At 64.0% G+C, this 56,984-nt stretch carries 47 protein-coding genes (1 of these 47 running past the window's edge); 28 read left to right on the top strand and 19 right to left on the bottom strand.

Annotated features, from left to right (window positions below; translation table 11 throughout):
• On the top strand, window positions 1–1,927 hold the 3' portion of the coding sequence (locus ACWPWQ_RS06600) for an efflux RND transporter permease subunit (RefSeq protein WP_454009335.1). 584 nt of this gene lie to the left of the window's left edge; only the last 1,927 of its 2,511 coding nucleotides appear in the window; the start codon falls outside the window, past its left edge; the stop codon is at window positions 1,925–1,927.
• A gap of 76 nt (window positions 1,928–2,003) precedes the next feature.
• On the opposite strand, the gene ACWPWQ_RS06595 is transcribed toward ACWPWQ_RS06600, so the two are convergent.
• Window positions 2,004–3,056 carry an AraC family transcriptional regulator gene (locus ACWPWQ_RS06595; RefSeq protein ID WP_454009334.1) on the bottom strand — a complete coding sequence of 351 codons (1,053 nt, stop codon included), beginning with the start codon at window positions 3,054–3,056 and terminating at the stop codon, window positions 2,004–2,006.
• Window positions 3,057–3,372: 316 nt separating this feature from the next.
• On the opposite strand from ACWPWQ_RS06595, the gene ACWPWQ_RS06590 reads away from it, so the two are divergent.
• The 3 genes from ACWPWQ_RS06590 (at window position 3,373) to ACWPWQ_RS06580 (ending at window position 7,351) form a co-directional block, all read left to right on the top strand.
• Window positions 3,373–3,957: an RBBP9/YdeN family alpha/beta hydrolase gene (locus tag ACWPWQ_RS06590; RefSeq protein WP_454009333.1), complete on the top strand. Its 585-nt coding sequence runs from the start codon at window positions 3,373–3,375 to the stop codon at window positions 3,955–3,957.
• A gap of 60 nt (window positions 3,958–4,017) precedes the next feature.
• Window positions 4,018–5,676 (top strand): fatty acid--CoA ligase, encoded by a 1,659-nt coding sequence (locus ACWPWQ_RS06585; protein ID WP_454009332.1) that lies wholly within the window; start codon window positions 4,018–4,020, stop codon window positions 5,674–5,676.
• 121 nt (window positions 5,677–5,797) lie between these two features.
• Window positions 5,798–7,351 (top strand): methyl-accepting chemotaxis protein, encoded by a 1,554-nt coding sequence (locus tag ACWPWQ_RS06580; RefSeq protein WP_454009331.1) that lies wholly within the window; start codon window positions 5,798–5,800, stop codon window positions 7,349–7,351.
• 90 nt (window positions 7,352–7,441) lie between these two features.
• Here the strand turns inward: ACWPWQ_RS06580 and ACWPWQ_RS06575 are convergent, their stop codons facing one another.
• Window positions 7,442–9,034, bottom strand: a complete 1,593-nt coding sequence (locus ACWPWQ_RS06575) for an ABC transporter substrate-binding protein (RefSeq protein WP_429107620.1) — start codon at window positions 9,032–9,034, stop codon at window positions 7,442–7,444.
• An 87-nt stretch (window positions 9,035–9,121) separates the two neighbouring features.
• Between ACWPWQ_RS06575 and ACWPWQ_RS06570 the strand changes: the two genes are divergently transcribed.
• From ACWPWQ_RS06570 to maiA, 6 genes are all read left to right on the top strand, one after another.
• Window positions 9,122–9,766: a TIGR01621 family pseudouridine synthase gene (locus ACWPWQ_RS06570; RefSeq protein WP_454009330.1), complete on the top strand. Its 645-nt coding sequence runs from the start codon at window positions 9,122–9,124 to the stop codon at window positions 9,764–9,766.
• Entirely contained in the window at window positions 9,763–10,413 is a 651-nt protein-coding gene (locus ACWPWQ_RS06565) for a haloacid dehalogenase-like hydrolase (protein ID WP_454009329.1), read from the top strand. Before ACWPWQ_RS06570 ends, ACWPWQ_RS06565 begins: the two co-directional genes overlap by 4 nt.
• Window positions 10,414–10,649: 236 nt before the next feature.
• Window positions 10,650–11,783, top strand: a complete 1,134-nt coding sequence (hppD, locus tag ACWPWQ_RS06560) for a 4-hydroxyphenylpyruvate dioxygenase (protein WP_454009429.1) — start codon at window positions 10,650–10,652, stop codon at window positions 11,781–11,783.
• Between the two features lie 50 nt (window positions 11,784–11,833).
• Window positions 11,834–12,985 (top strand): homogentisate 1,2-dioxygenase, encoded by a 1,152-nt coding sequence (locus tag ACWPWQ_RS06555; protein ID WP_454009328.1) that lies wholly within the window; start codon window positions 11,834–11,836, stop codon window positions 12,983–12,985.
• 10 nt (window positions 12,986–12,995) lie between these two features.
• Entirely contained in the window at window positions 12,996–13,994 is a 999-nt protein-coding gene (locus tag ACWPWQ_RS06550; protein ID WP_454009327.1) for a fumarylacetoacetate hydrolase family protein, read from the top strand.
• A 73-nt stretch (window positions 13,995–14,067) separates the two neighbouring features.
• A complete protein-coding gene (maiA, locus tag ACWPWQ_RS06545) occupies window positions 14,068–14,706 on the top strand; it encodes a maleylacetoacetate isomerase (RefSeq protein ID WP_202045994.1) in 639 nt (212 codons plus the stop codon).
• Between the two features lie 78 nt (window positions 14,707–14,784).
• On the opposite strand, the gene ACWPWQ_RS06540 is transcribed toward maiA, so the two are convergent.
• The 4 genes from ACWPWQ_RS06540 to ACWPWQ_RS06525 form a co-directional block, all read right to left on the bottom strand.
• Window positions 14,785–15,285: a thioredoxin family protein gene (locus ACWPWQ_RS06540; protein WP_454009326.1), complete on the bottom strand. Its 501-nt coding sequence runs from the start codon at window positions 15,283–15,285 to the stop codon at window positions 14,785–14,787.
• A gap of 182 nt (window positions 15,286–15,467) precedes the next feature.
• Window positions 15,468–17,132: an asparagine synthase B gene (gene asnB, locus ACWPWQ_RS06535; RefSeq protein WP_429160023.1), complete on the bottom strand. Its 1,665-nt coding sequence runs from the start codon at window positions 17,130–17,132 to the stop codon at window positions 15,468–15,470.
• 193 nt (window positions 17,133–17,325) lie between these two features.
• A complete protein-coding gene (locus ACWPWQ_RS06530; RefSeq protein WP_429107626.1) occupies window positions 17,326–17,694 on the bottom strand; it encodes a cupin domain-containing protein in 369 nt (122 codons plus the stop codon).
• A gap of 114 nt (window positions 17,695–17,808) precedes the next feature.
• Window positions 17,809–18,558, bottom strand: coding sequence for an HAD-IIA family hydrolase (locus ACWPWQ_RS06525; protein ID WP_005302324.1), 750 nt, complete (start codon window positions 18,556–18,558; stop codon window positions 17,809–17,811).
• A 201-nt stretch (window positions 18,559–18,759) separates the two neighbouring features.
• Between ACWPWQ_RS06525 and ACWPWQ_RS06520 the strand changes: the two genes are divergently transcribed.
• On the top strand, window positions 18,760–19,779 hold the full coding sequence (locus tag ACWPWQ_RS06520) for an adenosine deaminase (protein ID WP_454009325.1): 1,020 nt from the start codon (window positions 18,760–18,762) through the stop codon (window positions 19,777–19,779).
• A 76-nt stretch (window positions 19,780–19,855) separates the two neighbouring features.
• On the opposite strand, the gene ACWPWQ_RS06515 is transcribed toward ACWPWQ_RS06520, so the two are convergent.
• From ACWPWQ_RS06515 to ACWPWQ_RS06500, 4 genes are all read right to left on the bottom strand, one after another.
• Window positions 19,856–20,977, bottom strand: a complete 1,122-nt coding sequence (locus ACWPWQ_RS06515; RefSeq protein WP_427232075.1) for an alkene reductase — start codon at window positions 20,975–20,977, stop codon at window positions 19,856–19,858.
• 156 nt (window positions 20,978–21,133) lie between these two features.
• A complete protein-coding gene (locus ACWPWQ_RS06510; protein ID WP_454009324.1) occupies window positions 21,134–22,684 on the bottom strand; it encodes a TerC family protein in 1,551 nt (516 codons plus the stop codon).
• A gap of 637 nt (window positions 22,685–23,321) precedes the next feature.
• Window positions 23,322–23,837: a hypothetical protein gene (locus ACWPWQ_RS06505; protein ID WP_139439465.1), complete on the bottom strand. Its 516-nt coding sequence runs from the start codon at window positions 23,835–23,837 to the stop codon at window positions 23,322–23,324.
• A 392-nt stretch (window positions 23,838–24,229) separates the two neighbouring features.
• Entirely contained in the window at window positions 24,230–25,156 is a 927-nt protein-coding gene (locus tag ACWPWQ_RS06500) for a cation diffusion facilitator family transporter (RefSeq protein ID WP_342058281.1), read from the bottom strand.
• Between the two features lie 169 nt (window positions 25,157–25,325).
• Here ACWPWQ_RS06500 and ydiJ point away from each other — a divergent pair, with 169 nt between their 5' ends.
• The 6 genes from ydiJ to ACWPWQ_RS06470 all read left to right on the top strand — a co-directional run bounded on the left by ydiJ (window position 25,326) and on the right by ACWPWQ_RS06470 (window position 33,970).
• Window positions 25,326–28,388 (top strand): D-2-hydroxyglutarate dehydrogenase YdiJ, encoded by a 3,063-nt coding sequence (ydiJ, locus tag ACWPWQ_RS06495; RefSeq protein ID WP_454009323.1) that lies wholly within the window; start codon window positions 25,326–25,328, stop codon window positions 28,386–28,388.
• On the top strand, window positions 28,388–28,876 hold the full coding sequence (locus ACWPWQ_RS06490) for a hypothetical protein (RefSeq protein WP_202045985.1): 489 nt from the start codon (window positions 28,388–28,390) through the stop codon (window positions 28,874–28,876). The genes ydiJ and ACWPWQ_RS06490 overlap by 1 nt, the downstream gene beginning before the upstream one ends.
• Window positions 28,877–28,984: 108 nt before the next feature.
• Window positions 28,985–29,446 (top strand): hotdog fold thioesterase, encoded by a 462-nt coding sequence (locus tag ACWPWQ_RS06485; RefSeq protein ID WP_454009322.1) that lies wholly within the window; start codon window positions 28,985–28,987, stop codon window positions 29,444–29,446.
• 180 nt (window positions 29,447–29,626) lie between these two features.
• Window positions 29,627–31,507 (top strand): DEAD/DEAH box helicase, encoded by a 1,881-nt coding sequence (locus tag ACWPWQ_RS06480; RefSeq protein ID WP_162519317.1) that lies wholly within the window; start codon window positions 29,627–29,629, stop codon window positions 31,505–31,507.
• A gap of 235 nt (window positions 31,508–31,742) precedes the next feature.
• Window positions 31,743–32,660: a LysR family transcriptional regulator gene (locus ACWPWQ_RS06475; protein WP_454009321.1), complete on the top strand. Its 918-nt coding sequence runs from the start codon at window positions 31,743–31,745 to the stop codon at window positions 32,658–32,660.
• 104 nt (window positions 32,661–32,764) lie between these two features.
• The gene (locus tag ACWPWQ_RS06470) at window positions 32,765–33,970 is read left to right on the top strand and encodes an MFS transporter (protein ID WP_454009320.1); all 1,206 of its coding nucleotides are present in this window, start codon (window positions 32,765–32,767) and stop codon (window positions 33,968–33,970) included.
• Between the two features lie 65 nt (window positions 33,971–34,035).
• Here ACWPWQ_RS06470 and ACWPWQ_RS06465 read toward each other — a convergent pair whose 3' ends face one another.
• Both ACWPWQ_RS06465 and rnt read right to left on the bottom strand, forming a co-directional pair.
• On the bottom strand, window positions 34,036–35,358 hold the full coding sequence (locus ACWPWQ_RS06465) for a Na+/H+ antiporter family protein (protein ID WP_454009319.1): 1,323 nt from the start codon (window positions 35,356–35,358) through the stop codon (window positions 34,036–34,038).
• A 250-nt stretch (window positions 35,359–35,608) separates the two neighbouring features.
• Window positions 35,609–36,286 carry a ribonuclease T gene (gene rnt / locus ACWPWQ_RS06460; protein ID WP_454009318.1) on the bottom strand — a complete coding sequence of 226 codons (678 nt, stop codon included), beginning with the start codon at window positions 36,284–36,286 and terminating at the stop codon, window positions 35,609–35,611.
• A gap of 146 nt (window positions 36,287–36,432) precedes the next feature.
• On the opposite strand from rnt, the gene ACWPWQ_RS06455 reads away from it, so the two are divergent.
• The 3 genes from ACWPWQ_RS06455 to ACWPWQ_RS06445 all read left to right on the top strand — a co-directional run bounded on the left by ACWPWQ_RS06455 (window position 36,433) and on the right by ACWPWQ_RS06445 (window position 40,289).
• Entirely contained in the window at window positions 36,433–38,406 is a 1,974-nt protein-coding gene (locus tag ACWPWQ_RS06455; protein ID WP_454009317.1) for a methyl-accepting chemotaxis protein, read from the top strand.
• 67 nt (window positions 38,407–38,473) lie between these two features.
• Window positions 38,474–39,349: a flagellar protein MotY gene (locus tag ACWPWQ_RS06450; RefSeq protein WP_193558756.1), complete on the top strand. Its 876-nt coding sequence runs from the start codon at window positions 38,474–38,476 to the stop codon at window positions 39,347–39,349.
• Between the two features lie 86 nt (window positions 39,350–39,435).
• Window positions 39,436–40,289 (top strand): IS5 family transposase gene (locus ACWPWQ_RS06445; protein WP_454008829.1). Its coding sequence is split into 2 segments (ribosomal slippage): window positions 39,436–39,778 and window positions 39,778–40,289, totalling 855 coding nucleotides; the frame shifts between segments, so codons are not numbered across the junction.
• 149 nt (window positions 40,290–40,438) lie between these two features.
• On the opposite strand, the gene suhB is transcribed toward ACWPWQ_RS06445, so the two are convergent.
• Complete coding sequence (gene suhB, locus ACWPWQ_RS06440) at window positions 40,439–41,242, bottom strand: inositol-1-monophosphatase (RefSeq protein WP_454009316.1); 804 nt, start codon at window positions 41,240–41,242, stop codon at window positions 40,439–40,441.
• A 200-nt stretch (window positions 41,243–41,442) separates the two neighbouring features.
• On the opposite strand from suhB, the gene ACWPWQ_RS06435 reads away from it, so the two are divergent.
• The 8 genes from ACWPWQ_RS06435 to emrD all read left to right on the top strand — a co-directional run bounded on the left by ACWPWQ_RS06435 (window position 41,443) and on the right by emrD (window position 49,740).
• Window positions 41,443–41,898 (top strand): hypothetical protein, encoded by a 456-nt coding sequence (locus tag ACWPWQ_RS06435; protein WP_429107637.1) that lies wholly within the window; start codon window positions 41,443–41,445, stop codon window positions 41,896–41,898.
• Window positions 41,899–42,029: 131 nt separating this feature from the next.
• The gene (locus ACWPWQ_RS06430; protein WP_454009315.1) at window positions 42,030–42,638 is read left to right on the top strand and encodes a glutathione S-transferase family protein; all 609 of its coding nucleotides are present in this window, start codon (window positions 42,030–42,032) and stop codon (window positions 42,636–42,638) included.
• 31 nt (window positions 42,639–42,669) lie between these two features.
• Complete coding sequence (locus tag ACWPWQ_RS06425) at window positions 42,670–43,332, top strand: glutathione S-transferase family protein (protein WP_454009314.1); 663 nt, start codon at window positions 42,670–42,672, stop codon at window positions 43,330–43,332.
• A 200-nt stretch (window positions 43,333–43,532) separates the two neighbouring features.
• Window positions 43,533–45,059, top strand: a complete 1,527-nt coding sequence (locus ACWPWQ_RS06420) for an ABC transporter substrate-binding protein (protein WP_454009313.1) — start codon at window positions 43,533–43,535, stop codon at window positions 45,057–45,059.
• Complete coding sequence (locus ACWPWQ_RS06415; protein ID WP_454009312.1) at window positions 45,056–46,018, top strand: ABC transporter permease; 963 nt, start codon at window positions 45,056–45,058, stop codon at window positions 46,016–46,018. Before ACWPWQ_RS06420 ends, ACWPWQ_RS06415 begins: the two co-directional genes overlap by 4 nt.
• 2 nt (window positions 46,019–46,020) lie before the next feature.
• Complete coding sequence (locus tag ACWPWQ_RS06410) at window positions 46,021–46,827, top strand: ABC transporter permease (protein WP_454009311.1); 807 nt, start codon at window positions 46,021–46,023, stop codon at window positions 46,825–46,827.
• A complete protein-coding gene (locus ACWPWQ_RS06405) occupies window positions 46,824–48,254 on the top strand; it encodes an ABC transporter ATP-binding protein (RefSeq protein ID WP_454009310.1) in 1,431 nt (476 codons plus the stop codon). Before ACWPWQ_RS06410 ends, ACWPWQ_RS06405 begins: the two co-directional genes overlap by 4 nt.
• A gap of 286 nt (window positions 48,255–48,540) precedes the next feature.
• Window positions 48,541–49,740 (top strand): multidrug efflux MFS transporter EmrD, encoded by a 1,200-nt coding sequence (gene emrD / locus ACWPWQ_RS06400; RefSeq protein ID WP_042649958.1) that lies wholly within the window; start codon window positions 48,541–48,543, stop codon window positions 49,738–49,740.
• 95 nt (window positions 49,741–49,835) lie between these two features.
• Here the strand turns inward: emrD and ACWPWQ_RS06395 are convergent, their stop codons facing one another.
• From ACWPWQ_RS06395 to ACWPWQ_RS06370, 6 genes are all read right to left on the bottom strand, one after another.
• A complete protein-coding gene (locus tag ACWPWQ_RS06395) occupies window positions 49,836–50,981 on the bottom strand; it encodes a Gfo/Idh/MocA family protein (RefSeq protein WP_454009309.1) in 1,146 nt (381 codons plus the stop codon).
• On the bottom strand, window positions 50,978–52,075 hold the full coding sequence (locus tag ACWPWQ_RS06390) for a sugar phosphate isomerase/epimerase family protein (RefSeq protein ID WP_454009308.1): 1,098 nt from the start codon (window positions 52,073–52,075) through the stop codon (window positions 50,978–50,980). Before ACWPWQ_RS06390 ends, ACWPWQ_RS06395 begins: the two co-directional genes overlap by 4 nt.
• A gap of 150 nt (window positions 52,076–52,225) precedes the next feature.
• Window positions 52,226–53,179 carry a substrate-binding domain-containing protein gene (locus ACWPWQ_RS06385; RefSeq protein WP_454009307.1) on the bottom strand — a complete coding sequence of 318 codons (954 nt, stop codon included), beginning with the start codon at window positions 53,177–53,179 and terminating at the stop codon, window positions 52,226–52,228.
• A 198-nt stretch (window positions 53,180–53,377) separates the two neighbouring features.
• Window positions 53,378–54,283, bottom strand: a complete 906-nt coding sequence (locus ACWPWQ_RS06380) for an ABC transporter permease (protein ID WP_454009306.1) — start codon at window positions 54,281–54,283, stop codon at window positions 53,378–53,380.
• The gene (locus tag ACWPWQ_RS06375) at window positions 54,264–55,751 is read right to left on the bottom strand and encodes a sugar ABC transporter ATP-binding protein (protein WP_454009305.1); all 1,488 of its coding nucleotides are present in this window, start codon (window positions 55,749–55,751) and stop codon (window positions 54,264–54,266) included. Before ACWPWQ_RS06375 ends, ACWPWQ_RS06380 begins: the two co-directional genes overlap by 20 nt.
• Before the next feature lie 48 nt (window positions 55,752–55,799).
• On the bottom strand, window positions 55,800–56,816 hold the full coding sequence (locus ACWPWQ_RS06370; RefSeq protein WP_454009304.1) for a LacI family DNA-binding transcriptional regulator: 1,017 nt from the start codon (window positions 56,814–56,816) through the stop codon (window positions 55,800–55,802).
• Window positions 56,817–56,984: the final 168 nt, after the last annotated feature.

Below are 56,984 nucleotides of genomic sequence, written 5' to 3'. Positions count from 1 at the left end.
CAAGGCCTCTGTCACCGGCAAGCCCCTCGATTACCATGACTTCTCCCGGCGCCTCGAGCAGTTGCGCAGCCAGATTGAATTTGACGGCAAGCCCCACCAGGCGGGGGAGGAGGGGACGGGCCAGTACAGGATCCGGGTGATCGGCTTTGCCAAGCTGGTCGGCGATCTCATCGACGGCCTCATCCAGGTGATCCTCTTCTTCGCCCTGGCGGTGGCGACCTCCCTGGCCATCATCTTCCTCTACACCCGCTGCGTGCGCAGCACCCTGCTGGTGGTGGGCTGCTCCCTGATCGCCGTGGTGTGGCAGCTCGGCATCATCGCCTGGCTGGGGTACGCCATCGACCCCTACTCGGTGCTGGTGCCCTTCCTCATCTTCGCCATCGGTGTCTCCCACGCGGCCCAGAAGATGAACGGCATCATGCAGGACATCGCCCGCGGCACGCACCGCCAGATAGCGGCGCGCTATACCTTCCGCCGCCTCTTCCTCGCCGGGGTCACGGCGCTGCTGGCCGATGCGGTGGGCTTCGCCGTGCTGATGCTGATCGACATCCCCGTCATCCAGGATCTCGCCATCACCGCCAGCATAGGGGTGGCGGTGCTCATCTTTACCTCTTTGCTGCTGATGCCGGTGGCCCTCTCCTATGTGGGGGTGGGCCGCAAGGCGGCCGAGCGGGCGCTCAGGATAGACACCCACGCCGCCGCCAACCAGGGCTTCGGCAGACTCTGGACACTGCTGGACTGCTGCACCGAGCGCAAGTGGGCCACAGTGGTGGTGATCCTCGGCCTGGGGATGGGCATAGGCGGCTACCTGGTGAGCCTGCACCTCAAGATTGGCGATCTGGACAGCGGCGCCCCCGAGCTGCGCGCCGATTCGCGCTACAACAGGGACAACGCCTACATCACCGGCCACTACGCCCTCTCGAGCGATCTCTTTGCGGTGATGATCAAGACGGCGCCGGAGGGGTGCCTCGACTACCGGACCCTGATCCTGGCGGATCGCCTGGGGTGGGAGCTGCAACAGCATCCCGGCGTGCAGGCCACCAGCTCCCTGGTCAATGCGGTGCGCCAGATCACCGCCGGCACCTATGAGGGCAACCCCAAGCTCGCCAGCATCCAGCGCAACCAGAACGTGCTGAACTATGCCGCCCAGCAGGCCTCGGTCAACAGCCCGGAGCTGTTCAACACCGATTGCTCCCTGATGCCGGTGATCGCGTACTTGAAGGATCACAAGGCCGAGACCCTGAGCGGCGTGGTGGCCATCGCCAAGCGGTTTGCCCGGGAGAACGGCACGGCGGATCGCCAGTTCCTGCTGGCGGCGGGCAGTGCCGGCATAGAGGCGGCCACCAACCTGGTGGTGCACGAGGCCAACCGCACCATGCTGCTCTACGTCTACCTGGCGGTGACCCTGTTCTGCCTCATCACCTTCCGCAGTTGGCGGGCGACCCTGGTGGCCCTGGTGCCCCTGATGCTCACCTCTGTGCTGTGCGAGGCGCTGATGGTAGCCATGGGCATAGGCGTCAAGGTGGCGACCCTGCCGGTGATTGCGCTCGGGGTCGGCATAGGGGTGGACTACGCCCTCTACCTGCTGAGCGTGCAGCTGCACCATCAGCGCCAGGGCATGTCGCTGGTGGACGCCTATCGTCAGGCCGTGGCCTTCACCGGCCGGGTGGTGGGGCTGGTGGGCATCACCCTGGCCGCTGGCGTGGTGGCCTGGGTCTGGTCCCCCATCAAGTTCCAGGCCGACATGGGCATACTGCTCACCTTCATGTTCCTGTGGAACATGCTGGGGGCCCTGATAGGGGTGCCGGCGCTCTCCTACTTCCTGCTCTCCGGGTCTGGGGCCGTGCCTGCCCAGGCGCGGCAGGAGGGGGATGCCAGGGAGGGGGCCAAGCCCTGCCGGACCCCGGTGGGGGCCGACGTCAGCTAACCAGCGCCGTGACACAGGAAAAAGAGAAGGGAGGCGCTATGCCTCCCTTCTCTCGTCTGGCGAATGGCGCCGGCCCTCAGCCGTAGGCGAGGCCGGCGGGGGCGGGCTGGGCCACCTTGGGCAGGCCCTTGTGGCGGGAGCGCCAGGTGGCCGGCGGCATGCCGAACTGGGCGCTGAACCAGCGGGTGAAGGAGCTTGGCATGGAGTAGCCCAGCATGTCGGCGATGTGGCCCAGCGAATAGCCGGAGTTTTGCAGGTAGCGCATCACCAGATCCCGGCGAACGTCGTTGACCAGCTCGCTGAAGGTGACGCCGCTCTCCTCCAGATGGCGCTGCAGGGTGCGCACGTTCATCCCCAGGGTGCGGGCTATCTGCTCTATGGTGGCGCGCCCCATGGGCAGCAGCAGGTAGATGGCCTTGCGCACGTCCGTCATCAGGGATTGCTGGGTCTCCACCAGCAGGGTATCGAGGTACTGGCGGGCATGACGGGCCATGGCCTGGTTGGCCAGGGGGTTCGGAATGTCCAGATCGGCGGCCTGGCAGACGATGCCGTTGAACTCGCTGCCAAACTCCAGCTTGCAGCCGAACAGCCGCTTGTGGATGGAGAGATCCGCCGGTGCATCATGGGTGAAGTTGACGCTGATGGGATGCCAGTTGGCGCCGACCCCGACCTGGGCCGCACAGAAGCGATACATGACGCCGACCGCGAGCTCGGTGGCCTGGCGCGACGGCATGGGGGCGTCGGTGATGATCTCCTCGCGAATGATCACCGCCTTGCCCGCCTCTTCGATGAAGATGGCCAGGGCATTATTGAACAGGTGTATGTACTGCACTATGACCTGCAAGGCCTCGCGCAGGTTGGGCTGGTAGCTCAGCAGCAGGCTGACCTCGCCAAAGTCCGACAGCTGGCGATGCTCCGCCATGCGCAGACCCAGGCTCTGGCAGTTCCCGGTGCGGGCGGACAGCTCGAGCAGGTTGACTATGGTGGAGACGGGGATGCGCTGATTGGGCACATCCAGAATGGAGGCGCTGAGGCCGGCCTGCGACAGCAGGTTGGGGGTATTGAGGCCCAGCTGGCGGGCGACATCGAGATAGTTGGTGAGGGTGGCGGCTCTGGCAAGGAGGGTCATGATGCAATTCCCATGGCGACAGCTCATCTGCTGGTTGCTTGTTGTTAACTGGTTTTTATCATTTCGTTTACAAGTTGGAAAGTGCTTATTAACTGATCTATTAGTCGCAGGTGCCATGTGATGACCCTGCGTGCCAGCCCGATCCATGGCCTTTCGAGTCCGGTTCTATGCAGCCCGGTGGCGCTCACGCCATCAGACTCCTGTCATATAAAGACAACTCCATGGCACCCAAGGTAAAGCAGCCGGTAGCCTGGCACCTTACTGTGGTCCTGATGTCATCCGGCCGTCGCCGGAGCGCCTGAACAGGGGAAGAGAGATGAGGACATTTCAGCCCGAGGCCACAGTACTGATAGTGCCCGGCCTGCGTGACCACGTAGCGGATCACTGGCAGACCCTGCTCGCCGAGCGGCTTGAGAAGGTGGTGACAGTGCCGCCGTTGACCTCGGACAAGCTGAGCTGCCAGGCCAGGGTCGAGGCCATAGCGCAGGCGCTGGCGCGCATCCAGGGCCCGGTGATCCTGGTGGCCCACAGCGCCGGGGTGCTGATGCTGGCTCACTGGGTGGCGCAGCAGGGCGCGGCCCTGCATCGTCACCCCATCCGGGGCGCCCTGCTGGTGACGCCGCCGGATCTGGACGCCAGCTGGCCATCCCATTACCCGAGCCCGCAAGCCATGCAGGCCGGAGGCTGGCACCCGCTGCCCCGCATGAAGATGCCGTTCCCGAGCCTGGTGGTGATGAGCCAAAACGATCCCCTGGCGAGCCCGGCGGCGGTGCGTGCCCTGGCCCAGGACTGGGGGAGCGAGCTGGTGGATGCCGGGACAGTGGGACACCTCAACCCGGCGAGCGGATTTGGCCCCTGGCCCCATGCCGAGGCCTTGCTGCGGCGTCTCGACGCCCGCTAACCCAGATGGCGAGGGGAGACTGGCTCCCCTGCGCCCAGACACGAATCGGAAGGAGTCCGTATGGTGAAGACAAGGATCATACCGCCAGCCCAGGGAGCCCATGCCTATCCCTTGCTGATCAAGAGCCTGCTGTTATCCGGGGTGCGTCAGCACCCGGACCGGGAGATAGTCTATGCAGATCGACTGCGCTATGACTATCGCACCCTCAACCAGCGCATCCACCGCCTCGCCAACCTGCTGACGGCCTCGGGCATAGGGCCGGGGGACACGGTCGCCCTGCTGGACTGGGACAGCCACCGCTCCCTCGAATGCTTCTTCGCCGTGCCCATGATAGGCGCCGTGCTGCACACGGTGAACGTGCGCCTCTCGCCGGAGCAGATCGCCTTCACCATGCACCACGCCGAGGATCATCTGGTGCTGGTTCATGACGACTTCCTGCCCATGATGGAGAGCATCCAGGAGAGGCTGCCCACGGTGCGCGGCTATATCCGGCTGACCGATGGGGAGCTGCCGTCCACCGCACTGCCCCTGCTCGGGGAGTACGAGACGCTCTTGGCCGGGGCACAGAGTCACTTCGATTTCCCCGACTTTGACGAGCATTCGGTGGCGACCCTGTTCTACACCACGGGCACCACAGGGGATCCCAAGGGGGTCTATTTCAGCCACCGCCAGCTGGTGCTGCATACCCTCAACGAACTGGGCACCCTGGCGGCCCATGCGGGCCAGTCGCTGCTCTGCTCAGACGATGTCTACATGCCCATCACCCCCATGTTCCACGTCCATGCCTGGGGCGTCCCCTATGTGGCGACCATGCTGGGGGTGAAGCAGGTCTATCCGGGGCGCTACGAGCCGGACAAGCTGGTGCGGCTCTACCGCGACGAGGGGGTGAGCTTCTCCCACTGCGTGCCGACCATCTTGCAGATGATCCTCGACTGCGAGGAGGCAGCAAAGACCTCCCTTGCGGGCTGGAAGATGCTGCTGGGGGGCAGTGCGCTGCCGCTCGGGCTGGCGACCCAGGCTCACCGACAGGGGATACTGGTGCACGCCGGTTACGGCATGTCGGAGACCTGCCCGCTGCTGTGCGTGGTGCACCTCGCTCCCGAGGAGCTGGCGCTGCCCATGGCCCAGCAACTGCCGCTGCGGATCCGCACCGGCAAGCCCATCGGCCTGGTGGACTTGCGCATCATCGACGAGCAGGGCCGGGCGCTGGCCCATGATGGCCAGACCATGGGAGAGATAGTGGTGCGTGCTCCCTGGCTGGCCCAGGGCTACCTGAAAGAGCCGGACAAGGGGGCCGAGCTCTGGGAGGGGGGCTGGCTGCACACGGGGGACATGGCCTCCATCACCCCGGACGGCACTGTGGAGATCAGGGATCGCATCAAGGATGTGATCAAGACAGGGGGCGAGTGGATAAGCTCGCTGGCGCTGGAGAGCCTCATCAGCGCCCACGCCGCCGTTCATGCGGTGGCCGTGATCGGGGTGCCGGACGAGCAGTGGGGGGAGCGGCCCCTGGCCCTGGTGGTCGGCAAGGAGGGAGCGCATCTGGATGCACAGGCCATCAAGGCCCACCTGCAGGGGTTCGTCGACAGCGGTCGCATCAATCGCTGGGCCATTCCGCGCCAGATTCACATAGTGCAGGAGATCCCCAGGACCAGTGTCGGCAAGGTGAACAAGAAGCTGATCCGGGAGCGTGAATGCCGCCCGGCGGCGGAAAACTGAGGGCGCCATCATGGATCCAGAGGTCGGTCTCTCAGTCATCCCCACTGCCTGAGGGGCCGCGTTGGCCTGGCTGCCATGGCTTGACTACGCTAACTGAGTTATCAAACAAGAGGCGTGCGCCATGAACAGAACCCAGATTCATCTCGTTGATGAAGAGGTGGATTTTCCGTCCAGTGAACAGTTGGTCTCCACCACGGATCTTCAGGGGGTCATTACTTATGCCAATGACCACTTCTGCCGGGTGGCGGGATACAGCAGGGCAGAGATGATAGGCCAGCACCACAACATGGTGCGCCATCCTGACATGCCCAAGGCGGCCTTCGCCGATCTCTGGGGCAAGCTGAAGCAGGGCAAGCCCTGGCGCGGCATGGTGAAGAACCGCTGCAAGGATGGTCGCTACTACTGGGTGGATGCCTATGTCACCCCCATCTTCGAGCAGGGACGGATAAGCGGCTACCAGTCGGTGCGCAGCCGCGCCGAGCCCGGGATGAAAGTCGTCGCCGCCCGCACCTACGCCAGGCTGAAGGCGGTGGAGCGGGGGGAGCGCAAGGGGGGCCTGCGTCTGCGCCCCGTGCGCCATGGGGTGGCCATCGCCGGGCTGCTGCTGATGCTGGCGGCGGGCGCCTATCTGACGGGGCCCCTGGGGGCCCTGTTCATGCTGCTGCCGCTCTTGTGGCTCGGCCTCCTCTATCGTCATACCCTCATCACCACCCCCCGTTACCTGAGCCAGCTGGCCGAAGAGTATGACAGCCTGACCCGGCTCATCTACTCGGGGGATGAACCCAGTGCCATCGCCGACTTCCACATCAAGCTGCTGCAGGCCAGGATCCGCACCGTGCTCGGGCGGGTGGACGACGCCACCCTCTCCCTGCAGGATCTGGCGGTCCATCTCAAGACCGCCTCCAGCGAGGCGAACGCCGACATCGCCGAGCAGGACATCCAGACCCAGCAGGTGGCGACCGCCATCACAGAGATGGCGGCGACGGCCCACGAGATAGCCCGCAACATCCAGGAGACGGACAACCAGATTGCCCAGGCCAAGGTGCATTGCCAGCATACCGACCAGCAGCTGGAGGATACCCAGCACAGGGTCACCGAGCTGGCCACCCAGGCCGAGCACGCCTTCACGGCGGCGGTGGCGCTGGCGGAGGAGTCGGACCGCATCGGGATCCTGATGAGCGAGATCCAGGGGATAGCGGATCAGACCAATCTGCTGGCCCTCAACGCCGCCATAGAGGCGGCCCGGGCGGGAGAGCAGGGGCGCGGCTTCGCCGTGGTGGCGGACGAGGTGCGCACCCTCTCAACCCGGACCCACAAGGCGACCGAGCAGATCCAGGGCAGCATAGGGCAGATCCAGCGCACCCTGAATGGCTGGAAGGGGATGATGCAGCAGAATCTGGAGCAGACCCAGTCCTGCGTGACCCTGACCCGGCAGGGTTCACAGAGCCTGCACCAGGTATTGACCGAGATAGAGCGGGTGGTGGATCTGTCGACCCAGATCTCGGCGGCGGCGGAGGAGCAGCAGGCGGTGGTGGAGGACATCAGCCGAAACGTCAACGTCATCTCCCAGCACTCCCACGCCAACAGCAACAAGATGCACGACATGGATGCCTCGAGCGACATCCTGCTCACCAAGGCGCGCCAACTCAAGTCCCTGGGGCAGACCTTCGGCTGACGGCCGCCTCGAGCAAACACAGGATGACAAAAGGCCACCTTAGGGTGGCCTTGTTGCATGGGCGCTGCGGCGAAGTGGGTTAGGCCGCCGTCAGCTCGTCTGCTCCGCCAGCGCAATGAAGCCGCCGCTCTTGTCGCAATACATGGCCCTGTCCGCCTGGATCAGCCACTGCTCGGGGCTCCAGCCCCGCTGGTAGTGGCTGACCCCTATGCTGATCCCGACCTGCATGGCCTGGCCATTGACCACGAAGGGGGCCTGCATGGCGTGCCGGATCACCTCGGCCACATCCTGCGCCTGGGCGCTGCTGTAGCCGGGCAGCAGCAGGATGAATTCATCCCCCGCCAGCCGGGCAAAATAGCACTGGTGGCCGATGGCGTCATGGAGCCGGTTGGCCAGCTGGCAGAGGATGGCATCCCCCTGACTGTGGCCGAAGTTGTCATTGATGCGCTTGAAGTCATCGAGATCGCAAAACAGCAGGCAGCCGGGATCCTCGAGTTGAACTTGCTCCTTCAACTGCTCCATCAGGCTCAGGCGATTGGGCAGGCCGGTGAGGGGATCGAGGCGAGCCAGCTGCAGTATCTCCTGCTCGCGCAACTTGCGCAGGGTCACCTCCCGATTGAGCCGCTTGTTGCTGACAAGCAGATAGAGGGAGAGCAGCAGTATGAGGGCGCCGACCCCCAGGCTCAGCAAGAACCAGGGGCGCCAGAAGATCCACTGCGCGGAGGGGGCCTGATAGAGCAAGCGGGTCAGCGGCACGGCCCTCGGAACCAGGCCTATCTCGACCAGCTGCTGCATGATGTGGGCGAAGCGATCCGGATTCATATACCCGATCTCCACATAGAGCGGCTGTATCATCTCCTTGCTCATCTGCAGCTCGTACTCCATGTGGGCCTGACTGCGGTTGACGCCATACTCCTTGCGCAGCAGGTCGATGGCCTCCGCCGGGTGGGCGAGGGCGTAGCGCCACCCCTTGAGGCTGGCGGCCCTGAACTTTGCCACCCGCTCCGGGTTGACGCGCTCCTCGTTCTGGGTAGTGAACAGGATGTCGCTGTAAAAATCGATGCCGTAGTTGCGCGGATTGATGACGGAGACCGAGATGCCGCGCTCCTCCAGATAGAAGGGCTCGTTGCTGAGATAGGCGTTGAAGATGTCGATCTTGCCCGCGATCAGATCGTCTATGTTGACCGAGGTGGGCACAGGGATGAGCTGGCGTTCGTGCAGCCCCTGATAGTAGAGGGTGGCGAGCAGTTCGGCATCCTGATGGCCGGGGAACATCATGATCCGTTTGCCACGCATGTCCGCAACGGTGAGAATGCCGCTGTCGCGACGGGCCAGGAAGATGGAGGGGGAGTGCTGATAGACGCTGGCGAGGGCCAGCAGGGGTTCGCCATTGGCGTAGCTGGTGAGCACCTCTGTGTTGCCGACGCCAAAGTCGGCGCGCCCGCTGAGCACTTCCTGGACCGGGCTTATCCCCTTGCCGCCGGGCCTTATCTCGACATCCAGTCCGGCATCGGCATAGTACCCCTTCGCCTTGGCCATGTGATAGCCCACGAACTGGGGTTGATGCAGCCAGCGCAACTGCAAGACGACCCGATCCGGAGGCTCATGGGGACGGTCACTTGCCATGACAGGGGAAGCGTAACTGGCGCCAAGCAATAGCAGCCAAAACAAGTATCTCTTCATCCGTGCGATTCTTGTGCTGAGGATCCATGGGGTGGCCAGCAGGCCCGCATTCAACTTGTTAACAAATCACATTCTAAAGGGTTATAGATGTACCGGATACAGTTGCAGCACAAAGATTTCATGGTGATCAACAAGGGCCCCGGCCTTGGCATGCACGACGAGGGGGGTGAGCCTGGGCTCGTCAATCGGGTCAAGATGGATACCGGCCTCGAACTCTATCCGGTCCATCGCCTCGACAAGATGACCTCGGGACTGGTGCTGCTGGCCCGCACCCCGGAGGCGAACCGCGCACTCAGCATGGCCTTTGCCGCCCGGGAGGTGAGCAAGCAGTATCTGGCCCTCTCCGATCGCAAGCCGAAGAAGAAGCAGGGGTGGATCAAGGGGGACATGGAGAAAGGGCGTGGCGGCAGCTGGATGCTGGCCCGCACCCAGGAGAACCCGGCCATCAGCTGGTTCGATTCTGTCTCGGTGCGGGAGGGGCTGCGGCTCTATCGCATCAAGCCCCGGACCGGCAAGACCCACCAGATCCGGGTTGCCTTGAAAAGCGTGGGGGCCCCCATCCTCGGGGATGTGCGCTACGGTGGCACGGCCGCCGATCGCGGCTATCTGCACGCCTGGCGCCTGCAGTTTACCCTGGCGGGGGAGGACTTCGACCTCGTCTGCCCGCCGGATGAGGGGGCGCTGTTCCTCCTGCCCGAGCTGCACACCGCCATCGCGGGATTGGGCGAATGACCAGCTCCCGCGCGGCGCCCGGCTCGGGCTGGATCCTGGCCGATTTTGACGACACCCTGGCGCCCGGGGACAGTCACGCCGGCCTGCTGCGCTTCATCCTGCGCCGGCGCCGCTGGCCACTGCTGCTGCTGCCGGTGATCGCACTGGGTAGCCTGGTGTATCTGGTGCCCAGCCTGCGCCGTCAGGGGATCTCGCTTATCTGGTGGGCCATCACCCTGGGGCTCTCGCCGCCGGGCTGGCGCCAGCTGGTGCGGGCCTATTGCCACACACGGCCCGGGCTCTTTCGGGAGGCCCGCTCCCTGCTGATGGCCGAAAGGGCGCGCTGCTGGGTCATCTCCGCCAGCCCCCGGGCCCTGGTCCGAGCCCAGCTCCATCGACAGCTGCCAAGGCTTCCCCATCGCATCACAGGCTCGCGGATGGGCTATCGCCTTGGCGGCCTGGTGCCGCGTTTTTATTGCCACGGCCGGCACAAGATCCTGCCCGAGATCCGCGCCCTCAGGGTGACGCTGGCCTTGAGTGACAGCCTGCACGACTTGCCGCTGCTGGCGCTGGGGCAGCAGGCCTGGCTCATCAACCCCGACGTCCACCGGCTGCAACAGGCCAGGCTCCAGCTGCCCCATCTCGAGGTGAAAAACTGGCACCTGTAAGGCAAAGCTGACAGCCCGGCGGTGCGTCGTGGGGCTGTCCGCAAGGCTTAGGTCGAAATGTCACAATCTATTTACATCTTTTGGCACTGACCCTCGCCAAACTATCTGAAACCCGCCTCTTCTCTTCTGCTTCGCTCCTGCCTCTAATGAAACAAGTTGTTAACAACGCCGTCCGGGCTGCCTGTCGAGCCTTCCCGGCGTGACCCGTTTCGTTATCAGTCCATCGCAAGGAGCGCATCATGACGACCTCTTCTTCCCCTTCTCGCAGCATCAATCCCCTCGGCACCGATGGGTTCGAATTCGTCGAGTACACGGCCCCGGATCTCAAGGGCATTGCCGCCCTCAAGGCGCTGTTCGTTTCTCTTGGCTTTGCCGAGGTGGCCAGGCACAAGCACAAGCAGTGCTGGCTCTACCGCCAGGGGGAGATCAATTTCGTGGTCAACGCCGAGCCTCACTCCCAGGCGGAGCAGTTCGCCAGCCTGCACGGGCCCAGCGTCTGCGGCATGGCATTTCGGGTGGCGGATGCGGGCCGTGCCCAGCAGTACGCCATCGCCAAGGGGGCCAAGCCCTTCGTCGGCAAGATAGGGCCCATGGAGCTCAACATCCCCGCCATCTACGGCATCGGCGAGAGCACCCTCTCCTTCGTCGACCGCTACGGCGAGCAGGGCTCCATCTACGATGTGGACTTCGTCTTCTACCCCGACTGGCAGGCGCGCATGGCCGAGGTGGATGCGGGGCTCTACGAGATCGATCACCTGACCCACAACGTCCATCGCGGCAACATGGACGTCTGGTCCAACTTCTACGAGCGGATCGGCAACTTCCGGGAAATTCGCTACTTCGACATCGAAGGCAAGCTGACCGGCCTGCATTCCCGCGCCATGACGGCCCCCTGCGGCAAAATTCGCATCCCCATCAACGAGTCCTCAGACGACAAGTCCCAGATAGAGGAGTACCTGCGCCAGTACAAGGGGGAGGGGATACAGCACATAGCGCTCGCTTCAAGCGACATCTACCAGACCATCCGCACCCTGCGTGGCCGCGGCACCGGCTTTATGCCGACCCCGGACACCTACTACGAGAAGGTGAACAGCCGGGTGGAGGGGCATCAGGAGGATCTGGAGGCGCTCAAGGCGCTGCGAATCCTGATCGACGGCTCGCCGACGAAAGATGGGATCCTGCTGCAGATCTTCACCGACACCGTCATAGGCCCGGTGTTCTTCGAGATCATCCAGCGCAAGGGCAACGAGGGGTTCGGCGAGGGCAACTTCCAGGCACTGTTCGAATCCATTGAACTGGATCAGATCCGTCGTGGGGTGCTGAGCGGGGCCGAGCAGGGCGAGAGAAAGGGAGAGCCGAGCGATGCGTAACCATATGGGCGATCGCCCGCCGGTATCTATGTCATGGGAGGCACACAGCCATGCGTAACTGGATAAGTTTCCCCCACCGGGAGGGGACCCACTCCCGCCAGGCCCACGCCGATCTGCCCGAGCAGGCCATCTACGAGCGCGAGCTCGGGCGCAGCGGCTTCTTCGGCCCCGCCACCCACATGCACCACAAGCATGCCCCCACCGACTGGAGCCACTGGGAGGGGCCGCTGCGGCCGCGGGCGTTCGACTTGAATGAGCTGCAGGAGGAGGTGAGCTCCCTCTCTCCCTGGGTGATGCCGGATCTGCTCAGCAACCCCCACTGCCGCTACCGGATGTGGCGCCTGACCGAGACAATGCCGTTTCTGGTGCGCAACGCCGACGGCGACGAGCTGTTGTTCATCCATGAGGGGGGCGGGGAGTTCTACTGCGACTACGGCCACCTGACCTTGCGGGATGGCGACTATGTGGTGATCCCCCGTGGCACCATGTGGCGCATCGAGCCCACGGCGCCCCTGTTCATCCTGATGATAGAGGCGACCGAGGACAGCTATCAGCTGCCGGACAAGGGGCTGGTGGGCAACCACGCCATCTTCGATCCGGCGGCCCTTGACGTGCCCGCCATCAACGAGCGCTTCCTGGCCCAGCAGGACGAGAATCCCTGGTCGCTGCAGGTCAAGCGCCACGATCAGGTCTCTGTCATCACCTGGCCCTTCAACCCCCTGGATGCCCAGGGCTGGCACGGGGACTTGTGCGTGGTGCGCCTCAACTGGCGGGACATCCGCCCCCTGATGAGCCACCGCTACCATCTGCCGCCGTCGGCCCACTCCACCTTCGTGGCGAGCCGCTTCGTCATCTGCACCTTCGTGCCGCGCCCCATAGAGAGCGATCCCGGGGCCTTGCGGGTGCCCTTCTATCACAGCAACGACGATTTTGACGAGGTGCTCTTCTACCACGCCGGGGACTTCTTCAGCCGGGACAACATAGAGCGGGGCATGGTCACCTTCCACCCCGCCGGTTTCACTCACGGTCCCCATCCCAAGGCCTTTGCGGCGGGGCAGGCCCACGCCAAGACCTTCACCGACGAGGTGGCCGTGATGCTCGACACCCGGGATGCCCTGGGAGTCGGCCAGATCTGCGAGGGGATAGAGAATCCCCACTATGTGTCCAGCTGGCAGCGGCCAGACGGCACCCCCGGCAAATAAGGAATTCGATATGAAATTGGCAACCTTGAACAATGGCAAGCGCGATGGCGCCCTGGTGGTGGTCAGCCGGGATCTGACCCGGGCGGTGGCCGTGGCCGACATAGCCCCCACCCTGCAAGGGGCGCTGGACGAGTGGAGCGATCTCGCCCCCCGGCTGACCGCCGTCTATCAGGCCCTCAACGACGGCGCCTGCGCCGATGCCTTTCCCTTCGATGAGACGGCCTGTCTCTCCCCGCTGCCCCGCGCCTACCAGTGGGCTGACGGCAGCGCCTACGTCAACCACGTGGAGCTGGTGCGCAAGGCGCGCGGCGCCGAGATGCCGGAGAGCTTCTGGCACGATCCCCTGATGTACCAGGGGGGCTCCGACAGCTTCCTCGCCCCGCGCGGCCCCATCGTCATGGGGTCGGAGGAGTGGGGCATCGACTTTGAATCTGAGGTGGCCGTCATCACCGACGACGTGCCCATGGGCACCAGCGCGCAGAAGGCCGAGGAGCACGTCAAGCTGCTGATGCTGGTCAACGATGTGAGCCTGCGCAACCTCATTCCCGGGGAGCTTGCCAAGGGCTTTGGCTTCTTCCAGTCCAAACCCTCCAGCAGCTTCTCGCCGGTGGCCATCACCCCGGACGAGCTCGGCGGCGACTGGCAGCAGGGCAAGGTGCATCTGCCCCTGGTGACCCAGCTCAACGGCGCCCTGTTCGGGGAGCCGGATGCAGGGCTGGACATGACCTTCAACTTCTTCGAGCTGATCGCCCACGCGGCCAGGACCAGACCCCTGGGCGCTGGCTGCATCATAGGCTCGGGCACCGTCTCCAACTATGACAGAAGCCGGGGATCCTCCTGCCTCGCCGAGCGGCGGATGCTGGAAATTATCGAGTCAGGTCAAGCCACTACACCCTTTCTTCGCTTTGGTGATACAGTGTCCATCGCGATGCAGGATCGCAACGGGATGAGTCTGTTTGGCACCATTTTGCAACGGGTCACGCAAGGGGGCGCCAGTCAGACGAGCTAGCAAGGCCTGGGCCGGCCAGGGTCGGCCAGGCGACACGGCAGGTGGCGCACACCTGCCACCATAGGGACATAATATGCTGCAGTTGTTTGGATATTGGCGTTCATCGGCCAGCTTTCGCGTACGTCTGGTGCTGCAACTCAAGGGACTTGGTTATGAGCAGCACCCGGTCAATCTGAGACAGGGTGAGCAGAAAGAGAAGGCCTATCGCCGGGTCAATCCCCAGGGGCTGGTGCCTTTTCTCATCGACGGGGATGTGCAGCTGGGTCAGTCAGTGGCCATCATGGAGTACCTCGACGAGACCTATCCGGCCTACCCCCTGATGCCCTCAGCTCCCGAGGAGCGGGCCAGGGTGCGCCAGATAGTCAACATGATCGCCTGCGACACTCACCCCCTCAACAACCTGAGGGTGCTGAACTACCTGGAGCAGGAGCTGGGGCAGGGCAAGACGGCGCGCGATGCCTGGTATCGCCACTGGATTGACGAGACCTTCACCGCCCTGGAGCAGCTGCTGATGACCACCGCCGGCGTCTATTGCGTGGGCAACGAGGTGACCCTGGCGGACTGCATGCTGGTGCCCCAGGTCTATAACGCCCGCCGCTTCAACATGACGCTGGATGACTACCCCACCATCGCGCGCATCGTCGCCAACTGCGAGCAGTTGCAGGCCTTTATCAAGGCGGCTCCCGCCAATCAGCCGGATGCGCAGGCCTGACTCTTCCCCGTGATAAACAACAAACACCCCGCACCGTCAGGCGACAGTGCGGGGTGTTTGCATCATGGCCTGGGCTTGTCAGCTGCGAGCATCCTGGCGCTCAAAGTAGCCGATAAACTTGCCAAACCTGGCCTCATCGTAACTCTTCCCCTTCTCCAGCAATCCGGTATTGAAGGATTCGAGCAGCTTGCCTTTGGCGTCCAGCACGTAGAAGTGGGGCACCCCCAGATATTCGGGATAGGCCTTGAGGAAGGGGGCGTTCTTGTTCTGCTCGCTGACGTTCACCTTGACCACCACGAAGGTCCGGTTGAACTGGTGTGCAAGCTCGGGCTCCCGGTCCAGGAAGCGGTTCATCTCCTGACACCAGCTGCACCACTCGCCCCCCACCAGCAGCAGGACCTGCTTGTCCTCTTGTTGCGCCTTGGCGGTGGCGGCCAGCAGATCCTTGGCGGGATCCCGTGTCTCGTCATAACCCTGGCTGTAATCGGGCAAGCCCCTGGCCCAGAGGTGGTCACCCGCACGGGCGGCGCCGTTGAACAGCAGGGTGCCCAGCACCAGGGGCAGTAACAGTCGTTTCATCGTCTCTTCCTTGTATTGTCGTTGTTGCTTCCAAGCCGGAACAATGTGACACGAGCGAGCCCCTTCGCCAAGCGGCAAGCAGAGAAGGGGAAGGCAAAAAAGCGGGAATGAAATGGCAGAAAACAACAAAGCCCCTCGAGAGAGGGGCTTTGTTGTTTGGTCGGGCGCTGTCCGCTTGCGGATCAGTAGCTCTGCTGGTGGACGTCCATCACGGCGCGGCCTGAGGGGTCGGCCATCTCCTTGAACTTGGCATCCCACTCCAGGGCGGTCGGGGTAGAGCAGGCGACCGACTTGCCGTAGGGTACGGTGCGGGCGGCGGACTCCAGCGGGAAGTGCTCGTCGAAGATGGCGCGGTAGAAGTAGGCCTCCTTGGTGAGCGGGGTGTTGATGGGGAAGCGGAATGCGGCCGCCTCGAACATCTGATCCGTCACTTCGGTCTCGACCATGGCTTTCAGGCTGTCAATCCAGGAGTAGCCCACGCCGTCGGAGAACTGCTCCTTCTGACGCCATGCCACTTCGTGGGGCAGCAGCTCCTCGAAGGCTTCCCGCAGGATGTGCTTCTCGATCTTGCCGTTGCCGCACATCTTGTCGGCGGGCTGCAGGCGCATCGCCACGTCCATGAACTCCTTGTCGAGGAAGGGCACGCGGCCCTCCACGCCCCAGGCGGCCATGGACTTGTTGGCCCGCAGGCAGTCATACAGGTGCAGGGAGGCGAGCTTGCGCACGTTCTCCTCGTGGAACTCCCGGGCGTTGGGGGCCTTGTGGAAGTAGAGGTAGCCGCCGAACAGCTCGTCGGAGCCTTCCCCCGAGAGCACCATCTTGATGCCCATCGCCTTGATGTAGCGGGCCATCAGGTACATGGGCGTGGAGGCTCGTATGGTGGTGACGTCATAGGTCTCGAGGTGATAGATGACGTCCCGCAGGGCATCCAGCCCTTCCTGCACGGTGAAGTGGATCTGGTGGTGTATGGTGCCGAGGTGATCGGCCACCTTGCGGGCGGCTGCGAGATCCGGCGAGCCTTCCAGGCCGACGGCGAAGGAGTGCAGCTGGGGCCACCAGGCTTCGCTCTTGCCATCGTCCTCTACCCGGCGGGCGGCATAGAGCTTGGTAATGGCGGAGATGACGGAGGAGTCCAGACCACCGGAGAGCAGCACGCCGTAGGGCACGTCACACATCAGCTGGCGCTTGACCGCCGCTTCCAGGGCGGCCTTCAGCTCGGCCTTGTCGCTGACGTTGTGCTCGACCGCGCCGTACTCCATCCAGTCGCGTTTGTACCACTGCTTGAGCTCGCCATCCTTGCTCCAGAGGTAATGTCCGGGCGGGAAGGTCTCGACGCTCTTGCACACCGGCACCAGGGCCTTCATCTCGGAGGCGACATAGAAGTTGCCGTGCTCGTCGCGGCCGGTATAGAGGGGGATGATCCCCATGTGGTCGCGGCCAATCAGGTAGGCATCCTGCTCGGCGTCATAGAGGATGAAGGCGAAGATGCCGTTGAGATCGTCCAGGAAGGCGGGGCCCTTCTCCTTGTAGAGGGCGAGCAGCACCTCGCAGTCGGAGTGGGTCTGGAACTTGAAGTCGACCTTGAGGTGCTTCTCGAGTTCCTTGTGGTTGTAGATCTCGCCGTTGACGGCCAATACGTGAGTGCGCTCGGGGTTGTAGAGCGGCTGGGCGCCATTGCCCGGATCGACGATGGCCAGGCGCTCGTGCACCAGGATGGCCTTGTCGGAGCTGTAGACGCCGGACCAGTCAGGCCCGCGGTGACGCAGTCGCTTGGACATCTCCAGGGCCGATTTGCGCAAGGTGGCGGAGTCGGTCTTGATGTCCAGAATGCCGAAAATAGAACACATTGGCGGTAATCCTCTTGATTTTTATATGAGCCCCCCACGTTCGGGCTCGAAATTCCATTTACATTCCTCGCCAATCACAATGCCTAGCGTAAAAACCTTTTGCAAGCGGGAAAACCGCACAAAATCATGCCGCCAACGTCAAGTCGGCGGGTGAGAATGGTGTCGACAACGAGGGGCTTGCTTGACGTGCGCGTCAGGTCGCGGCGGGTTCGAAGATCACATAGAGCTTGCGGCAGGCCACCAGGGTCTCCCACTCGCCGACGAAGCCCGCCGGGATGACGAACTGATCCCCCGGCTTGAGGTGCAGCTCGCCCCCCTGGCCGTCGTGGATCCGCGCCTCGCCCTCCAGCAACTGGCAGTATTCGTGCTCTGTGTAGCGCACGGCCCAGCGCCCCGGCTCGCAGGCCCAGAAGCCCACGTGAAACTGCTGGCTGGGGTCCGAATAGTGGTTCCAGAGGGTCTGGCTCGGGTTGCCGGCCCGGATCCGCTCGGGGGCGGGCATCAGCGGGGTGGGGGAGACGGGGTGCTGGTCCAGCAGGATCCAGTCGTTCAGGCTCTTCATGGTGCGTCCTTGGGGTGGCGAGGGGAGCGTCCTGCTCCCGTTTAGTTTGTTTAACAATGTTGCGCTTACGTTAAACGATGTGCGCCACCTTGCCAAGGGGGCCAAGGAAGGGGATCAGACGATATCGATGTCCACCACGGAGTCGAAGATGTGATTCGGTCTGAACGGCATGCGGTCGATGTCCGCCACCTTGCTCACCCCGGAGAGCACCAGCACCGTCTCGAGGCCGGCCTGGAAGCCCGCCAGTATGTCGGTGCGCAGGTTGTCGCCGATGATGATGGTGTCGTCGGAGTGGGCCTCCATCCGGTTGAGGGCCGCGCGAATGATCCAGGCACTCGGCTTGCCCACGTAGAACGGCTTCTTGCCGGTCATCCGCTCGATGGGGGCGCAGAGGGCGCCGCAGGCCGGGTGCATCATGGGGCCGTGGGTATCCGGGTTGGTGGCGATGAAGCGGGCCCCCTGATCCACGAACTTGGCCCCCAGCTGCATCATGGTCCAGTTGTAGTTGCGGGTCTCCCCCACCACCACGAAGTCGGGGTCGATGTCGGTGATGGTGAAGCCGGCCTTGTAGAGCTCGTGGGTCAGGGCCCCTTCGCCAATCACATAGGCCTTCTTTCCATCCTGGCGCTTGAGAAAGTCGGCGGTGCCCATGGCGGAGGTATAGAAGCACTCCTCCGGCACCTCGATCCCGGCGGAGCGGAAGCGGTTTTGCAGATCTTTCTGGGTCTGGGCCGGGTAGTTGGTGAGGAACAGGAGCTTGCTGCCCTGCTCCAGCAGGCGATGGACGAAACGGTCGGCGCCGGGCACCAGATCGTTGTTGTGCAGGATGACGCCGTCGATATCACAGATGACGCTTTTCTTCATGGAAACTCCTTGTAGGGGGAGGTGGTTGCCAACCTCGAATGTCTTCAATCACTTATGGCTTTTTTGTGCCGCCATTATAAGGCGCTTTGATGACAAGTCTCCCCCGGCGCGCCAGATGGGTGCACAATGACTGCAGAGGGAGGGCGCCGTCGGCGCCTGGACTTGCCTTAACCATCAGGCGCTGACGATGGAGCCGTCATCATGGAGAACTTTATTGCCGGCTTGCCCAAGCTGGAGCTGCACCTGCATATCGAGGGTACCCTGGAGCCCGAGCTGCTGTTTGCCCTTGGCCAGCGCAACGGGGTGACCCTGCCCTGGCCCGACGTCGAGAGCCTGCGGGCCGCCTATGAGTTCGACTGCCTGCAATCCTTTCTCGATCTCTACTACCTGGGGGCCAGCGTGCTGGTCACCGAGCAGGACTTCTTCGACCTCACCTGGGCCTATCTTGAACGCTGCGCCGCCGACAAGGTGGTGCACGTGGAGATCTTCTTCGATCCCCAGACCCACAGTGCCCGCGGCATTCCCTTCGAGACGGTGCTCGGCGGCATAGAGCGGGCATTGCAGCAGGGGGAGCGGCAGCTTGGCATCAGCTGGCGACTCATCATGAGCTTCTTGCGCCACCTGAGCGAAGAGGATGCCTTCGCCACCTTGCGCGAGGCCGAGCCTTATCTGGCCCGGCTGCACGGGGTCGGCCTGGATTCGAGCGAGCTCGGCAATCCGCCAGGCAAGTTTGCCCGTGTCTTCGCCCGGGCGAGGGAGCTGGGGTTGCCTGTGGTAGCCCATGCGGGGGAGGAGGGACCGGCGGCCTACATCTGGCAGACCATCCAGGAGCTGCAGGTCAGACGCATCGATCACGGGGTGCACTGCGCCGAGGATCCCGAGCTGGTGCGCTACCTGGCCGATACCCGGCTGCCGCTCACCGTCTGCCCCCTCTCCAACGTACGGCTCAGGGTGTTTGACACCATGGCGGATCACAATGTGCTGACCCTGCTGGAGCAGGGGCTCTGCGTCACCATCAACTCCGACGATCCCGCCTATTTTGGCGGCTACATGGGGGCCAACTTCCAGGCGCTGGCGAACAGTCTCGGCGCCACGCGGGAGCAGCTCTGCCGCCTCTCCCTCAATGGGGTGGAGGCGAGCTGGCTGAGCCTGGCCGACAAGGTGAGGCTGACCCAGGAGATCAGGGGCTATGGTGCCTGCCACGGGGTGGCGCTCTACTAGGCGCCTGACGTTCAACAACAACGCGCCCGCCGATAAGGGCGGGCGCGTGGCACCGAGGCTAGGCTGGTTGCCAGTCTCAGGCAGGCTGTGAGGCTGTCTCGGCCTGATAGACGGGGTAGTCGATGAGCCCCTGCTCGCCGCCGCCAAACAGGGTGGCGGGATCGTGGGGCGCAAAGGGATAGCCGTGGCGCAGCCGGTTCGGCAAGTCGGGGTTCGCCACGAAGGGGCGACCGAAGCCAATCAGGTCGGCCCAGCCCGCCTGCAGCGCGGCTCTGGCCCGCTCGCCGTCATATTTTCCCGCATAGATGAGGGTGTTGGGGAAGGCGTCCCGCAGCCCTTGCTTGAAGCCCTCCGCCATCAGGGGGGCATCGTCCCAGTCCGCCTCGGCGATATGCAGGTAGACGATGCCTATTTCCCCCAGCAGCTTCGCGGCAGCCAGGTAGGTCTCCTGCGGGTTCGCATCCACTGTGCCGTTGAGGGTGGTGAGTGGCGCGAGGCGCACCCCAACCCGATCGGCCCCGATCTCGTCACTGACCGCTTGTGTCACCTCTTTCAGGAAGCGCAGCCGGTTCTCCAGGGATCCGCCGTAGTTGTCGGTGCGGGCGTTGGACTCGGAGTCGAGGAACTGGTTGATGAGGTAGCCGTTGGCGGCGTGCAGCTCGATGCCGTCAAAGCCGGCCTCCATGGCATTGCGGGCGGCCTGGCGGAACTGACCCACCACGGCGTCGATGTCGGCCTGGGTCATGGCGCGGGGAGTGACCGTCTCCACAAAGCCCGGGGCGTCGCTGCCGTTGTCGACAAACACTTTCACCCCTTCGGCCTTGATGGCGGACGAGGAGATGGGCTGGGCGCCGCCGATGTTGTCCGGGTGGGTGACCCGGCCCACGTGCCAGAGCTGGGCAAACATGATGCCCCCCCTGGCGTGCACCGCATCGGTCACCTGCTTCCAGCCGGCCACCTGCTCGGCGCTGTGGATGCCCGGGGTCCAGGCATAGCCCTTGCCCAGGGGATCTATCTGGGTGCCCTCGCCGATGATGAGACCGGCGCCCGCGCGCTGGGCGTAGTAGGTGGCCATCATGGCGTTGGCCACGTCTCCGGGCTGGCTGGCGCGGGAGCGGGTCATGGGCGGCATGACGATGCGGTTGGAGAGGTGCAACTGGCCGAGGCGAAGGGGGCAGAACAGGGGATCGTGGTGCATGGTGAATTCCTCGTGTTGAGATGGAGGAGACTCTAGAGGGGATTGTCATTGTGAAAAAGAGGGGTAATTGCAGAAGAGAATTGCCATTGGCACAGCAATGGGCCTGAGGCCATGAATAAAGAGGGCCTGTTGGCCCTCTTTCAGTGTCGCGGCAGATCAGGCGGCGCTGGCGCCTATCGGGGTGACCCGCACCCGCTCTATCCGGCGCTCGCTCACCGCCAGCACCTCGAAGCAGAGCTGGCCCAGACGCAGTTGCTGGCCGTTGGTGGGCAGGCTGCCGAAGTGGGAGAGCAGCATGCCTGCCAGCGTCACGTACTCATCGCTCTCGCTCACCAGGCCGTCATGGCCCAGGGTCTGCTCTATCTGGTGGATGTTGGTGCTGCCGTTGATGAGCCAGCTCTCCCCCTCCTGGACGATGTCAGGGGTCTCATCCTCGTCCGGCAGCTCGCCGACGATGGCCTCCAGCAGATCGTGGTTGGTGACCAGCCCCTGGATGATGCCGAACTCGTCCGCCACCAGAATGAGGCCGCCCCTGGCCTGACGCAGCTCCGCCAGCAGCCGGATCACGTTGATGGTCTGGGGCACTATGATGGGGTCATTCTGCCTGGCGAGCTCGGCCAGGGACTGCCCCTCGTTGAGGGCAAACAGCAGATCCCGCGCCTTCACCACCCCGATGATCTCGTCCAGCTCCCCGTCGCAGACCGGGAACAGGCTGTGGGGGGCCCGCTGCAGCAGGGCCCGGATCTCGTCCGGGGAGTCATTGACGTCGATCCACTCCATCTCGGCTCGGGGGGTCATGATGGTGCGGATGGAGCGCTCGGCCAGCGACAGCACCCCGGTCACCATGTAGCGCTCTTCTTCTCCGAAGCTGATGGGGCGGGGGGCCTCCAGCTCCTCTTCCTCATCCTGCTGCGGGTGCTGGTTGGCCCGGCTGCCCCCCATCAGTTTGAAGATGGCGGCCGTGGTGCGCTCGCGCAGGGGCTGCCTGGATTCGTGGCGCTGGGCACTGCGCTGGGCGAGCTGGTTGAAGAACTCGATGAGCACAGAGAAGCCGATGGCCGCATAGAGATAGCCCTTGGGAATGTGGAAGCCGAAGCCCTCCGCCACCAGGCTGAAGCCTATCATCAGCAGGAAGCTCAGGCAGAGCACCACCACGGTGGGATGGGCGTTGACGAATCGGGTCAGGGGCTTGGAGGCGATCACCATCACCACCATGGCGATGGTCACGGCCGCCATCATGACGCCCAGGTGTTCCACCATGCCGACCGCAGTGATGATGGAGTCCAGGGAGAAGACGGCATCCAGCACCAGGATCTGGGCGATCACCACCCCGAATCCGGCATAGACACCGGCCGGGCCCTGCTCCTCCGGCTTGGCCTCCAGCCGCTCGTGCAGCTCTGAGGTGGCCTTGAACAGCAGGAAGAGGCCGCCCCCCATCAGAATGAGATCCCGCCCCGAGAAGGGGTGATCCCAGATGTGCAGTATGGGGGTGGTGAGCGTCACGAGCCAGGACATCACGCTCAGCAGGGCGAGGCGCATGATCAGGGCCAGGGAGAGGCCGATGAGCCGGGCCTTGTCCCGCTGGGCGGGGGGCAGCTTCTTCACCAGGATGGCGATGAAGACCAGGTTGTCGATCCCGAGCACTATCTCGAGGATGATCAGGGTGAACAGACCGACCCAGATAGACGGGTCCAGCAAGAATTCCATTAGGATGACCTCAATAAAAACAGACGCAGTGGATGTCGCTCACGGCAGGGGCCGTGACAGGGCAAGGCTGTTTTCAGAGGCGTTGGTTGAGCAGGTACAGATAGGTTTTGATGGGGAAAAACGAAGGGCTACTTCGGGGATTGTCCATGATGGGCAATAAAACCTCGGGTCAAAATTGAGCTCTGATGATAACGGCTATCACCGATTTGGCAAGCGCCGGGCGCACATAGAGATGAGCGACTACCGGGCACGGGGTGCCTGCGCTGCCGGGTCGGCCCATGGAAAGCCGCTCGCCATATGGAGGAAAAAGGCATAAGACGCAGGGGCTGTATATATCCGCGACTGGACAATGTGTAACAACCTATTTCAGGTGCCTATCATTTGGTGCTTGTTTTAATAAATGTCAGCTCATTTGGTTATATAAGAAAGCGGTCGGCCCTGCGGCTGTTTATGGTGTCGATGACAGGGGAGGTTATTTGAAGGGAGGCTGACGCCTCAATATAAAACCTCGAAGATGAAGACAGGGAAGTTGGCGCTTCAATATAAGGCGTTGAACATGAAGACAGGGAGGCATTGCCTCCCTGTCGGTCAATCCCCTCATGTCATGGGGATCGGATGTCGAGCGCAATGGACCCCGTCACTGGCCCGTGTAGGCAGCGCCCTGAACATGGCCCTTCTTGTCACTGAGGCAGGACCAGGGGGCATCGGCACCCGGCACCTTGATGGTGACGCCGACCCCGGCTTCGGAGTCCATGACGTCAGTCACCTGAAGCTGGGCCTGGGGCACGTTCGTCTTCTCGGAGACCGCCTTCAGACAGGCTTTCTCCGCAGGGCTGGCAGGACTTGCCGAGGCCGCAGGCGCTGCTGACGTGGCTGCCGGGTGGCAGACGCCCGAGCCTTGCTTGCTGTTGTAGGAGACATCGTACTGGCCCCCGGTGTTGCTGATGGAGAGGGTGACTCCCGAGCCCTTGGCCTCATAGAAGTCATCACTGAACTTCTTGAGCTTGGCTTCCTTGCCATTGATATAGACGGGGCCACCCTCATCGCTGTGCATCTGGATCTGACCCGGGCACTCGTAATTAAGCTGGGGAAGGGCAGCACTGGCCGTGCCCGCCATGGTCAATGCAAATACTGTGATCAACACCTTTTTCATGGGACTTACCTTAACTGTTTAACAAAGTGGAATAAGTGTATTTGTTTTTATTGTCCGGTGGATAACAACATCACTGTATTTCGGCGCGCAGTCGGCCGTTTGTCCTTGGCGAAAACAAATAGCTGGCCGACTTAATTTTAGCAACGAAATTTTCGTAACTTTTTGTGCCGTTGAAAATGGTTATCGATTCAAGGGACTCGGCAAACGGTTTTCCCTGTCAATGGTTTAAAGATTAAAAAAAGCAGAGAAATATCGGGCAGGAGAGGGGCGGCGAGAGTGACAGCAAGAGTGATGCAGGGGGAGGTGGCAGGCGGGTTGCCGGGGCCTTGCCTGGGGCCCTTGTCACGCGGGGCGACGGGGCCCCGCGTTGCATCAGGATGGCAAGCGCCGGATCAGAGCCAGCGTTTCTCGCGGGTGAAGCAGACCGAGAGCCAGGCATCCCCCAGGGTATCGCCGAGGCGGGACCAGAGCTCCTGGCGCAGGGCATCCTGGCGCTCTATGGGCCACTCCTGATCCGGGGCCACCAATATGTTCAATTCCAGATCGAAGCGGCGGCCGCTCTTGGCCAGATGGCTGTAGCACTCGATGCCATGGCGCAGGCGCAGGGCCTCGACTTCGCTGGCCACCAGCTGGGAGACATCCCCCTTGGGGGCGATTTTCAACACTTCCCGCAGGTTGCGGCCGAGCACCTTGATGGGGATCAGGGTGGCGCACAGGGCGAGCAGGGTGACCAGCACCGGGTCTATGTAGCGGTTGTACTGGCCGTAGCCGAGGGCGTCGAGGCCGATGGCGACCACGAAGCCGATCAGCAGGGTGGCGCTGAGCAGGGTGTCGACCAGCCACTCCTTGGAGTCGACCCGCACCAGTTCGGAGTCGATCCGCTCGGCGACGCCCGCCTCGATCCGGTAGATGATGGCGCAGAAGAAGGTGCAGACGGCGGCGTAGATGAGGGCGTGACCAAGGTCTATCTCCCGTCCCCCTTCGAGCAGGGAGGTGATGCCGCTATGGAGGGCGCCGAGGCAGAGCAGCAGTATGATGGTGCCGTTGATGACGTTGGTGATGGGCTCGAAGTGGGCGTAGCCATACTGGAAGCGCGCATCCGAGGGGCGGGTAACGAGATAGGCGGTGATGAGTCCGAGGCCCGTCATGCCCATGCTGAACAGGGTGAAGATGCCATCGAGCATGATGGCGTTGGAACCGACGAAGAGGCCGTAGCCGATCCCGAAGATGGCGAAGCTGATGCAGCCGAACAGTGACAGGGTCAGGGCCTGTTTCTCGGTGCGAACCAGCGTACTGATAACATGGCTGTAATGAGCCATAAAAGTCCTCCTTTCAAATGGTGAAGATTGAACGCGCAAGCGGTTTTCTAGCTGATATACTGCCCGCTCACATGTGAGCGGACTGGTTCGGGCGCCCGCAAAGAGGCAGCCCCGAACGGTCGTTGTCGCCGGAATGCCGGCATCAAGCAAAGGATGGGAACAAGGATTCATGATCCCGAGACTCGATTACCAGGACAGTTTGTCACCTACCACCCTGCAGTTTCTTGAGTTGCTGGCGCGATCAGCATTTCGTGGTGATATCGAAAAGTCTTATGCAAGCCGGTTGGCGATGGCGACGGATAACAGCGTCTATCAGGTAGTACCTCAGGCGGTTCTCTATCCGCGCAGCGCGGATGATATAGCGGTAATGCTCAAGTTGGCTCAGGGGCCGGAGTACGCCACCTTGAGTTTCTTCCCTCGCGGCGGCGGTACCGGCACCAATGGCCAGTCCCTGGGCGGCGGCATTATCGTCGATCTCTCGCGCCATATGAACCAGATCCTGGAAATTAATCTGGAGCAGGGCTGGGTGCGCGCCCAGGCCGGGGTGGTGAAGGATCAGCTCAACGCCTACCTCAAACCCCACGGCTACTTCTTCTCGCCGGATCTCTCCACCTCCAACCGCGCCACCCTGGGTGGCATGGTCAACACCGATGCCTCGGGGCAGGGGTCCCTGGTGTACGGCAAGACCTCGGATCACGTGCTGGGCCTCAAGGCCGTGCTGGAGAACGGCGACATCATGGCGACCGAGCCGGTGAATGGCCAGCGGCTGGCAGACAAGCTGGCGCTGGAGAGCCGGGAGGGGGAGATCTACCGCACCCTCTATCGCATCGGCAAGGAGAGGCGCGCCGACATAGAGGCGACCTTCCCCAAGCTCAACCGCTTTTTGACCGGTTACGATCTCAAGCACCTCTATCAGCCGGAGAGCGACACCCTGGACGTCAGCCGGGTGCTGTGCGGCTCGGAAGGGTCGCTGGGTTTCATCACCGAGGCCCGCCTCAACATCACCCCCATTCCGCGCTACCGCACCCTGGTCAACGTCAAGTACGACAGCTTCCCCTCAGCCCTGCGCAACGCCCCCTTTATGGTGCAGGCCCATGCCCTGTCGGTGGAGACCGTGGACTCCCGGGTGCTGGGGCTGGCCCGCGCCGACATCATCTGGCACTCGGTGAAAGACCTCATCCAGGATGTGCCAGGCAAGGATCTGCAGGGGCTCAACATCGTCGAGTTTGCGGACACCGACGAAGCCGAGCACGAGGCCAAGGTGGCCGAGCTGTGCCGGCGCATCGACGGCCTGCTGGCCAGGGGGGAGGCGGGGATCATCGGCTATCAGGTGTGCGACCACCTGCCGAGCATCGAGACCATCTACGGCATGCGCAAGAAGTCGGTGGGGCTGCTAGGCAACGCCGAGGGGCGCAAGAAGCCGGTGGCCTTTACCGAAGACACCGCCGTGCCGCCTGAGTCACTCGCGGACTTCATCATGGAGTTTCGTGCCCTGCTGGACGGCCACGGCCTCGACTACGGCATGTTCGGCCACGTGGATGCGGGGGTGCTGCACGTGCGCCCGGCGCTGGATTTGTGCGACCCCGAGCAGGAGGTGCTGCTGCGACGCATCTCGGATCAGGTCGTAGCCCTCACCGCCAAATATGGCGGCCTGATGTGGGGAGAGCACGGCAAGGGCTTTCGCTCCGAATACAGCCCCGCCTTCTTCGGCGAGCTGTGGGAGGAGCTGCAGCGGGTCAAGGGGGCCTTCGATCCGACCAACCGCATCAACCCGGGCAAGATCTGCATCCCTTATGGCAGCGGTGCCGAACTGGTGTCGGTGGACGGGCCCAAGCGCGGCAAGTTTGACCGCCAGATCCCGATTGCGGTGCGCGAAAGCTACACCCGCGCCATGGATTGCAACGGCAACGGCCTTTGCTTCACCTTCGAGACCGACTCCCCCATGTGTCCCTCGGTCAAGATAAGCCGCGATCGCCGCCACTCCCCCAAGGGGCGGGCCGGGCTGATGCGCGAATGGCTGCGCCAGCTGGCGGAGCAGGGCTTCGATCCCCTGGCCGAAGAAGTTGCGCTGCAAAGCGGCGGTCTGCGCTTCAAGGCCATCGTCGACAAGTTTCGCAACACCCTGGCCCGCGCTCGCGGCCAGTACGACTTCTCCCACGAGGTGATGGAGGCGATGGAGGGGTGCCTGGCCTGCAAGGCCTGCACCAGCCAGTGCCCCATCAAGGTGGACGTGCCGAGTTTCCGCGCCCGCTTCATGCAGCTCTACCACAGCCGCTACCTGCGCGGCCCCAAGGATTACTTCGTCGGGACCGTCGAAGCTTACGCGCCCCTGCTTGCCAAGGCGCCCAAGTTGGTCAACTTCTTCCTGGAGAAAGAGTGGGCCCAGAAGGCGACCGAGAAGAGCATCGGCATGGTGGATGTGCCGCTTCTGAGCGTGCCCACCCTGGCCGAGGAGCTGCGCGATCACAAGGCCTGCTACTTCGATCTGCCGGGCCTCGAGGCCATGAGCCCCGAGCAGCGCCAAAAAGTGGTGCTCATCGTGCAGGATCCCTTCACCAGCTATTACGACGCCCCCGTGGTGCGCGACTTGGTGAGACTCGCCAGCAAGCTGGGCTATCAGCCCTACCTGCTGCCGTTCAAGCCCAACGGCAAGCCCCAGCACGTGAAGGGCTTCCTGCGCGCCTTTGCCCGTACCGCCGCGAGTGGCGCCCAGTTCCTCAACAAGATGGCGGCGCTGGGCATCCCCATGGTGGGAGTGGATCCCTCCCTGGTGCTCTGCTATCGCGACGAGTACGTGAAGGCGCTCGGCCCCGCCCGCGGCGACTTCCAGGTGCTGTTGCCCCAGGAGTGGCTGCTCTCTCTTCCGGCCCCGCAAGTCAGGGCCGCAGCGAAAGAGCCGGGAGAGGCCGAGCCCTGGTATCTGTTTGCCCACTGCACCGAGAAGACAGCAAAGCCCTCGACCCACGGCGACTGGGGTACCCTGTTTGGCCGCTTCGGCGCCAAGTTGCAGCCGGTGTCGGTGGGCTGCTGCGGCATGGCCGGCACCTATGGCCACGACGCCAGGCAGGTGGAGAACTCCAAGGGGATCTACTCCTTAAGCTGGGCCGAGCCCCTGGCACGTCTGCCCAAGGATCGCTGTCTGGCCACTGGTTACTCGTGCCGCAGTCAGGTCAAGCGGATGGAGGGGGAGAAACTCAAGCATCCGCTGCAGGCGCTGCTGGAACTGCTCTGATGCTGCGCTTCCCCAAGCGGTTTCGGGTACCGCAAGCCTATCGGCACCCGAGCTTTCTGCTGCTGCCTGCCAGCCCGAGCCAGGCCGTGGTGGAGTTCGTCGCCATGCTGCGCGAGCGGGAGCAGCTCCATCAGCTGTTTCGCCCCGATGACGTCTGGCCCTCGGCCCAGTTCAGCCTGAGCCAGCACGAGGCCGATCTGGAGTGGCAGCGCTCGGAGTTTCTCGCCAAGCGCTCCTTCGCCTATGGCCTCTGGAGCCCGGCGCGGGAGCCCGAGTTCTGGGGCGGGGTCTATCTCTACCCCTCGGTGCTGCCTGAGGTGGAGGTGGAGCTCTTCTTCTGGAAGGTGGCCGAGGCGCCTCTCGATGACGCCGTGCTGGAGGCCGAGCTGCGCGCCTGGCTGGGCAAGGTGTGGCACTGGCATCACCCGCGCCTGCCGGGGCGTGAGCTGCCCTGGGCCGAATGGCCCGGGGTGACCTACCCCTGGTGACGCAAGGTACTTGTCAAGATGCCCCGGTTCGGGGCATCTTTTTTCTTCGTCTTTTTTGCCGGCACTGATCGTGTCCAACTCATTGATCACATAAGGAGTCTGCTCGCCATGAGTCAAGAGAACGCCGCCATCTGGCGAAAGCCCATGAGCCTCGAAGGGCTCAACGCCAGCTCCCGCAACACCCTGATGGCCCACCTTGGCATCCTCTATACCGCCTTTGGCCCTGACTGGCTCGAGGCCAGCATGCCGGTGGATCACCGCACCCATCAGCCGCTCGGCATGCTGCACGGCGGCGCCTCCGTGGTGCTGGCGGAGACGCTGGGGTCGCTGGCGGCCAATATGGCGGTGGGGGCGGAGAGCTACTGCGTGGGGCTGGAGGTCAATGCCAACCACCTGCGCGCCAAACGGGAAGGGGTGGTGACGGGGCGGTGCTCGCCACTGCATCTGGGGGCCACGACCCAGGTGTGGCAGATTGAAATTCGGGATGAACGTGAGCGTTTATTGTGCACCAGCAGACTGACCATGGCGGTGCTCAAACACAAGCGGGACAAGGACTCCGGCGAGGAGTGATCTGCAATAACGCACCATGGGTGCAAAATAAGCAAGCCATAGTCGCGAGATCCCTCTATAATTGCCAACGTCTTGAGAGGCTTATCACATTTTTCAAGACAGCAGAACAAAGTGGCGCTATAATCGCCGCCTTTTTGCTATTCCGCGGTGTTAGCCGCCTGCCTTAATCTGGAAGAATCTATGTCTGATACCGAACAACTGCCCCTTTTTAGTGAGCTTGGACTGGCCGCGCCTGTATTGAAAGCGCTGCAGGACGTGGGCTATGAGCGCCCGTCACCGATCCAGGCCGCAGCAATTCCCCACCTGATGGCGGGACACGATCTGCTGGGGCAGGCGCAAACCGGTACAGGGAAGACCGCTGCTTTTGCCTTGCCTCTGTTGTCTCGTCTGGAAGCTGGTAACCGTAACACTCAGATTTTGGTGCTGGCACCGACCCGTGAGCTGGCGCTGCAAGTTGCCGAGGCGTGCCAACGTTACGCCAAGCACATGCCTGACTTCCATGTCCTGCCCATCTACGGTGGCTCCTCTTACGAAACCCAGACCCGCGCCCTGCGCCGTGGTGCCCAGGTGGTCGTCGGTACCCCTGGTCGCGTGATGGATCTGATCCGTCGCAAGAACCTGGACCTCTCCGGCCTGAAAGCTCTGGTACTGGACGAAGCCGATGAAATGCTGCGTATGGGCTTCATCGACGACGTGGACTGGATCATGGAACAGTGCCCGGCCACCCGTCAGGTTGCCCTGTTCTCTGCCACCATGCCGGACCAGATCCGTCGTGTTGCCCAGAAGCACCTGAAGCAGCCCAAAGAGATCAAGATCATCACCAAGACGTCCACTGCACCGACCATCCGCCAGCGCTACTGGCAGGTAACCGGTCTGCACAAGCTGGACGCCATGACCCGTCTGCTGGAAGTCGAACCGTACGAAGCCGTACTGGTCTTCGTGCGCACCAAGAACGCCGCCGAAGAGCTGGCCAGCAAACTGGCCGCCCGTGGTCACGCCTGTGAAGCCCTGCACGGCGACATCCCGCAAAAGCTGCGTGAGCGTACCGTCGACAAGCTGCGTCAAGGCCAGCTGGACATCCTGATCGCCACCGACGTCGTCGCCCGTGGTCTGGACGTCGAGCGCATCACCCACGTGGTGAACTACGACATTCCGTACGATACCGAATCCTATGTTCACCGTATCGGCCGTACCGGCCGTGCCGGTCGCAAGGGCGAGGCCATCCTGTTCGTGGCTCCCCGCGAGCGCCGCATGCTGCGCGCCATCGAGCACGCCACTCGTCAGGCCATCGAGCCGATGAAGATGCCGAGCACCGAGGACATCAACCAGCACCGCATGACCAAGTTCAAGGAGCGCATCCGGGAAACCATGATGGGCGAAGAGCTTGAGATCTACGTGAACCTGGTGAACGAGCTGATCGAAGAAGATTCTGCCGATCCGCTGGAGCTGGCTGCCGCCCTGGCCAAGCTGGTACAGGGTGACCAACCGCTGCTGCTGGATGACTCCATCCCTGAGCCGGCAAGCGATCGTGCTGGCCGTGAGTTCGAGCGCCGTGACTTCGGTGATCGCGCTCCCCGTGATTTCGGTGACCGTGGCGATCGTCCTGCCCGTCGCATGCCGTCCCTGGAGCCGCGTCCGCTGAAAGACAATCCTGACGTGGAGATGGAGCGTTACCGCGTAGACGTGGGTGCCCATCACGGCGTCAAGCCGGGCCAGATCGTGGGCGCCATCGCCAACGAAGCGAACATCGAGAGCCGTTTCATCGGCAACATCGACATCGCCGATGACTTCTCCACCGTCGATCTGCCCAAGGGCATGACAGCCGACGTGCTGGAAGTGATCAAGAAGGCCCGTGTCTGCCAGCGTCCGCTGCAGATCACCCGCTACACCGAGGTGCCGGCCGGCAGCAACACTGCCCCCCGTCCGCCCCGCAGCGATCGTCCCTTCAACAAGGATCGCCGCCCCAGCGGTGACCGTCCGTTCAACAAGAGCGGGGAGCGCCGTGAAGGTGGCTTCAACAAGGATCGCAAGTTCGGTGGCAACAAGCGCCGCGACAGCTGAGTCCAGATCTGATTGATGAAAGGCCGCTCCATGAGCGGCCTTTTTTTGTGCGCCTCGTTTGGACAAAAGTTCGGGCAAACGGATCCCGCAAGACACCGGACAGGATGGCAAAGGGCCAGCCCTGGGCTATGTCGGACAGGGGTGCGGCCGAGGAGGCGGGATGTTACCTTGTGCCACTGGATGCCGACCGCGCAAGGTGAGACGCCGCCGGCAGTGATGGGCAGGGGAGAGACGGATGGATAGATTGGGGGTGATGGAGGTCTTCGTGCTGGCGGTGGAGACCGGCTCCTTCTCGGCGGTGGGGCGTCGGCTAGGACTGGGTCAACCCACAGTCTCCAAGCTGATTGCCCAGCTGGAGGAGCGTCTTGGCAGCCGCCTGCTGCTGCGCTCGACCCGTGGCCTGGCCCCCACCGAGGCGGGGGAGGCCTATTATCGGCGCGCCAGGGAGATATTGGCGCAGGTCAACGAGGCCGACGCCATGGTGCAGCAGTGCCGGGCCGGCCTGAGCGGTCGCCTGCGGGTGAGCGCCCCCGTCACCTTCGCCCGCCTGCACATCATCCCGCACCTGTCGGATTTTCTCGGGGATCACCCTGGGCTGGATCTCGAGATCCTGCTGGACGATGGCAACGTCGATCTCATCTCGGCCGGCATCGATGTCGCCTTGCGGCTCGGGGAGCAGGCGGATTCGGCGCTGGTGGCCCGCCGTCTCTCCCGCCGCGAGATGCGGGTGCTGGGCACTCCGGCCTACTTCGCGGCCAGGGGCATGCCCGCCTCCCCCCAGGGGTTGCAGGATCACGATCTGGTGCTCTACAGCCCCAAGCCCGGCACGGGGCAGCAGTGGCTGTTTTGCCGGGGAGACGAGCGGATTGCGGTGCGAGGGCGGGGACGGTTGACGGTCTCGGCCGCCGAGGGGATGCGGGCCGCCGTGCTGGCGGGGCTCGGGCTCGGCATCGCCTCCGAGTGGATGTTCGCCCCCGAGCTTGCCCGGGGGGAGGTGGTGGTGGCGCTGCCGGAGTGGCGATTGCCGACGCTGGAGCTCTGGACCCTGCTGCCGGCAGGTCGCGAACTCAACGCCAAGGCGCGCGCCTTCCTGACCTTCGTGGCCGGGCTGCCCGGCGTGGGGCAGGGGCCGGAGCATGCCGGGGTGGAATAGGTGTTATGGCGGGGCGCCTGCTACTGCCGCCCCGTGTCCATGGGTAGTCTGTGCTCATCCAGCCCGTGGCTGCACGGGGTTCATTCATCTATGAGGATGGCATCATGAGTTCATCAGTCTCCACCGACCGGGCCGCCATGGCGAGCCGCAGCCCGGGCCCCGCCCTTGTCTTTGCCATGGCCCTCTCCTGTGGTCTGGCGGTCGCCAACATCTATTACAACCAGCCCATGCTGGCGGTGATGGCACAGGATTTTCCCGGCCAATCCGCCATCCCCCTGATCGCCATGCTGACCCAGCTCGGTTATGCGGCCGGCCTGTTGTTGCTGGTGCCGCTCGGGGATGTGGTCGAGCGTCGCTGGCTCATTCTGGGGCAGTTCGTGCTGATTGCGCTGGCCTCCACGATGGCGGCCATGGCCACGGGGGCGACCATGTTGATGCTGGCCTCCGTCCTGCTCGGGATAGGCGCCACGGCGGCCCAGCAGATAGTGCCGGTGGCGGCCACCCTGGCCGATCCCGCCAGGCGGGGAGCCGTGGTCGGCAGCGTGATGAGCGGCTTGCTCGGCGGCATCCTGCTCAGCCGTACGCTGGCAGGGCTTGTCACCGCCTATGGCAGCTGGCGGGCCATGTTCTGGTGCGGGGTGCCACTGGCCCTGCTGGGGGGGCTGCTGATGGCCAGGATGATCCCGCAGGGATTGCCCCGCTCCACCCTGAGCTATCCTCGCCTGCTGGCCTCTCTCATCGGCTTGTGGCGCGAAGAGCCCGCCTTGCGCCGCGCCACCTTGACCCAGGCCTTGCTGTTTGCCTCCTTCAGTGCCTTCTGGACTGTGCTGGCCTTCTACCTCGCCGATCCCGCCTACGGGCTCGGTGCCGAGGTCGCCGGTCTGTTCGGGGTGATCGGCGTGGCGGGTGTGGTGGCTGCCCCGCTGGCGGGACGGATGGCCGACAGGCGGGGGGCGAGATCCGTGGTGCTGGTGGGCGCCCTGCTGGTGGTGCTGGCCTGGATCCTGTTCGAGACATGGCTCTCTCTGGTCGGGCTGGCGCTCGGGGTCATCTTGCTGGATCTGGGGGTACAGAGTGCGCTCGTCGCCCATCAGCAGCTCATTTATGGCCTGAGAGCCGAGGCGAGGGGACGGATCAATACCCTCTTCATGACGGGCATGTTCCTGGGAGGAACGCTCGGCTCAAGCCTGGCCATGCTGGCCTGGCAGCAGGGGGGCTGGGTCGATGTGGGCTGGGCGGGCCTCGCGCTGGCGCTGACGGCCTGCTTGGCCGCCCTCGCCGGGAAGCGGAGTCTGCAACCGGCCTCCTGAGACGAGTGCCAGAGACAACAAAGGCGACCCTGGGGTCGCCTTTCGTCTGCCTGCGTGGCGCCTTGTCAGAGCACCATGGCGGCTATCCAGCCAAAGATAATGAGCGGGATGTTGTAGTGAATGAAGGTGGGCACCACGCTGTCCCAGATGTGGTCGTGCTGGCCATCGGCGTTGAGGCCAGAGGTGGGGCCCAGGGTCGAGTCGGAGGCGGGGGAGCCCGCATCCCCCAGCGCACCCGCGGTCCCCACCAGGGCGATAGTCGCCATGGGGGAGAAGCCGAGGTGGATGCACAGGGGTACATAGATGGTGGCGATGATGGGCACTGTGGAAAAGGAGGAGCCTATCCCCATGGTGATGAGCAGGCCCACCAGCAGCATCAGGAAGGCGGCCAGCCCCTTGTGACCCGCCATCATGCCGGAGACGGACTGCACCAGGCTCTCCACCCCGTGGGTCTCCTTCATCACGGCGGCGAAGCCGGCGGCGGAGATCATGATGAAGCCGATGAGGGACATCATGCGCACGCCCTGGGTGAAGGCATCCTGGCTCTCGCGAAACTTGATGACGCCACCGCAGGTGAAGATGATGAAACCGGCGAGGGCCCCCAGCACTATGCTGTTGGTCATCAGTTGCAGGCCGAGTGCCACGGCGATGGCCAGCAGGGCGACCCAGATGTGGCTGAGGTTCAGCTCGACGGTTTCCGGCTCGGCGGCCAGGATCTTCTCCAGATCATACTGGCGCGGCTTGCGATAACTGAAGAAGACAGCCACCAGCAGCCCGACGAACATGCCGAGTACCGGAATGGCCATCGCCAGCGGCAGCTGGCCGAACTCGACCGCTACCCCGTTGTCGATCAGGTTCTTGGCCAGGATGTTGTTGAGGAAGATGCCACCAAAGCCCACCGGCAGCAGCATGTAGGTCGCGGTCAGGCCGAAGGTGATGACGCAGGCCACCTGGCGGCGATCGATCTGCATCTGGGCCATGACGTGCAACAGCGGCGGGATCAGGATGGGAATGAAGGCGATGTGGACCGGGATCAGGTTCTGGGAGGAGATGGATACCCCCAGTACCGAGGTGAGCAGCAGGCTCTTGACCCAGAGGATGCGGGACGAACTGGCATCCTTGCCGAGCTGGCTGATCACCTTGCGGGCCAGCAGGTCGGTGATCCCGGAGCGGGAGATGGCCACCGCGAAAGCTCCCAGCATGGCGTAGGAGAGGGCGATTTCTGCGCCGCCACCCAGTCCGCCGGTGAAGGTGCTGAGGGTCTGTTCGAGGGAGAGGCCGCCGAGCAGGCCGCCGACGATGGCGCCGATGGCGAGAGAGACCACCACATTGATCCGCAGCAGGCTGAGCACCAGCATCAGCGCCACCGCGATAACAACAGGATTCATTTGATTTCCTTATAGATTGTGTTGCTGTCTGTCGGGGGAAAGTCAGCTAGTTTGCGAAAAACGTGACAAATGTCGAGAAAAAAAACGGCAAAATGGCCTCTTCACGGTATTCCAGCCGAGCTAAATCAGTTCTGTCGGGATGGCGTGCTGAAAACGGTGCTGGATGACCCTGTTTGTGCCGTTCTGGTCAAACCAGCTGCCGGCGGCAATTCCGACCTCATGGAAAGAGGCTGCCAAGGCAGCCTCTTTCTCATTCCCCAATGGCACTGCCGGGGTTGTCATCGGCGGGTACCTCCTCCGGATTGGCCAGGGGCCAACCCCCCAGGCTCTTCCAGCGGTTGACGATATGACAGAACAGCTCTGTGGTGCGCTCGGTGTCATAGAGGGCGGAGTGGGCCTCTTTGTTGTCAAAGGGGATGTTCGCGCTCTGGCAGGCCTTGGCCAGCACCGTCTGCCCCAGGGCCAGGCCCGAGAGGGCTGCGGTGTCGAAGGTGGCGAAGGGGTGGAACGGATTGCGCTTGAGACCGGCCCGCTCGGCGGCAGCCATCACGAAGCCGTGATCGAAGGTGGCGTTGTGGGCCACTATGATGGCCCGGCCGCAGTCGCTCTCCTTCATACCCTTGCGCACCCCCTTGAAGATCTCGGTGAGCGCTTCCTTCTCGTCCACGGCGCCGCGCAGTGGATTGAAGGGGTCTATGCCGGTGAACTCCAGGGCGGCCTTCTCCAGATTGGCCCCTTCGAATGGCACCACATGAAAATGGAAGATCTGATCGGGCATGAGCCAGCCCTGCTCATCCATCTTGAGGGTATAGGCGGCGATCTCCAGCAGGGCATCGGTCTTGGCATTGAATCCGGCGGTTTCAACATCGATGACGACGGGGTAAAAGCCACGAAAACGGCCCTTGAGGGTGTGAACGGCGTCGGTCATGGTATCTCGGTCGGCGTGAAAGGAGGCGGCATTATGGCAAAAAAGCCGGCCCTTGTCCCTCCTGGGCCGCCATGCGCAGGCCAACTGGTTCTATTAAAAGCAGTTGCGCTTATAATTGGCCACTTCAACCATGGAGGGGCGAGGCGATGAAGAAGCTGGGATTGGCGCACAAGATGTTGCTGGTGGTCTGTCTGCCACTGTTGGCCCTGCTGTTTTTTTCCGGTCGATACGTCTATGAGCGTTATCGGGCCGAGCAGGAGATGAGTCAGGCAGAGGCTGCGCTCGGGGTGGTGCGGGAGGCGGCGCAGCTCGCCCATGAGCTGCAAAGGGAGCGTGGCATGTCGGCCGGCTTCCTCGGTTCTGGCGGCAACAAGTTCCGTGATGCCCTGCCTGCCCAGCGCAAGGTGGTCGACACCCTGCTGGTGCGTTTTCATCAGGATCCTGCCTTGCTGGCATTGACAGAGGTGCAGCAGGCGTTGACCGGGCTCACCGCCATGCGTGAGCGGGTTGGTGCCCTGGGGGTCGAGGTGGCGGAGCAGGTCGGCTTTTACACCCGTCTCAACACCCAGTTGCTGGCGGTGGTGGATCAGGTCAGCATTCGCAGTCAGGATGCCACCATAGCGCTGCAGACCAGTGCCTACGCCGCCTTCTTGCAGAGCAAGGAACGCATGGGGCTGGAGCGGGCGACCCTGAGCAATGTGTTCGCGCGAGGCAGTTTCACCCCGGCGCTGTTGCAGCAGTACATCTCCCTCCTCGCCGCCCAGAATACCTATCTCGAGCGTTTCCAGGCGTTAGCCAGCCCCTCGCAACGTCAGCTGCTGGCCGACAGTCTGGCCTCTCCCGTGGTGGCCAAGGTAGCCGACATCGAAAAACTGGCGCTGGAGAAGGCGGCCAGCGGCGGCTTTGGGGTGGATGCCGAAGCCTGGTTTGCCTTGAGTACCGACAAGATAAGCCTGCTCAAGGAGAGCGAGGATCGCCTCTATCAACAGTTGTACGATCGGGTTGAGCAGATGCGGGCCAGGAGTGCCAGCGACTTCTGGTGGGCCGCCCTCGGCGTACTCTTGTGCGTGGCCCTGACCAGTGCCGTCTGCTGGCGGGTGGTGCGCGACCTGCATCAGGGCTTCATGGCGCTGCATCAGACCTTCAAACGGCTGGTGCAGGAGAACGACCTGACGGTGCGGGTCAACTGGCGATCCGGTGATGAACTGGGAGCATTGGCACAGGATCTGAACCGCTTCCTCGAACATCTGGAAGGCCTGTTGCTGGCGGTGCGCCGCTCCTGCGACGTGCTGGCGCGCAGCGCCGCCGCCTCGGCAGAGGTGATAGCACAGGTCAACGCCGGTGTGGTCAAGGGGGTTGGCCAGGTGGATCTGGTCGCCACCGCCGCGACCGAGATGGCCTCGACGGTGGCGGAGATTGCCCGCAACGCCACCCAGACTTCGCAGGCGACCCAGCAGGCCATCGGACGTGCCCATCAGGGGGACAGGGAGGTAGATCAGACTATAGACGCCATCCAGCTGGTGGCGGGCACCCTGGTCGATACCCAGCAGCTGGTGGACAACCTGCATCGTGAGACGGAGTCGGTCGGCGAGGCGCTCAGCCTCATCAAGCAGATCTCGGACAGAACCAATCTGCTGGCCCTCAACGCCGCCATCGAGGCGGCCCGCGCCGGCGAATCCGGTCGCGGTTTTGCCGTGGTGGCGGAGGAGGTGAGGGCGCTGGCCTCGCGCACCCAGCAGGCGGCGGATGACATTGCGCGTATGCTGGCTCGTCTGCGCCAGGGCGCCAGTCAGGCGGTGACGGCCATGCACCTGGGCACCGAACAGGCGGGGCTGAGTGTGACCGAAGCCAAACGGGCCGGCAGCGAGCTGACCGATATCGTCAAGGAGGTGCGCAAGGTGAACGACATGACCGCCCAGGTGGCGACCGCCACCGAGGAGCAACGGTATGTGACCGACGATATCCAGCACAACGTGCTGACCATTCGGGAGGTCTATGAGGCCCACCGTCTGCATTCGGAGACCCTGCAACAAAACAGTGTCGAGCTGGATCAGCTGGCCCAGGATCTGACGGCCCGCATCGCCAGCTTCAAACTGATGGAGCGCCCCGCTCCCCATTGAGGTTTTGCCCTAAAGCTTGGCTTGCCGCTGCCGATAGTTAATCCGAGATCGTGTGGAGGGCAAGCCGTTGAATGCTTGGGTGTTAGGGTTGATCAGCATATCCGTGAGTATGCAGTTGCAGGCGGGAGTGACCGAGTTCGGTGCCGGTCTGGATCAATCCGTCTGGCGGTTGACCTCGGATACTCAGGTGGAGTGCCGTCTCGAACACCCCATTCCCCGCTGGGGCACGGGTGCCTTCGTCAGCCGGGCCGGTCGCAAGATCAACCTGGACTTCGAGCTGAAGGGGCAGCGGCCGCAAGCCAGGACCCAGACGGTGAGCCTCGGGATCATGCCCCCCAGCTGGCGCCCCGGTGTCTCCGGACGCCAGATAAGCCAGCTGCAGTTCTATCAGCAGTTCGACGGCCTGGTGGCGGGGCAAACCGCCTGGACCATGCTGGACGAGCTGGAGGGGGGGCGCATGCCCACCTTCCAGTACAGAGACTGGTATCGCCAGGACAGGCCGGTGCGGGTGTCGCTCTCCTCGGTCAACTTCAGGGTCAAGTACCAGGCCTTCATGGATTGCCTGAGCGGCCTCTTGCCCTACAGCTTCAACGACATCGCCTTCAGCGTGCTCTCCTATGACAAGAACAGCGATCAGTTGTCGCCTGCCTCCAGGCGGCGACTGGCGCTGATCGGCGACTACGTGAAGGCGGACAAGAGCATAGACGTGGTGGTGATCGACGCCTACAGCGACAGCTACGGCGGTCGCTGGCCGAATCAGAAGCTCTCCGAGAAGCGGGCAGATGCCATCAAGCAGGTGTTTGTGGATCTCGGCATCGAGGAGGGCAAGATCTCGGTGGAGGGGCATGGCGAGAAACAGCACGTGGCCTCTAACGAGACGGACGCGGGCCGAGCCAAGAACCGGCGGGTCGTGATCAACATGGGGCGTAACGGCACCATCTAAAGTGAATAACCGTGCGCCTCTAGGCTGTGTTCTTAAAGTGATGAAGATATAATCTCACATCTTCTCAACAGCTTAAGACCTATGTAGTGTCCCGTCGCTATCAGTTAACCGATGCACAATGGGGGCTTATCGAGCCCCTGTTTCCACATCACCGCATAAGCGGACGCCCTACTCGTGAGCCACGCCAAGTGCTTGATGGCATTCTCTGGATACTTCACACCGGTGCACCTTGGCGAGATCTGCCAGAACGTTTCGGCCCATGGAACTCGGTCTACAACTCCTTTCGACGTTGGCAAAGCACAGGCCGCATCGATGCCATCCTTGCGGCACTGCAACTGCATCTCAATGAAGAAGGGCTTATCGACTTCGACCTGTGGTGCATTGACGGCTCCAATGTCAGGGCATCCAAAGATGCTGCCGGAGCGCGTAAAAAAACACTCCGGTGAATCAAGCTCTTGGTCGCTCTCGTGGTGGTTTTGGCAGCAAAATTCACTTGGTCACTGATGGTAATGGTTTACCGCTGGGGTTCTGCCTTTCGCCGGGGCAATCAGCGGAAATCAGATATGCGACAAGTGCGTTGGCCATGGCAAGGATCCCGACTTCATCAGGCCGTTATCGCACGCGGCCAACGCATCTTGCCGCAGATAAGGCCTATAGCAGCAGGGCTCTGCGGGCAGAACTCCGGCGCAGAAAGATAAAAGCGGTTATCCCGCAACGCAGCGACCAGCAACGGCACCATAAGGGACGTCCACTGGTGTTAGACAAAGCTCGTTATCGTAGGAGAAATGTGGTCGAACGGTGCTTCGGATGGCTGAAGAAGTTTCGCCGATTCTCAACGAGGTATGAAAAGCTGGCGGGAAGTTTTGCAGCCTTTATCAAGCTGGCTTTCTGCCTTCGTTACTTACGGGAACTATTGGTGGAGAGAAAACCAGCATTTTGAGAACACAGCCTAGCCTGCTCATCTGGAACTTGGCAGGGGCCAGATCCATGCTGCAGCGGCTGATTTTCCCGATCACTGAGATAAAAAAATGCCAGTCGGCTGGGCCGACTGGCATTTTTTTTCAAGGGTTTGCGACTTACCTGGCCAGCTTATTTCGCCAAAGAATCCGGCAGGTTCTCGCGGATCTTGCCGAGCATCTCTTTCAGGACGCGCGGGTTGGCAACCACCAAGTTGCCGGAGTTTTCGTAGTTGTGACCACCCACGAAGTCGGTGACGATGGCACCGGCTTCCTTGGCCAGCAGCTCACCGGCGGCCGTTTCCCAGGGCTTCAGGCCGATTTCCCAGAAACCGTCGATGCGGCCGGCGGCCACATAGGCCAGATCCAGCGCGGGGCAGCCGGCACGGCGGATATCGGCACATTCGATGAACATGCTCTGGAACATCTTCAGGTACGGCTCGATGTGGTGCTTCTGCTTGAACGGGAAACCGGTGGCCAGTACGGTGCCAGCCATCTCTTTGGCCTTGCCGACACGGATGCGGTAGCCGTTCAGCTGGGCGCCGTTGCCACGGGTGCTGGTAAACAGCTCGTCACGAATGGGATCGTAAACGACGGCTTGTTCGGTCTTGCCCTTGACGCGCAGGGCGATGGAGACGGCAAAGTGCGGAATGCCCTTGACCAGGTTGGTCGTGCCATCCAGTGGGTCGATGATCCATTGGTAATCCGGATTGGTACCGGCAATCTCACCAGACTCTTCAGCCACGATGCTGTGTTCCGGGTAAGACTTCTTGATGGTGTGAATGATGGCCGCTTCGGCTTCACGATCAACGTTGGTCACGAAGTCGTGGCTGCCTTTTTGGATAGCCTCGATGTTCTCGGGCTGGGAGAAGGCTTTTACTACAACTTGACCGGCGTTGCGCGCAGCGCGCACGGCGATATTCAGCATCGGATGCATAGGTTCACCACTGGATGTTAAAGAACGGGGGATAAAAGGACGCGGTATCTTACCAAGATATTCTGGAATAGCAACCATGGTACCCGCATTCGGTCATGGTGGGTGCTGGCAGATCTGACGGCTCCAATAAAGGCCTGTTATCGGCTAGTCTTATCGCGACAGCCGGCTAACAGGCTGTGGTGAGCATAGGGACATGAGCCATGAATCTGTCATTAGTCAGTCAAAAACCGTCGGCAGCGACGACATTGGGGGTGCTGGCCGCACTGCGTGCCGCCAGTGGAGAGGGGGATTACTTCACCGAGGTGAGGGTGGCACAACCGGATAGTTGGCAACCGTCGAAGGAGGAGGCGGCCATCTTGCTGCTGGAAGAGGATGATGCGGCATGGCCGGAGCCAGTCTGGCCCGCCAGCGGCGCTGCCCTGGGATTGCCCGTGCTGCCCCTGCTGGTTCACCGACAATATGACAGCCCTCCCCAGGGGCCGGATGTCAGGGACCCGCGCTTTTACTTCGTCTCCAATGGCATAGTGCTGGATGAAACTGAACTCGCGGATCCCGCCTGCAGCCTGGTACTGCAGAGCAAGTTAGAGTCCTATTTCCCGCTCCTCTCCCACCTCATCCTGCTGCGTCAGCGTCAACCTGCGGTGCTGTGCAGCTAACCGCTCCCCCCTCTATTCGGGCTGTTCAAGCGGCGCAATATTTGTCATAACAGACCGATATTGTGCCGCTTGGCTTTTGTTCCTCATGGGGAAGGGAAGCGGCCCGCAGTGTTTCCGACAACGGGGGCGAGATGAAGGTCTATGAGTTGAAACGTGCCCCCAACGCCCGTCGGGTCAGGATGTTTCTGGCGGAGAAGGGCATAGAGATGGCCTATCACCAGGTCGATCTGGGGGCAGGGGAGAACCTCGAGCCGGCATTTCTGGCCAAGAACCCGGCGGGGCGCATTCCGGTGCTCGAGCTCGATGATGGCACCTGTCTCAGTGAGACAGTGGCCATCTGCCGCTACTTTGAGGAGCTCAACCCCGAGCCCAATCTGTTTGGCAACACGGCGCTGGAGCGCGCCACCATAGAGATGTGGAGTCGCATCGTCGAATTCAACCTCTGGCTGCCCACCGGCATGGCGTTTCGCCACATCACCGGTTTTTACCAGGATCGCGAGACCGTCTTCCCCGAGAGGGGGGAGGAGTGCAAGCAGCAGGCTCTGGCCTGGTTTGCCAGGCTCGATGCCCGCCTTGCCGAGGTGCCCTATGTGGCAGGAGATCGCTTCACCATCGCCGACATCCTGGCCCTGTGCACCATCGACTTCGGCAAGGTCGTCGCTCTTCGCATCGCCCCGCACCAGCATCACTTGCAGGCCTGGCATGAGCGGGTGAGTGCCCGCCCCAGCGCCCAGGCCTGATCATTACGTTTGAACGACCAAGGAGTCCAAGATGATAGAGTTGTACACTGCCGCCACGCCCAATGGGTTCAAGGTGTCGATCGCCCTCGAGGAGCTGGGGTTGCCTTACAGGGTGATCCCGCTGGATTTCTCGACCATGGAGCAGAAGAAGCCCGAGTTTCTGGCCATCAACCCCAATGGCCGCATTCCGGCCATCGTCGATCGGGATAACGGTGACTTCTCCGTGTTCGAATCCGGCGCCATTCTTATCTATCTGGCGGAAAAAACCGGCAAGCTGCTGCCGCAGGATCCCAAGCGCCGCTCCCAGGCCATCCAGTGGCTGATGTTCCAGATGGGTGGCGTCGGCCCCATGATGGGGCAGGCCAACGTCTTCTACCGCTACTTCCCCGAGAAGATCCCGGCGGCCATAGAGCGCTACCAGAAGGAGGGGCGCCGTCTGTTCGAGGTGCTCGACGGTCACCTGGCGCACCATGAGTACCTGGCCGACGAGTACAGCATCGCCGACATTGCCACCTGGCCCTGGGTGCGGATCCATGACTGGAGCGGCATCTCCATCGAGGGCCTGCCCCATCTGCAGGCCTGGATGGCGCGCATGGAGGCCAAACCCGCCTGCCAGAAGGGCATCACCATTCCGCCCCGCAACGAGAGCCCCGAGGATCAGGTCAAGCGGGCACAACAGATGGTGACCCGCTAGGATGATGACGATGGCCCGATGACGGGCCATCGCTTTTTATGATTGCCGCCCCATTGCCCGCCTGCTGGGCCGCTCATCTGTTCCCCCTTTCCCGCTGCAAATAAGCCATCTATCAAAAATGGAAAGTCATTCATTCTGATTAATTGTTATGTTATAACGCCAGATATTGGTTGGTAATCATTATCGTTTGGATGGAAAGGATGACAAAAATACACGCCCGTTGGGGATGGTGCGCCCTGGTGTTGATGGCCGGGATGAATGTTGCTCACGGCAAGCCGCTGGCCATGGTGGGGCCCTGGGAGATCCACAGTGTCGACCCTGCCAGCAACGGGGTCTTCTTTACCCGCATGCAGGTGGCGGAGACCCTGGTCGAGGTCGACAGCCAGGGCAATCTGCAGCCCGGGCTCGCGAGCCAGTGGTCTCACTCCGAGGATGGCCAGCAATGGCGATTCACCCTGCGCCCCGGGGCCCGCTTTCACGATGGCAGCGAGGTGAGCGCCGAGCAGGTCGCCTTTGCCCTGCAGCAGGCATGGCGCAAGCCCGGTGTCATGACCAGCGCCCCCATCGCGTCCATCGAGGCCCATGAGGGGGCCCTGCTGGTCACCCTCACGGGCCCCTTCGCGCCCCTGGCCGCCGTGCTGGCTCACCCCGGCACCCAGATCCTGGCGAAGGGGGCCTATGATGCCAAGGGGGAGGTGACCCAGGTCATCGGCTCAGGCCCCTATCGCATCACCCGGTTGCAGCAGCCCCAGCGAGTCGAGACCGAGCGCTTCGATGGCTGGCAGGGCCCCCAGCCTGCCATCTCTCAGGTGAGCTACCTGACGGTGGGCCGCGCCGAGAGCCGCACCCTGATGGCCGAGAGCGGTCAGGCCGACATCGCCTGGGGGCTGGATCCGGTCAGCATCCGCCGCTTGCAGCAGGCGCCCCGGGTCTCCATCGTCTCCGTTACCCTGCCGCGCACCATACAGCTCAAGCTCAATGGGGCCGATCCTCTTCTGAAGGATCCGGCGGTGCGCCGCGCCCTCAGCCTCGCCATCGATCGCCGTGGCATGGCAGCGGCCCTGCTGCGGGATCCCGAGATGGCGGCGACCCAGCTCTTTCCTCCCACCCTGGGGGAGTGGCATCAACCCGTGCTGACCCCGCTCGCCTATGACGTCAAGGCGGCTCAGGCGGCCTTGGCGGCGGCAGGCTGGCTGTTGGGGGCGGATGGCGTGCTGCACAAGGGGGAGGAGCGTTTCGCCCTGACCCTGCGCACCTTCCCGGATCGCCCGGAATTGCCCCTGCTGGCCACGGCACTGCAGGCGCAGTGGAAGGCGGTGGGGGTGGACCTCAAGGTGGTGGTGGGCAACTCGAGCGAGATCCCGGCCGGTCATCAGGATGGCTCGCTCCAGCTCGGCCTCTATGCCCGCAACTATGCCCTGGTGCCGGATCCCCTGGTCACCCTGCTGGGGGATCTGGCCCCCACCGGTGCCGACTGGGGGGTGATGAACTGGCAATCCCAAGCCATGGAGCAAACACTGGCCCGCCTTGGCAAGGAGACCCTGCCCGCAGGGGAGGCCGCGGCACTGCGTCGTGACATCGCTACCACCCTGCAGCAGGAGTTGCCCCTCCTGCCCATCGCCTGGTATCGCCAGAGCGCGGCGGTCAGCCGTGAGCTGAAGGGCTTTGAGCTGGATCCCCAGGAACGCAGCTACCGTCTGGACAAGCTCACATGGAGTGCACAATGACAGCGGCGCCCTTCTCTGCCGTCATGGGAATACTGGGCCAGCGGCTGGTACAGGCGCTGATGGTGGCCCTGCTGGTGGCCGGGCTCTGCTTTCTGATGGTGCAATCCCTGCCCGGGGACATCGCCTTTCGCATCGCCGCGGGCCGCTACGGCTATGACTATGTCACCGCCGAGGCCGCCAACGCGGTGCGAAGCGAACTGGGGCTGGCCGGCTCGGCCCTCTCCCGCTTCGGTGACTGGCTGGGCGCCCTGCTGCAGGGGGATCTTGGCAGCTCCCTGGTGACGGGCGCACCTGTGGCCAGCGAGGTGGGCCACCACCTGGGGGCCACCCTGTCCCTGGCGGTGGCCGCCGTGGCCCTGGCCCTGTTGCTGGCGCTGCCGCTCGGCAGCCTGAGCGCCCTGTGTCCGGGGGGATGGTGCGATCGCCTGACCCTGGGCTGGAGCGTGCTGATGCGCGCGCTGCCTCCCTTCCTGCTCGGCCTGGTGCTCATGGTGCTGCTCTCGGTGGAGCTGGGCTGGGTCAGCGCCGCCGGTCACGGGGAGGGGAGCAACCTGCTGTTGCCTGCCCTCACCCTGGGGCTGGGGCTCTCGGGTGTGCTCTCCCGGGTGGTGCGCGAGAGTGTGCTCACCGTGGTGCAGTCCGGCTATTACCGCTTCGCCCTCACCAAGGGGCTCTCGCCCGCCCAGGTCTTCAGGCGTCACGGCCTGCGCAATACCGGGGTCAGCGTCATCGCCTACACAGGGGTTCAGTTGGTGCTGCTCATCGAAGGGGTCGTGGTGGTCGAGAGCCTGTTCGCCTGGCCCGGCATCGGCCATGCCCTGGTGCATGCCATCTTCTGGCGCGACATCCCCATGGTGCAGGGAACCGTGCTGGTGCTGGCGGCGCTCTTCGTGCTGCTCAATACCTTGACGGATCTGCTCTGCCTCGCCATCGATCCCCGCGGTCCCAAGGAGTCCTGATCATGTCTTTCTCTGTCAAGGCGGGAGCAAGCCTGCTCCTGCTGGTGGTGCTGTTCGCCCTGCTGGGCCCCGTGTTCTGGCCCGATCCCGCCGCCCAGGATCTGGTGCAGTTCCTGGCCGATCCCTCCTGGCAGGAGCCGCTCGGGCGGGATCAGATGGGCCGCAGCCTGATGGCGCGGCTCGCGGCGGCGACCCGGCTCTCCCTGCTGCTGGGGATGCTGTGCGTCCTGACGGCGGCCCTGCTGGGGTCGCTGCTGGGCTGGCTCTCAGCCTGGCGCGGCGGCTGGGTCGACGGCCTGCTGCGCAGCCTGGCCGACGGCGTGCTGGCCCTGCCGAGCCTGCTGCTGGTGCTGCTCTTCTCCGCCATGGCCCAGGGGGGCTTCGCCATCCTCTATCTCGGGTTGGCCATGGCCCAGTGGGTGGAGTACTACCGGGTGGTGCGGGCCCGCAGCCGGGCGCTGCTTGCCTCGCCCCAAGTGGAGGCGTCCCGGCTGCTGGGCTTTGGCAACGCCCACATCCTGCGGCGCCACCTCTGGCCCGAGCTGGCCCCCCAGCTGCTGACCATGATGGCCTTTGGCCTCGCGGGGGCCATCCTGACTCTCTCGACCCTGGGCTTCGTCGGGGTGGGCATCCAGCCACCCACCCCTGAGCTCGGCCTGATGATGACGGAGGCGCTGCCCCACTATCAGGAGGCGCCCCGCCTGCTGCTGGCCCCCATACTGGTGATGGGAGTGATGCTGCTGGCCCTGGTGCTGCTCAATCAGAAGAGCACTCTTCATCCTGGATCCCCGCAAGGAGTCACCCCATGACGACCATTCATATCAAGGGCCTGCAGGTGGATGACGGTCGACAGACCCTGCTGCAGGCGCTGGATCTCACCCTCTACCCCGGCAGCGCCTTGACCCTGATAGGGGAGAGCGGCTCGGGCAAATCCCTGCTGGCCCATGCCCTGATGGGGACCCTGCCTGCCCCCCTGCGCGGCCGGGGTGAGATGGCGATGGGCGGCCTGTGCCACAGCCTGGCGGACCCCCAGGCCCTGCGCGCCCTCTGGGGGCGGGAGCTGGCCATGCTGCCCCAGGAGCCGGTGTTGGCGCTGGACCCCACCATGGGGCTGCTGCCCCAGGTGGAGGAGGGCTGGCTGGCGGGCGGCAAGGAGGCGCGCTCGCGGGCGCGGGACGCCCTCGAGCGGCTCGGGCTTGCCGGGCGGGAGCGCCACTTCCCGCACCAGCTCTCCGGGGGCATGGCCCAACGCGCCGCCTTTGCCGCCGCTACCCTGGGGCAGGCGCGCCTGCTCATCGCCGACGAGCCCACCAAGGGGCTCGACAGCCGGGCCAGTGCCAGGTTGCAGACATTGCTACAGGGCTATCTGACCGAGGGGCGCCACCTGCTGACCATCACCCATGATCTCTCCCTGGCCCGGGCGCTGGGGGGCTGGGTGCTGGTGGTCAAGGGAGGTGAGATAGTGGAGCAGGGGCCCGCCGAGCAGGTGCTGCAGGCGCCTTCCCATGCCTACACCCGCGCCCTGCTGGCGGCGGAGCCCTCGGCCTGGCCCGAGGCCGTGCATCCCCCGACCGGCGACTGGCTGCTCAGGGGGGAGGGACTCGCCATGGGCTACGGGGATCAGACCCTGTTCGAGGGGCTCGACCTGCCACTGGCCAGGGGGGAGCGGCTCGCCATCATGGCGCCGAGCGGTGCGGGCAAGAGCACCCTCGGCAATGTGCTGCTGGGGTTGCAGCGCCCGCTGCGAGGGCGGGTGCTGCGCCAGGGGGGCATAGCCCCCCACCGCTGGCAGAAGCTCTATCAGGATCCGGTGCAGGCCTTCGCCAGCCGGGTGCGTCTCGCCACCCAGTTTGACGATCTGCTGCGCCTGCACAGGCTGCCCCGCCAGCCCCTCACCGACTATCTGGCGAGGCTCGGCCTCGATGAGCGGCTGCTGAGCCGGCTGCCGAGCCAGGTCTCCGGGGGGGAGCTGCAACGGCTGTCCCTGATCCGGGCCCTGCTGCTGCGCCCGGTGCTGCTGTTTGCCGACGAGCCCAGTTCCCGGCTCGATCCCCTGAGCCAGCAGCAGACCATCGCCTGCCTGCTGGGGGAGCTGGCGGAGATAGGCTGCGCCCTGCTGCTGGTGACCCATGACGAGGCGCTGGCGGGCAAGGTGGCCGGGCGCTGCCTGCGACTGAGGGCGGCGGGCACAGCCGAGCACAGGCTGGCGCCTGCCGGGTTGGGGCGGGTGGGCTAAGAGACGGGGCGCCTGGGCAGGCGCCTTCTCGCTCCCGTTCGATGTCAGTTCGACGGGGCCGTAGGCCGTCCCGATTAGAAAAACTTGGGAAAGCAGATTATAAAGATTCGTTCGTTTTTTGTGACATGAATCACTAAGATCACCGCAAGCCAAAGAGCGTCCTGCTCCTGGCGGGTGCGGGTCCTCCGCCTTGCGTTTCACCTTTGATTGACCCTGTTAATTGGATCCCCTCTGCGGTTCTCTGCCAGAGGCGGGCAGCTTTTCGATGATTTTTCGGGACTGAGATATGTATCGGCACAGTTTTTATCCGCTGTTTTTCCTGACCATTCTGATGGTCGCCGTGGGTCAGATGACCCAGACCCTCTATGTGCCCTCCATTCCCATGATGGCGGGGGACTTTCATGTGGCCTCCGGTCAGTTGCAGGCGGTGATGGCCTGCTACCTGATCCCCTACGGCCTCTCCCAGTTCGTCTACGGTCCGCTGTCTGATCGCATCGGCCGCCGCCCTGTGCTGCTCATCGGCATGATGGTGTTTCTGGTGGGCACCCTGACCATTCAGCTGATCCCGCACTTTGCCGCCCTGCTGGCCGGCAGCTTCATCCAGGGGCTGGGCACGGGGGCCGGTGGCGCCATGAGCCGGACCGTGATGCGGGATCGCTACAGCGGCGCCGAGCTCAACCGCGCCAACAGCCTGGTGAGCATGGGGGTGATCTTCTCTCCCCTGCTGGCACCCGTGCTGGGGGGCTGGCTGACCGAGCTGTTCAACTGGCGCGCCGGCTACTGGTTCCTGTTCGGCTTTGGCGCCCTGACCACCCTGGCCCTGCTGGCCTGGTTTGGCGAGACCCTGCCGGCGAGCGCCCGCCAGCAGCCACTGCGGGTCGGCGCCGCCTACCGCCACGTGCTCGGCAACCCGCGCTTTCAGGGCAACCTGCTCTGCCTGATGGCGACCTTCGCGGGGCTCGCGGTATTCGAAGCGGCGGCCGGGGTGCTGCTCGGCGACGTGCTCAAACTGAGTGCCCGCACGGTGAGCGTGCTGTTCGTGCTGCCGCTGCCCGGCTACCTGTTCGGCGCCTGGCTCTCGGCCCGTCTGAGCTTTCGCCTGAGCCAGGGCAAGCTGATGCGCCTTGGCATCGCCTTCCTGGGGCTGGGGGCCCTCATCATTCTGGTGCCCGGCCTGTTCGGGGTGGTGAGTGCGGCCTCCCTGGTTGGGGGCGCGGCTGTCTACTTCATCGGCAGCGGCATCCTCTACCCGACCGCCACCTCCTGCGCCATCGAGCCCTTCCCGGGTCAGGCGGGCACCGCCGGGGCCATTCTGGGGGGTATGCAGAACCTGGGGGCCGGTGTGGTCACCCTGCTGGCCGCCAGCTTCCCGATGGAAGGGCAGGTGACCCTGGGGGCCATCATGGTGGTGATGGTGCTGATTGTGGCCCTGAGCTTCCTCTGGCTGCGCCACCATGGTTCTCCCCACGAGCAGATGGCCGTCTGAGGCAGCCAACTCAGGTGAAGAGCCCGCCCTCGTCGGCGGGCTTTTTATTGTCCGGTGCCTGGGGAGGGCCGCCCGCGGCCTTGCGCCATGGCGGGTCAGGAGAGCGGCAGCCAGCGTCCGTCGGCGGCGTGGCTGGCCAGACTGGTCTCGATGAAGCGCATGCCCGCCACCCCGTCCTCCACCGTGGTGAGCGCCAGGCTCTCGGGGGGCGGGGCCTCCCCGGCCGCCAGGGCGTGGATCTGCAAGGCCGCGTCCGTGTAGAGCTGGGCGAAGGCCTCCAGATACCCCTCGGGATGACCGGCGGGTACCCGGCTGGCATGGGTCGCCGCCGGGCTTGCCACCCGGCCTCGGGTCAGCCGCTGGCTGGCCCCGCCAAGGGGGGTCAGCCAGAGTTCATTCGGTACCTCCTGGCGGAAGATCAGGCCGGCCTTGTCGCCATAGAGGCGGATCTGCAGCCGGTTCTCCTCGCCGCTGGCGACCTGGCTGGCATTGAGTGATCCGCGCATCCCCTGGGGGTAGCGCAGCCAGACCTGCAGATGATCGTCCACCCGCCGCCCCGGCACGAAGCTGTGCAGCAGGGAGGCGAGCTCATTTGGCAACTGCCCGGTGATGAAGGCCGCCAGCTGGTAGGCATGGGTGCCGATGTCGCCGAGGCAGCCGGCCCGGCCGGCGCGGGTCGGATCGGCCCGCCAGTCCGCCTGCTTGTTCTGACCCGGGGGGATGGGGTTGGCGAGCCAGTCCTGCAGGTATTCGACCTGCACATAGCGCAGCTCCCCCAGCTCGCCGGCGGCGACCAGCTCGCGGGCGTGGCGCACCATGGGGTAGCCCGAATAGGTGTGGGTCAGGGCAAACAGCCGCCGCTGCTGGCGGGCGAGGCGGGCGAGTTCCTCCCCCTCGGCCAGGGTCAGCGCCAGCGGCTTGTCGCAGATAACGTGGATGCCGGCTTCGAGAAAGGCGCGCGCCACAGGGGCGTGCAGGTGGTTGGGGGTGGTGATGGCCACCACCTCTATGCCGTCGGGTCTGGCCGCCTCGGCCTGGGCCATCCTGGCGTAATCCTGGTAGGCGCGGGCCGGATCCAGCCCGAGGGCGAGGGCGCTCGCCCGGGCGTTGGCGGGGTCGGCGGAGAGGGCGGCGGCGAGCAGCTCATAGTGATCGTCCATGCGGGCCGCCAGTCGATGCACGGCGCCGATGAAGGCCCCCTGGCCGCCGCCGACCATGCCCAGACGCAGTCGTCTCTTCATTTTTTCTCTCCCATCTTGCCGCCCGGATGACCGCTTACGCTGTCGCCAAGGCCGAGCAGGCTTCTGACCGTCTCCCGCGCCAGGCCGCTGCCCGCGAAGTCATCGAAGGGGCGCTCGGCGACCCGGATCAGGTGGCGGCGGATGAAGTCGGCCCCCTCGGCGGCGCCATCCTCCGGGTGCTTGAGGGCGCACTCCCACTCCAGCACGGCCCAGCCGGGGTAGTCGTACTGGGCGAGCTTGCTGAAGATGGCGCCAAAGTCTATCTGGCCATCTCCCAGGGAGCGAAAGCGCCCCGCCCGCCCGAGCCAGGGGGCGTAACCCCCATAGACTCCCTGGCGCCCCGAGGGCCTGAATTCCGCATCCTTCACGTGGAAGGCGCGCACCCGCTCGTGATAGAGGTCGAGGAAGGCGAGGTAATCGAGCTGCTGCAACAGCATGTGGCTGGGGTCGTAGAGCACGTTGACCCGAGGGTGGTCGCCGGTCGCCTCGAGGAAGCGCTCCATCGTGGCGCCATCGAACAGATCTTCTCCCGGGTGCAGCTCGTAGCAGACGTCCACCCCGGCCTCGTCAAAGGCATCGAGCAGGGGGAGCCAGCGGCGGGCGAGCTCGGCGAAGGCCTCCTCGATGAGCCCGGAGGGCCGCTGGGGCCAGGGGTAGAGATAGGGCCAGGCGAGGGCGCCTGAGAAGGTGACGTGGGCGCTGAGGCCAAGCCTTCGAGAGGCGAGGGCGGCCGCCCTGAGCTGCTCGCCGGCCCACTGGGTACGGGCGGCAGGCTTGCCGCGCAGCGCCGGGGGGGCGAAGCCATCGAACAGGGTGTCATAGGCGGGATGGACCGCCAGCAGCTGGCCCTGCAGATGGGTGGAGAGCTCTGTGATGACCAGCCCCCGCTCGGCCAGCAGGCCGCTTGTCTCGTCGCAATAATCCTGGCTGGTCGCCGCCAGGGTCAGATCGAACAGGCGCGGATCCGTCGGCAGCTGCAGGCCGCGAAAGCCGAGGCCGGCGGCCCAGTCCGCCAGGCCGGTGAGGGTATCGAATGGCGGCTTGTCCCCCATGAACTGGGCGAGGAAGATGGCCGGTCCCTTGATGGTCTTCATGGGCACTCCTGAATAAAGGCAGTTAACCCCCTCCCAGCCTCCCCCTTCACAAGGGGGAGGAGTAAAAACGCCCTCCCCTGGGAAGGGGAGGGGTGGGATGGGGCCTGGGCTCCCGCGAAGGGGAGGCCGGGGTTCTCACATATGACAGTTTTAGAACGGGGAGTCGGGGAAGTAGAACTCCTTGGCCGTTTGCGGGGTGATCAGCACAGAGGGGATGATGGTGTTGGCCGGCAGGCGTTCACCCTTGAGGCGGGCCTCTGCGGTGAGCATGATGGCGTCGTACATGAACTTGGGGGAGTAGGAGACGTTGGCCTGGATGCGGGGATCGCTGCCCTCCATCAGGGTCTTGATCGCCCCCTTGGCCCCGGCGCCACCAAACACCAGCTTGATGTCGGTACGCTTGGCCTGATCGATGGCCTTGAGCACCCCCACCGCCATGTCGTCATCGGCGGCCCAGACGGCGTCGATATGCTTGAAGCGGGTCAGGAAGTCCTGCATCACCTTGAAGGCGTCATCCCGGTTCCAGTTGCCATATTTGGCGTCGAGGATCTTGATCTCCCCGTGCTGCTTCATCACGCCGCTGAAGGCCTCGAAGCGCTCGTTGTCCAGGGTGGTCGGAATGCCGCGCAGGGCGACTATGTCTCCCTTGCCGTTGAGGGTCTTGGCGATGAACTCGGCGGGCAGCTTGCCGAAGGCGGTGTTATCCCCGGCCACGTAGGCATCCTGGGCGCTGGTGTCCGTCAGCCCCCGATCGACCACGGTGACATAGACCCCCTTCTGCTTGACCTGGGCCACCGGCTTGGTCAGGGAGGCTGACTCGAACGGGAAGATGACCAGCGTGTCTATCTTGTTGACCGTCAACAGATCCTGCAGCTGGTTGGCCTGCTCCGGGGCATTGGCGGCGGTCTTGACGATCACCTTGAGATCGGGATGGGCCTTCTCCAGATCCTCCTTGGCCTTGTTGGCCCACCAGACGATGCCGGCGGTGAAGCTGTGGGTCGCGGTCGGGATGGAGACCCCCAGGGTCATCTTCTCGGCTGCCGAGGCGCTGCCGGCTGCGATCATCAGGGCGCAGGCGCCCAGGGCGTGTAGCATCTTGTTCATCTTGATAGCCTCTTGACTGTTGGGCTTGTGCCCGTTCCTTGTCTCTGGCGAGGGGAGGCCCCGCCACTGGTGTCACTGCCGTTTCTTCGCTTTCGTCTTCCTGTCCACAACAGCCTCAACGCCTGTGTTGCATGAAGGCAACCATGATGATCACTATGCCCTGCACGGCGGCATTGAGGTAAACACTGATGATGCTGGTCAGATTGAGGATATTGCTGATGACCGACAGCAGGATGGCGCCCACCAGGGTGCCGAAGATGCGCCCTCTCCCCTGAGGGAGGTGCCCCCCACCACCACGGCGGCGATGGCCTCCAGCTCCCACAAGAGCCCTGTGGTGGGCGTGGCTGAGCCCAGGCGCGGCACATAGAGCAGGGTGGCGATGCCGACGCAGAGCCCGAGCAGCGCATAGGTGAGCAGCTTGACGCGATCGACCCGGATGGCGGCGTAGCGCGCCACCTGCTCGTTGGAGCCGATGGCCTGCACATGGCGACCGAAGGCGGTGCGGTTGAGCAGCAGCCCTCCCGCCAGTGCCACCAGCAGCAGGACCCAGACCGGGATGGGCACGCCCAGCAGGCTGCCGTAATAGACGGGGCTGTAGCTATCGCCGAGGGCATCGTCCAGGGTCAGGGCGCCGCCGTCGGCCAGATAGGTCAGCACGGCCCGAAAGATGCCGAGGGTGCCCAGGGTGACGATGAAGGGTTCAATCCTGCCCCGGGTGATCAGCAGGCCGTGACCGGCGCCAAACAGCAGGCCGAGCAGCAGGGCCAGCCCTATGCCGAGCACGACCACCAGCAGGGGGGCATCCACCAGCACCCCGGCGCCGAGCCGGTTCATGATGAGGATCATGGCCCCGGCGATCAGGGCGGCCATGGCGCCCACCGAGAGATCGATGCCGCCGGACATGATAACGAAGGTCATGCCCACCGCTATGATGCCGATGAAGGCGGTGCGGGTCAGCACGTTGAGCAGGTTGTCCAGGGTGGCGAAGTCGGGGTTGAGCAGGGCGCCGAGCAGGCACAGCAGGATCAGCCCGAGCAGCGGGCCACTCCCCGATAGCAGGGAGAGCAACCGCTCTTTGCGGCTGTCAGTGGGTACCGGTTGCATAGGCGATCAACTCCTCTTCGGTCAGATGGTGGGCGGGCAGCACCGCCTGGAGGCGGCCGGCCCGCAGCACGGCGACTCTGTGGCACAGGCCGATCAGCTCGACCAGCTCGCTCGAGATGACGATGACGGCGCGCCCCTCGGCGGCCAGTCGCTGGATCAGGAAATAGATGTCACGCTTGGCGCCCACATCCACCCCACGGGTGGGCTCGTCGAGGACGATGACCCTGGGGTCCGGGTGCAGGAACTTGGCGAGGGCCAGCTTTTGCTGATTGCCCCCCGACATCATGCGGGCCCGGGCCGAGTGGGCGCCGGCCTTGATGCCGAAATCATGGATGGCCCGGGTGAGGGCCGCCTGCTCAGCCCCCTTGTCCAGCCAGGGGTGGGCGTAGCGCGCCAGCGTCATCAGGGTGAGGTTCTCGGCCAGCCCGAGTTGCAGGTGCAGCCCCTTGCCGTTGCGATCCTCCGGCAGATAGGTGAGCCCCTGGCGCATGGCGGCGAGCGGACTGTCGATGCGCACGGCCTTGCCTGCCAGCTGGATGCGACCCCCCTTGCGCTCGCGCAAGCCGAGGATGGCCTCGAAGGCCTCGGTGCGACCGGCCCCCACCAGTCCGGCGAAGCCATAGATCTCGCCGCTGCGCACCTCGAAATCGAGGTCGGCCACCCAGCCGGGGACGCAGAGTCCGCTCACCGCGAGGGCTATCTCTGCGCCCTCCGGCGGTGGCAGCCTGGGGGGGAACATGTCCGACATCTCGCGTCCCACCATGAGGTTGGCCATCTGCTGGCGAGTGAAGGCCGCCGTCTCCCCCCGGCTGACGAAGCGACCATCGCGCATGACCACCACCTCGTCGGTGATCTGCTTGACCTCGTCCAGCTTGTGGGAGATGTAGATGATGGTGGTGCCCTGGGCCCTGAGCCTGGCGATGAGGGCGAACAGCCGCGCCGTCTCCCCCGGGGTCAGGGTGGCGGTCGGCTCATCCATGATCAGCAGGCGGGCCTGCCGTGACAGCGCCTTGGCGATCTCCACCAGCTGCTTCTCCGCCACGATAAGCTGCCGTACCTTGGTGGAAGGGGCGCGTTGCAGCCCGACCTGCTCCAGATAGTGCTGCGCCCGGGTCGCCATGGTGCGTTCGTCCAGCAGGCCGACCCTGGTCAGCTCATGGCCGAGGAAGAGGTTCTGGGTCAGGGTCAGGTGCTCGGCCAGGTTGAGTTCTTGATGAATGAGCACTATGCCCGCCTGCTCCGCCTCGCGGGAGGAGTGCCAGCTGCGCGCCTCGCCATCGATGCGGATCACCCCGGCGCTGATGGGCTCGTAACCGGCGAGGATCTTCATCAGGGTGGACTTGCCCGCGCCATTCTCCCCCAGCAGGCCGTAGACCCGCCCCGGCGCCAGACTGAAGTCGACCCCGTGCAGCACCCGGATGGGGCCGAAGTCCTTGCAGACGCCGCTAAATTCGACACCAAGACTCATCGCCTTCTCCTTTGTCTGTCTCGCGCACTCTGCCGACGGGGGCTTGCATCAGGCGCTGGCTCTGCTGACGAGCCGATGGGGGAGCAGGCGCCCGATCAGCGGGGTGTCGGGGGCGTTCAGGCGCTGCAGCAGCAGTTGGGCGGCCTCGGCGCCGAGCTCCTCCATGGGCTGCGCCATGGTGGTGAGCGGTGGATTGAGCTGGGCGGCCATGGGTATGTCATCGAAGCCCATGATGGCGATGTCGTCCGGGATGCGCAGCCCCGCCTCCTGCAAGCGGTGCATCAGGCCGATGGCCAGCGCATCGGCGACGGCGAAGATGGCGGTGGGGCGCTGCGGACAGTCGAGCAACTGCTGCGCCGCCTCGGCCCCGGCCAGGAAGCTGAGGCTGGTGACCCGGATATTCCACTCATCCACCAGCGCGAGGCCGGCTTCTGCCAGGGCCTGGAGGACCCCGGCCTCCCGCTGGCGGGCGTAGAGGTAGGCGGGATCCGCGCCTATGAGGGCGATCTGGCGATGGCCCCGACTCAGCAGATAGCGGATCGCCTCCGCCGCCGCCCCCTGGTTATCTATGCCCACGTAGGGAACCGGCATGGCGGGGTCAAACTCGCAGCAGGCGACCCAGGGCAGCGCGTTGATCTCCTGGCTCAGTCCCTGCTGGATGGAGTCGGGATCCAGGCAGATGGCGCCGTCGGCTCTGTGGGTGCGCAGCAGCTCGAAGGCCGAGCGCTCCCGGCCCGGATCCGCGCCTGTGTCGCACAGCAGCACGAAGTAGCCGTGCTGGCGGGCCACCCTGTCGATGCCGCGCACTATCTCGATATAGAAGGGGTTGCCGAGGTCGGGCACCATGATGAGCAGCAGCCAGCTTCTGGCGGTGCGCAGGCTGTTGGCCAGCTGATTGACGCGATAGCCGAGCTCGTGGACGGCGCGGTTGACCTTGGCCTGGGTCTTGTCGGTGACCCCCTCCTGATGGTTCAGCACCCTGGAGACGGTGGCGACCGACACCCCGGCCCGCGCCGCGACGGCGGCCATGGAGACGGGATTGACAGGGGCGGGGGCGCGGCTCATTCCAGGTTCCTGTGGTTGAAATGTAATCGATTACATTTTTAGGTGACGCCGGGACAGTTCGCAAGGTTGAAATAACAAAAAAACAACAAATGGCTATTGCATTGATATGGTAGGTATTTTTAATGGCGGGTTTTTTTTTTTTTTTTTTTTTTCTTTTCTATTTCTTGA

Source organism: Aeromonas sp. Marseille-Q7275 (assembly GCF_965119515.1).
The sequence above is the reverse complement of the archived record's forward strand: the minus strand, read 5'-3'. Positions and strand labels throughout refer to the sequence as shown.

Excerpts from the sequence above, each read along its gene's own strand:
- ACWPWQ_RS06595 (WP_454009334.1), bottom strand. The coding sequence starts at position 3,056 with ATGACCCTCCTTGCCAGAGCCGCCACCCTCACCAACTATCTCGATGTC.
- ACWPWQ_RS06590 (WP_454009333.1), top strand. The coding sequence starts at position 3,373 with ATGAGGACATTTCAGCCCGAGGCCACAGTACTGATAGTGCCCGGCCTG.
- ACWPWQ_RS06585 (WP_454009332.1), top strand. The coding sequence starts at position 4,018 with ATGGTGAAGACAAGGATCATACCGCCAGCCCAGGGAGCCCATGCCTAT.
- ACWPWQ_RS06580 (WP_454009331.1), top strand. The coding sequence starts at position 5,798 with ATGAACAGAACCCAGATTCATCTCGTTGATGAAGAGGTGGATTTTCCG.
- ACWPWQ_RS06575 (WP_429107620.1), bottom strand. The coding sequence starts at position 9,034 with ATGAAGAGATACTTGTTTTGGCTGCTATTGCTTGGCGCCAGTTACGCT.
- ACWPWQ_RS06570 (WP_454009330.1), top strand. The coding sequence starts at position 9,122 with ATGTACCGGATACAGTTGCAGCACAAAGATTTCATGGTGATCAACAAG.
- ACWPWQ_RS06565 (WP_454009329.1), top strand. The coding sequence starts at position 9,763 with ATGACCAGCTCCCGCGCGGCGCCCGGCTCGGGCTGGATCCTGGCCGAT.
- ACWPWQ_RS06555 (WP_454009328.1), top strand. The coding sequence starts at position 11,834 with ATGCGTAACTGGATAAGTTTCCCCCACCGGGAGGGGACCCACTCCCGC.
- ACWPWQ_RS06550 (WP_454009327.1), top strand. The coding sequence starts at position 12,996 with ATGAAATTGGCAACCTTGAACAATGGCAAGCGCGATGGCGCCCTGGTG.
- maiA (WP_202045994.1), top strand. The coding sequence starts at position 14,068 with ATGCTGCAGTTGTTTGGATATTGGCGTTCATCGGCCAGCTTTCGCGTA.
- ACWPWQ_RS06540 (WP_454009326.1), bottom strand. The coding sequence starts at position 15,285 with ATGAAACGACTGTTACTGCCCCTGGTGCTGGGCACCCTGCTGTTCAAC.
- asnB (WP_429160023.1), bottom strand. The coding sequence starts at position 17,132 with ATGTGTTCTATTTTCGGCATTCTGGACATCAAGACCGACTCCGCCACC.
- ACWPWQ_RS06530 (WP_429107626.1), bottom strand. The coding sequence starts at position 17,694 with ATGAAGAGCCTGAACGACTGGATCCTGCTGGACCAGCACCCCGTCTCC.
- ACWPWQ_RS06525 (WP_005302324.1), bottom strand. The coding sequence starts at position 18,558 with ATGAAGAAAAGCGTCATCTGTGATATCGACGGCGTCATCCTGCACAAC.
- ACWPWQ_RS06520 (WP_454009325.1), top strand. The coding sequence starts at position 18,760 with ATGGAGAACTTTATTGCCGGCTTGCCCAAGCTGGAGCTGCACCTGCAT.
- ACWPWQ_RS06515 (WP_427232075.1), bottom strand. The coding sequence starts at position 20,977 with ATGCACCACGATCCCCTGTTCTGCCCCCTTCGCCTCGGCCAGTTGCAC.
- ACWPWQ_RS06510 (WP_454009324.1), bottom strand. The coding sequence starts at position 22,684 with ATGGAATTCTTGCTGGACCCGTCTATCTGGGTCGGTCTGTTCACCCTG.
- ACWPWQ_RS06505 (WP_139439465.1), bottom strand. The coding sequence starts at position 23,837 with ATGAAAAAGGTGTTGATCACAGTATTTGCATTGACCATGGCGGGCACG.
- ACWPWQ_RS06500 (WP_342058281.1), bottom strand. The coding sequence starts at position 25,156 with ATGGCTCATTACAGCCATGTTATCAGTACGCTGGTTCGCACCGAGAAA.
- ydiJ (WP_454009323.1), top strand. The coding sequence starts at position 25,326 with ATGATCCCGAGACTCGATTACCAGGACAGTTTGTCACCTACCACCCTG.
- ACWPWQ_RS06490 (WP_202045985.1), top strand. The coding sequence starts at position 28,388 with ATGCTGCGCTTCCCCAAGCGGTTTCGGGTACCGCAAGCCTATCGGCAC.
- ACWPWQ_RS06485 (WP_454009322.1), top strand. The coding sequence starts at position 28,985 with ATGAGTCAAGAGAACGCCGCCATCTGGCGAAAGCCCATGAGCCTCGAA.
- ACWPWQ_RS06480 (WP_162519317.1), top strand. The coding sequence starts at position 29,627 with ATGTCTGATACCGAACAACTGCCCCTTTTTAGTGAGCTTGGACTGGCC.
- ACWPWQ_RS06475 (WP_454009321.1), top strand. The coding sequence starts at position 31,743 with ATGGATAGATTGGGGGTGATGGAGGTCTTCGTGCTGGCGGTGGAGACC.
- ACWPWQ_RS06470 (WP_454009320.1), top strand. The coding sequence starts at position 32,765 with ATGAGTTCATCAGTCTCCACCGACCGGGCCGCCATGGCGAGCCGCAGC.
- ACWPWQ_RS06465 (WP_454009319.1), bottom strand. The coding sequence starts at position 35,358 with ATGAATCCTGTTGTTATCGCGGTGGCGCTGATGCTGGTGCTCAGCCTG.
- rnt (WP_454009318.1), bottom strand. The coding sequence starts at position 36,286 with ATGACCGACGCCGTTCACACCCTCAAGGGCCGTTTTCGTGGCTTTTAC.
- ACWPWQ_RS06455 (WP_454009317.1), top strand. The coding sequence starts at position 36,433 with ATGAAGAAGCTGGGATTGGCGCACAAGATGTTGCTGGTGGTCTGTCTG.
- suhB (WP_454009316.1), bottom strand. The coding sequence starts at position 41,242 with ATGCATCCGATGCTGAATATCGCCGTGCGCGCTGCGCGCAACGCCGGT.
- ACWPWQ_RS06435 (WP_429107637.1), top strand. The coding sequence starts at position 41,443 with ATGAATCTGTCATTAGTCAGTCAAAAACCGTCGGCAGCGACGACATTG.
- ACWPWQ_RS06430 (WP_454009315.1), top strand. The coding sequence starts at position 42,030 with ATGAAGGTCTATGAGTTGAAACGTGCCCCCAACGCCCGTCGGGTCAGG.
- ACWPWQ_RS06425 (WP_454009314.1), top strand. The coding sequence starts at position 42,670 with ATGATAGAGTTGTACACTGCCGCCACGCCCAATGGGTTCAAGGTGTCG.
- ACWPWQ_RS06420 (WP_454009313.1), top strand. The coding sequence starts at position 43,533 with ATGACAAAAATACACGCCCGTTGGGGATGGTGCGCCCTGGTGTTGATG.
- ACWPWQ_RS06415 (WP_454009312.1), top strand. The coding sequence starts at position 45,056 with ATGACAGCGGCGCCCTTCTCTGCCGTCATGGGAATACTGGGCCAGCGG.
- ACWPWQ_RS06410 (WP_454009311.1), top strand. The coding sequence starts at position 46,021 with ATGTCTTTCTCTGTCAAGGCGGGAGCAAGCCTGCTCCTGCTGGTGGTG.
- ACWPWQ_RS06405 (WP_454009310.1), top strand. The coding sequence starts at position 46,824 with ATGACGACCATTCATATCAAGGGCCTGCAGGTGGATGACGGTCGACAG.
- emrD (WP_042649958.1), top strand. The coding sequence starts at position 48,541 with ATGTATCGGCACAGTTTTTATCCGCTGTTTTTCCTGACCATTCTGATG.
- ACWPWQ_RS06395 (WP_454009309.1), bottom strand. The coding sequence starts at position 50,981 with ATGAAGAGACGACTGCGTCTGGGCATGGTCGGCGGCGGCCAGGGGGCC.
- ACWPWQ_RS06390 (WP_454009308.1), bottom strand. The coding sequence starts at position 52,075 with ATGAAGACCATCAAGGGACCGGCCATCTTCCTCGCCCAGTTCATGGGG.
- ACWPWQ_RS06385 (WP_454009307.1), bottom strand. The coding sequence starts at position 53,179 with ATGAACAAGATGCTACACGCCCTGGGCGCCTGCGCCCTGATGATCGCA.
- ACWPWQ_RS06380 (WP_454009306.1), bottom strand. The coding sequence starts at position 54,283 with ATGCAACCGGTACCCACTGACAGCCGCAAAGAGCGGTTGCTCTCCCTG.
- ACWPWQ_RS06375 (WP_454009305.1), bottom strand. The coding sequence starts at position 55,751 with ATGAGTCTTGGTGTCGAATTTAGCGGCGTCTGCAAGGACTTCGGCCCC.
- ACWPWQ_RS06370 (WP_454009304.1), bottom strand. The coding sequence starts at position 56,816 with ATGAGCCGCGCCCCCGCCCCTGTCAATCCCGTCTCCATGGCCGCCGTC.